The organism is Pseudomonas lijiangensis, from assembly GCF_018968705.1.
Classification (GTDB): Bacteria; Pseudomonadota; Gammaproteobacteria; order Pseudomonadales; family Pseudomonadaceae; genus Aquipseudomonas; species Aquipseudomonas lijiangensis.
The window spans coordinates 3837904-3895574 of record NZ_CP076668.1; the positions used below are offsets into that span (position 1 = coordinate 3837904).

At 58.1% G+C, this 57671-nt stretch carries 55 protein-coding genes (2 of these 55 only partly in view); 4 read left to right on the forward strand and 51 right to left on the reverse strand.

Features of this window, described 5'->3' with window-relative positions:
* Together fliK and KQP88_RS15760 are read left to right on the forward strand one after the other, a co-directional pair.
* Positions 1–465: the 3' portion of a flagellar hook-length control protein FliK gene (gene fliK / locus KQP88_RS15755; protein WP_216703565.1), read on the forward strand. It extends 1116 nt beyond the left edge of the window; 465 of the gene's 1581 nt are visible here — the last part of the coding sequence; its start codon lies beyond the left edge, outside the window; the stop codon is at positions 463–465.
* Entirely contained in the window at positions 465–785 is a 321-nt protein-coding gene (locus tag KQP88_RS15760) for an EscU/YscU/HrcU family type III secretion system export apparatus switch protein (protein ID WP_200993336.1), read from the forward strand. Before fliK ends, KQP88_RS15760 begins: the two co-directional genes overlap by 1 nt.
* Positions 786–897: 112 nt before the next feature.
* Here KQP88_RS15760 and KQP88_RS15765 read toward each other — a convergent pair whose 3' ends face one another.
* The 50 genes from KQP88_RS15765 to KQP88_RS16010 all read right to left on the reverse strand — a co-directional run bounded on the left by KQP88_RS15765 (position 898) and on the right by KQP88_RS16010 (position 56017).
* Positions 898–1302, reverse strand: coding sequence for a DUF2802 domain-containing protein (locus KQP88_RS15765; RefSeq protein ID WP_025260866.1), 405 nt, complete (start codon positions 1300–1302; stop codon positions 898–900).
* Positions 1303–1782 carry a chemotaxis protein CheW gene (locus KQP88_RS15770; RefSeq protein ID WP_025260867.1) on the reverse strand — a complete coding sequence of 160 codons (480 nt, stop codon included), beginning with the start codon at positions 1780–1782 and terminating at the stop codon, positions 1303–1305.
* Between the two features lie 57 nt (positions 1783–1839).
* Positions 1840–2712: a CheW domain-containing protein gene (locus KQP88_RS15775; RefSeq protein ID WP_216703566.1), complete on the reverse strand. Its 873-nt coding sequence runs from the start codon at positions 2710–2712 to the stop codon at positions 1840–1842.
* Positions 2713–2814: 102 nt separating this feature from the next.
* Positions 2815–3603, reverse strand: a complete 789-nt coding sequence (locus tag KQP88_RS15780) for a ParA family protein (RefSeq protein ID WP_216703567.1) — start codon at positions 3601–3603, stop codon at positions 2815–2817.
* Between the two features lie 46 nt (positions 3604–3649).
* Complete coding sequence (motD, locus tag KQP88_RS15785; protein ID WP_025260870.1) at positions 3650–4537, reverse strand: flagellar motor protein MotD; 888 nt, start codon at positions 4535–4537, stop codon at positions 3650–3652.
* A gap of 6 nt (positions 4538–4543) precedes the next feature.
* Positions 4544–5284 (reverse strand): flagellar motor protein, encoded by a 741-nt coding sequence (locus KQP88_RS15790; RefSeq protein WP_117166701.1) that lies wholly within the window; start codon positions 5282–5284, stop codon positions 4544–4546.
* A complete protein-coding gene (locus KQP88_RS15795) occupies positions 5284–6438 on the reverse strand; it encodes a protein-glutamate methylesterase/protein-glutamine glutaminase (protein WP_200993337.1) in 1155 nt (384 codons plus the stop codon). Before KQP88_RS15795 ends, KQP88_RS15790 begins: the two co-directional genes overlap by 1 nt.
* A gap of 51 nt (positions 6439–6489) precedes the next feature.
* Entirely contained in the window at positions 6490–8772 is a 2283-nt protein-coding gene (locus KQP88_RS15800; RefSeq protein WP_216703568.1) for a chemotaxis protein CheA, read from the reverse strand.
* A gap of 33 nt (positions 8773–8805) precedes the next feature.
* The gene (locus tag KQP88_RS15805; RefSeq protein ID WP_200993339.1) at positions 8806–9591 is read right to left on the reverse strand and encodes a protein phosphatase CheZ; all 786 of its coding nucleotides are present in this window, start codon (positions 9589–9591) and stop codon (positions 8806–8808) included.
* A 19-nt stretch (positions 9592–9610) separates the two neighbouring features.
* Positions 9611–9985 (reverse strand): chemotaxis response regulator CheY, encoded by a 375-nt coding sequence (locus KQP88_RS15810; protein WP_176767544.1) that lies wholly within the window; start codon positions 9983–9985, stop codon positions 9611–9613.
* A 257-nt stretch (positions 9986–10242) separates the two neighbouring features.
* Complete coding sequence (gene fliA, locus KQP88_RS15815; RefSeq protein WP_025260876.1) at positions 10243–10983, reverse strand: RNA polymerase sigma factor FliA; 741 nt, start codon at positions 10981–10983, stop codon at positions 10243–10245.
* The gene (gene fleN, locus KQP88_RS15820) at positions 10980–11813 is read right to left on the reverse strand and encodes a flagellar synthesis regulator FleN (RefSeq protein WP_025260877.1); all 834 of its coding nucleotides are present in this window, start codon (positions 11811–11813) and stop codon (positions 10980–10982) included. The genes fliA and fleN overlap by 4 nt, the downstream gene beginning before the upstream one ends.
* A 115-nt stretch (positions 11814–11928) precedes the next feature.
* Entirely contained in the window at positions 11929–13260 is a 1332-nt protein-coding gene (gene flhF, locus KQP88_RS15825) for a flagellar biosynthesis protein FlhF (RefSeq protein WP_216703569.1), read from the reverse strand.
* Between the two features lie 11 nt (positions 13261–13271).
* Entirely contained in the window at positions 13272–15401 is a 2130-nt protein-coding gene (gene flhA, locus KQP88_RS15830) for a flagellar biosynthesis protein FlhA (protein ID WP_200993341.1), read from the reverse strand.
* 331 nt (positions 15402–15732) lie between these two features.
* A complete protein-coding gene (gene flhB, locus KQP88_RS15835; RefSeq protein WP_200993342.1) occupies positions 15733–16869 on the reverse strand; it encodes a flagellar biosynthesis protein FlhB in 1137 nt (378 codons plus the stop codon).
* A 1-nt stretch (position 16870) separates the two neighbouring features.
* Positions 16871–17656, reverse strand: coding sequence for a flagellar biosynthetic protein FliR (gene fliR, locus KQP88_RS15840; protein WP_216703570.1), 786 nt, complete (start codon positions 17654–17656; stop codon positions 16871–16873).
* 6 nt (positions 17657–17662) lie between these two features.
* On the reverse strand, positions 17663–17932 hold the full coding sequence (locus tag KQP88_RS15845) for a flagellar biosynthetic protein FliQ (protein WP_200993344.1): 270 nt from the start codon (positions 17930–17932) through the stop codon (positions 17663–17665).
* Positions 17933–17957: 25 nt separating this feature from the next.
* Entirely contained in the window at positions 17958–18710 is a 753-nt protein-coding gene (gene fliP, locus KQP88_RS15850) for a flagellar type III secretion system pore protein FliP (protein ID WP_200993345.1), read from the reverse strand.
* On the reverse strand, positions 18710–19156 hold the full coding sequence (gene fliO / locus KQP88_RS15855) for a flagellar biosynthetic protein FliO (protein ID WP_198728500.1): 447 nt from the start codon (positions 19154–19156) through the stop codon (positions 18710–18712). Before fliO ends, fliP begins: the two co-directional genes overlap by 1 nt.
* Positions 19157–19618 carry a flagellar motor switch protein FliN gene (fliN, locus tag KQP88_RS15860; RefSeq protein WP_025260885.1) on the reverse strand — a complete coding sequence of 154 codons (462 nt, stop codon included), beginning with the start codon at positions 19616–19618 and terminating at the stop codon, positions 19157–19159.
* Positions 19619–19679: 61 nt separating this feature from the next.
* Positions 19680–20648 carry a flagellar motor switch protein FliM gene (gene fliM / locus KQP88_RS15865; RefSeq protein WP_025260886.1) on the reverse strand — a complete coding sequence of 323 codons (969 nt, stop codon included), beginning with the start codon at positions 20646–20648 and terminating at the stop codon, positions 19680–19682.
* A 9-nt stretch (positions 20649–20657) separates the two neighbouring features.
* Complete coding sequence (fliL, locus tag KQP88_RS15870; RefSeq protein ID WP_025260887.1) at positions 20658–21158, reverse strand: flagellar basal body-associated protein FliL; 501 nt, start codon at positions 21156–21158, stop codon at positions 20658–20660.
* A 249-nt stretch (positions 21159–21407) separates the two neighbouring features.
* Positions 21408–22751, reverse strand: a complete 1344-nt coding sequence (locus KQP88_RS15875) for a flagellar hook-length control protein FliK (protein WP_216703571.1) — start codon at positions 22749–22751, stop codon at positions 21408–21410.
* 85 nt (positions 22752–22836) lie between these two features.
* On the reverse strand, positions 22837–23199 hold the full coding sequence (locus KQP88_RS15880) for an Hpt domain-containing protein (RefSeq protein ID WP_200993347.1): 363 nt from the start codon (positions 23197–23199) through the stop codon (positions 22837–22839).
* Between the two features lie 34 nt (positions 23200–23233).
* On the reverse strand, positions 23234–24940 hold the full coding sequence (locus tag KQP88_RS15885) for an ATP-binding SpoIIE family protein phosphatase (protein WP_216703572.1): 1707 nt from the start codon (positions 24938–24940) through the stop codon (positions 23234–23236).
* Between the two features lie 5 nt (positions 24941–24945).
* Positions 24946–25251, reverse strand: a complete 306-nt coding sequence (locus KQP88_RS15890; RefSeq protein WP_200993349.1) for an STAS domain-containing protein — start codon at positions 25249–25251, stop codon at positions 24946–24948.
* Between the two features lie 55 nt (positions 25252–25306).
* Positions 25307–25756 (reverse strand): flagellar export protein FliJ, encoded by a 450-nt coding sequence (fliJ, locus tag KQP88_RS15895; protein ID WP_025260892.1) that lies wholly within the window; start codon positions 25754–25756, stop codon positions 25307–25309.
* Positions 25757–25762: 6 nt separating this feature from the next.
* A complete protein-coding gene (fliI, locus tag KQP88_RS15900) occupies positions 25763–27121 on the reverse strand; it encodes a flagellar protein export ATPase FliI (protein WP_025260893.1) in 1359 nt (452 codons plus the stop codon).
* Positions 27111–27917, reverse strand: coding sequence for a flagellar assembly protein FliH (gene fliH, locus KQP88_RS15905; RefSeq protein WP_216703573.1), 807 nt, complete (start codon positions 27915–27917; stop codon positions 27111–27113). The genes fliI and fliH overlap by 11 nt, the downstream gene beginning before the upstream one ends.
* Positions 27918–27932: 15 nt before the next feature.
* On the reverse strand, positions 27933–28949 hold the full coding sequence (gene fliG / locus KQP88_RS15910; protein ID WP_117166720.1) for a flagellar motor switch protein FliG: 1017 nt from the start codon (positions 28947–28949) through the stop codon (positions 27933–27935).
* Positions 28942–30738: a flagellar basal-body MS-ring/collar protein FliF gene (gene fliF, locus KQP88_RS15915; RefSeq protein WP_200993351.1), complete on the reverse strand. Its 1797-nt coding sequence runs from the start codon at positions 30736–30738 to the stop codon at positions 28942–28944. The genes fliG and fliF overlap by 8 nt, the downstream gene beginning before the upstream one ends.
* Positions 30739–30753: 15 nt before the next feature.
* Positions 30754–31083: a flagellar hook-basal body complex protein FliE gene (fliE, locus tag KQP88_RS15920; RefSeq protein WP_025260897.1), complete on the reverse strand. Its 330-nt coding sequence runs from the start codon at positions 31081–31083 to the stop codon at positions 30754–30756.
* Positions 31084–31322: 239 nt separating this feature from the next.
* The gene (locus KQP88_RS15925; protein ID WP_200993352.1) at positions 31323–32729 is read right to left on the reverse strand and encodes a sigma-54-dependent transcriptional regulator; all 1407 of its coding nucleotides are present in this window, start codon (positions 32727–32729) and stop codon (positions 31323–31325) included.
* Positions 32729–33925, reverse strand: coding sequence for a sensor histidine kinase (locus tag KQP88_RS15930; RefSeq protein ID WP_253950615.1), 1197 nt, complete (start codon positions 33923–33925; stop codon positions 32729–32731). The genes KQP88_RS15925 and KQP88_RS15930 overlap by 1 nt, the downstream gene beginning before the upstream one ends.
* 140 nt (positions 33926–34065) lie before the next feature.
* The gene (gene fleQ, locus KQP88_RS15935) at positions 34066–35541 is read right to left on the reverse strand and encodes a transcriptional regulator FleQ (RefSeq protein ID WP_200993354.1); all 1476 of its coding nucleotides are present in this window, start codon (positions 35539–35541) and stop codon (positions 34066–34068) included.
* A gap of 177 nt (positions 35542–35718) precedes the next feature.
* Entirely contained in the window at positions 35719–36015 is a 297-nt protein-coding gene (gene fliT / locus KQP88_RS15940; RefSeq protein WP_025260901.1) for a flagellar protein FliT, read from the reverse strand.
* A gap of 26 nt (positions 36016–36041) precedes the next feature.
* Complete coding sequence (gene fliS / locus KQP88_RS15945) at positions 36042–36428, reverse strand: flagellar export chaperone FliS (RefSeq protein ID WP_200993355.1); 387 nt, start codon at positions 36426–36428, stop codon at positions 36042–36044.
* A 117-nt stretch (positions 36429–36545) separates the two neighbouring features.
* On the reverse strand, positions 36546–37997 hold the full coding sequence (fliD, locus tag KQP88_RS15950) for a flagellar filament capping protein FliD (protein WP_216703575.1): 1452 nt from the start codon (positions 37995–37997) through the stop codon (positions 36546–36548).
* 82 nt (positions 37998–38079) lie between these two features.
* Positions 38080–38460: a flagellar protein FlaG gene (locus tag KQP88_RS15955; protein ID WP_200993357.1), complete on the reverse strand. Its 381-nt coding sequence runs from the start codon at positions 38458–38460 to the stop codon at positions 38080–38082.
* A 71-nt stretch (positions 38461–38531) separates the two neighbouring features.
* The gene (locus tag KQP88_RS15960; protein ID WP_216703576.1) at positions 38532–39380 is read right to left on the reverse strand and encodes a flagellin domain-containing protein; all 849 of its coding nucleotides are present in this window, start codon (positions 39378–39380) and stop codon (positions 38532–38534) included.
* A 332-nt stretch (positions 39381–39712) separates the two neighbouring features.
* A complete protein-coding gene (locus KQP88_RS15965; RefSeq protein WP_216703577.1) occupies positions 39713–40639 on the reverse strand; it encodes a ketoacyl-ACP synthase III in 927 nt (308 codons plus the stop codon).
* A gap of 280 nt (positions 40640–40919) precedes the next feature.
* On the reverse strand, positions 40920–43820 hold the full coding sequence (locus KQP88_RS15970; RefSeq protein ID WP_216703578.1) for a glycosyltransferase: 2901 nt from the start codon (positions 43818–43820) through the stop codon (positions 40920–40922).
* A 127-nt stretch (positions 43821–43947) separates the two neighbouring features.
* The gene (locus KQP88_RS15975) at positions 43948–47526 is read right to left on the reverse strand and encodes a glycosyltransferase (RefSeq protein WP_216703579.1); all 3579 of its coding nucleotides are present in this window, start codon (positions 47524–47526) and stop codon (positions 43948–43950) included.
* A gap of 88 nt (positions 47527–47614) precedes the next feature.
* On the reverse strand, positions 47615–49207 hold the full coding sequence (locus KQP88_RS15980; RefSeq protein ID WP_216703580.1) for a flagellar hook-associated protein 3: 1593 nt from the start codon (positions 49205–49207) through the stop codon (positions 47615–47617).
* A gap of 13 nt (positions 49208–49220) precedes the next feature.
* On the reverse strand, positions 49221–51284 hold the full coding sequence (gene flgK, locus KQP88_RS15985) for a flagellar hook-associated protein FlgK (RefSeq protein ID WP_200993363.1): 2064 nt from the start codon (positions 51282–51284) through the stop codon (positions 49221–49223).
* Positions 51285–51294: 10 nt separating this feature from the next.
* Positions 51295–52521, reverse strand: a complete 1227-nt coding sequence (flgJ, locus tag KQP88_RS15990; protein ID WP_216703581.1) for a flagellar assembly peptidoglycan hydrolase FlgJ — start codon at positions 52519–52521, stop codon at positions 51295–51297.
* 10 nt (positions 52522–52531) lie between these two features.
* Positions 52532–53641 carry a flagellar basal body P-ring protein FlgI gene (locus KQP88_RS15995; RefSeq protein WP_025260912.1) on the reverse strand — a complete coding sequence of 370 codons (1110 nt, stop codon included), beginning with the start codon at positions 53639–53641 and terminating at the stop codon, positions 52532–52534.
* A gap of 13 nt (positions 53642–53654) precedes the next feature.
* A complete protein-coding gene (flgH, locus tag KQP88_RS16000) occupies positions 53655–54368 on the reverse strand; it encodes a flagellar basal body L-ring protein FlgH (RefSeq protein WP_025260913.1) in 714 nt (237 codons plus the stop codon).
* A gap of 73 nt (positions 54369–54441) precedes the next feature.
* A complete protein-coding gene (gene flgG / locus KQP88_RS16005) occupies positions 54442–55230 on the reverse strand; it encodes a flagellar basal-body rod protein FlgG (RefSeq protein ID WP_025260914.1) in 789 nt (262 codons plus the stop codon).
* A gap of 46 nt (positions 55231–55276) precedes the next feature.
* On the reverse strand, positions 55277–56017 hold the full coding sequence (locus KQP88_RS16010; RefSeq protein ID WP_025260915.1) for a flagellar basal body rod protein FlgF: 741 nt from the start codon (positions 56015–56017) through the stop codon (positions 55277–55279).
* A gap of 280 nt (positions 56018–56297) precedes the next feature.
* On the opposite strand from KQP88_RS16010, the gene KQP88_RS25295 reads away from it, so the two are divergent.
* Positions 56298–56489 carry a hypothetical protein gene (locus tag KQP88_RS25295; protein WP_025260916.1) on the forward strand — a complete coding sequence of 64 codons (192 nt, stop codon included), beginning with the start codon at positions 56298–56300 and terminating at the stop codon, positions 56487–56489.
* On the forward strand, positions 56455–56739 hold the full coding sequence (locus KQP88_RS16015) for a hypothetical protein (RefSeq protein ID WP_216703582.1): 285 nt from the start codon (positions 56455–56457) through the stop codon (positions 56737–56739). The genes KQP88_RS25295 and KQP88_RS16015 overlap by 35 nt, the downstream gene beginning before the upstream one ends.
* On the opposite strand, the gene flgE is transcribed toward KQP88_RS16015, so the two are convergent.
* Positions 56727–57671 carry the 3' portion of a flagellar hook protein FlgE gene (flgE, locus tag KQP88_RS16020; RefSeq protein WP_216703583.1) on the reverse strand. The gene runs 393 nt beyond the window's last position, so 945 of the gene's 1338 nt are visible here — the last part of the coding sequence; its start codon lies beyond the right edge, outside the window; its stop codon occupies positions 56727–56729. The genes KQP88_RS16015 and flgE overlap by 13 nt on opposite strands.

The following is a 57671-nucleotide window of genomic DNA, read 5'->3' on the forward strand; positions in this document are numbered from 1 at the left end:
CAAAGCCATCAACTGGGCAGCCTGGAACAGACCCGGACCAATGCCGACGGCACGCAGGTCACCACCTGGCAGATGGAAGTACCGATGCGCAACGCACACGACATCGTGCCCTTGCAGGTCAAGATGCAGCGTGAAGAGGCGCCGGAACAGGAAACCGCCGAGGATCAGGATGGCAACGAAGTCAAAGGACCACGGGAAAAACTCTGGCGCATAGACCTGGCCTTCGATATGGAGCCACTGGGGCCTTTGCAGGTCAGTGCGCAGTTGATCAGCGGCACGCTGTCGAGCCATCTGTGGGCAGAGCGCCCCGGCAGTGCGGCCCTGATCGGCCAGGAGCTGGGTTATCTGCGGGAACGGTTGATCGCCTGCGGCCTGGCGGTGGGCGAACTGGCTTGCAGCCAGGGGGTTCCTCCACAAGGCCCGCGCACCACACTCGAACAACGCTGGATCGACGAGAACGCCTGATGAGCCTACCTGACCACATGCCGCGCCAGGCGATCGCCCTGACCTACGACGGCCAACAAGCCCCGACCCTGAGTGCCAAGGGCGACGATCAACTGGCGGAAGCGATTCTGGCGATTGCCCGGGAGCATGAAGTCCCGATCTACGAAAACGCCGAGCTGGTCAAATTGCTGGCGCGTCTGGAACTGGGTGACAGCATCCCCGAGCCGTTGTATCTGACCATCGCCGAAATCATCGCCTTTGCCTGGCATCTCAAGGGCAAGTTCCCGGCAGGCCAGGACCCGGATGCTCCGCCGATCGAGCGGGATATCACGCCACGGTAAACAGCGCCGCACTTCATACCGCCGTCGCGAGCAAGCTCCCTCCCACGAGTTTTGTGGGAGGGAGCTTGCTCGCGACGGGTCAAGAAGGTATTTGCGCGAGAATCAGGAAAGGCTATTGATCAGCCGTATTGCGATGCAATTTGCTCATCAATTGCGCTTCGGCCTGGGTCAGGCCGCAGGATTGAGTCAGCTCATCGACACTTGCACCCATGCCGACCAGGCGTGCTGCCTGGGCGAAGGACAGCGTGGAGGGATCGCGCTGTTCGAGTGCCGTGAGCTTGTCAGGCAGCGGTGCAACCATCGCACGCAACTCATGCAGGTCCTCCCCCATGCGCACCGTGCCGTTCTGGAAGGTGTCCACACGCTTGGCCAACTCCCGGATCCGCTGGTCCCGCAAGGCACTGGCCTCATCACGCTCAGCGTCAAGAACCCGCTGACGTTTGGTATGAGCCAGGAACATTCCCAGGGTCACGACCCAGAGAATGCCCAGGAAGACAACTGCCGCCTCAAGAATCAATCAGATGTTCTCCAGCTCGGACCACTCTTCTTCGGACATCATCTTGTCCAGCTCGACCAGAATCAGCAGCTCGCCGTTCTTGTTGCAGACGCCCTGGATGAACTTGGCGGTTTCGTCGTTGCCCACGTTCGGCGCGGTTTCGACTTCGGACTGACGCAGGTAAACCACTTCCGCCACGCTGTCGACCAGAATACCGACGACCTGCTTGTCAGCTTCGATGATCACGATACGGGTGTTGTCGCTGACTTCCACCGGAGCCAGGCCGAAGCGCTGACGGGTGTCGATCACGGTCACGACGTTACCGCGCAGGTTGATGATGCCCAGCACATAGCTTGGCGCACCCGGCACAGGAGCGATTTCGGTGTAACGCAGCACTTCCTGGACCTGCATCACGTTGATGCCGTACGACTCATTGTCCAGGCGGAAAGTCACCCACTGCAGGATAGGATCTTCGGAACCTTGTGCAGACGTCTTATTCATACCGCTAACCCCTCACGTGTGTACTCTGCGGGCAACGCCTCTGGCGCCAACCCATGATTATCTCGATTTGTTCAACTGCTTGACCGCGCCACTGGCTATCAACTCGGCCAACTCTGCAACATCCACCAACGCGCACATATGCTCGATCACTGTTCCCGCCAGCCATGGACGCTGACCGCGATGGCCCCGCCATTTGATCTCGGCAGGATCGAGGCGCAGTGAACGGCTGACCTGATGCACGGCCAGCCCCCACTCGTAGCCTTGAACCGAGATCACGTACTGCAATCCCTGGCGAAAATCGTCGCGGTAGCGATCAGGCATGATCCAGCGCGCTGTATCCAATACTTTCAGGTTGCCTGCCTGGCTGGGCAGGATCCCGAGAAACCAGTCCGGTTGCCCGAACAGGGGTGTCAACTCCTGGCCTGCCAGAGGGTAGATCGACCCCAGGCATATCAGCGGTACGGCCAGCGTCAAACCCGCCACATCAAACAACAGACACTCGAAAGGCTCGTCGGCCCAGGCCGGACGCCCTTCCCGGTTCGGCGGTGGAGTCGGCGTGCGTTGTTCACCCGTGGTGCTCAACTGAACGACAGGCTCGACCACTTCCACTTTCGGCACTGCAACTTCAGCAACGACCACCGGCGCCGGCACCTCTACAGGTACCTCGACAGGCGTCACCACCGGAACAACAACCGGCGCCGCCACTGCAACGGGTACAGCCACCGGAGCGGGTGCCGCAACGGCCACTGCAACGGGTTTGACCTGCTGCCTGCGCGCATCGAGAGCCTGCTCTTCGAGCACTGCAGCCTGGAACTCGTCGATGGTATCCGACGGTTCTTCAAGTTCTTCAGTGGCATCCTGAAGCAAGGAGTCCAGATACGACTGCAATGCCAGTTTTGGCCGTGTAGCAACTTCTAAAGGGCGGTTCATACCGGGGCCCAACGAAAAATGGAGCGAGTGCCACCTGATAAGCTTATCGGCCGCATGGAGGCCTGACTTGAGCGGGCTGCACAGAAAGAATAAGGACGCACGTCAAGCCACCTGAACCGTAAGCTGCTCGGAGAGCATATGTTTGAGCAGTGCCCGGTAAGCCATGACCCCGCGGCTCTTGCCATCGTTCTGGGATGGCGTGATACCGGCACGGCTGGCATCGCGCAGACGGGTATCAACAGGCACGTAGGCTTTCCAGACGTGATCGGGAAAACTGTCACGCAGCAGCTTGAGCGTGCCCATGGAAGCCTGGGTCCGACGGTCAAACAGGGTCGGCACGATGGTGTACGGCAACGGTGTCTTGCGAGAGCGGTTGATCATCGCCAGGGTATTGACCATGCGCTCCAGGCCTTTGACGGCCAGGAACTCGGTCTGTACCGGAATCGCCAGTTGCTGACTCGCAGCCAGGGCGTTGACCATCAGGACACCCAGCAAGGGCGGACTGTCGATCAGGGCATAGTCAAAATCCTGCCACAACTGCGCAAGGCTCTTGGCGATGACCAGCCCCAGACCGCTCTGCCCCGGCGACTGGCGCTCAAGGGTGGCCAGGGCCGTGCTCGAAGGCAGCAGGGAAATACGTTCATCGCTGGTCGGCAGCAGCAACTGGCCGGGCAACCCGTCAGGGACCGAGCCTTTGTGCAGGAACAGATCGAAAACGCTATGTTCCAGCTCATCGGGGTTATGCCCGAAGTAGCTGGTCATGGAGCCGTGGGGGTCCAGATCGACCACGACCACGCGCTTGCCCGCGTCAGCCAGTAATCCGGCCAGGGCAATGGTCGTAGTGGTCTTGCCGACTCCACCTTTCTGATTGGCTACTGCCCAGACTCTCATTGATGTTTTTCCTTCCGCACAACGACGACCATATCGATAACGACTGCTAGAGGGCGGGTGACGGAGAATTGACGGCGTTCGCTCGTACCGGCGGCTTTGCTGGCACAGGTGCAGTTTGTGTGCCAGCACGCCTCAAAGCGGCATCAGGTTGTGCATTGGCCGTGCCGGTGCTGGTCAGACTACGCCGAACATCGAGGTTACGCGAGATGACCAGCACCACGCGACGGTTCTTTGCACGCCCCGCCGTCGTGGTATTGGTTGCAATCGGCTGGAACTCGCCATAGCCCACCGAAGCCAGTCGGGCAGGATTGACACCATCCATGGCCAGCATGCGCACGATACTCGCGGACCGGGCCGACGACAGCTCCCAGTTGGTGGGGTATTGAGCGGTACTGATCGGCTGATCGTCGGTGAAACCTTCCACGTGGATCGGGTTGTCGAAGCGTTTGACGATCCCGGCCACCTTTTCAATGATGGTGAACGCCTTGTCGCTGGGCATGGCATCGCCACTGCCGAACAACAGGCTGGAGTTGAGTTCGATCTCGATCCACAGTTCGTTGCCGCGCACGGTCATCTGGTCGGACTTGATCAGATCACCAAAAGCATCGCGCACATTGTCGGCGATGGTCTGCAGCGGATCGTCAGACTTCTGGCCAATACCGGCATCGGTCTGCTCGCTTTCCTTGAGCAACGGCTGGGCAGGCGTGACGCTCACCGGGCGCTGCTCGCCGATGGGAATGGGCTTCATGGTGCGCTCGGCGTCGTTGAATACGCCGACCAGCGCCTGGGACAGAATCTTGTACTTGCCTTCGTTGATGGACGAAATCGAGTACATCACCACGAAAAAGGCAAACAGCAGCGTAATGAAGTCGGCATAGGAAACCAGCCAGCGTTCATGATTCTCATGCTCTTCGGGTGGACGACGGCGAGCCATGCGGCATTACTCCATGAAGCCTTGCAGCTTGAGTTCGATGGAGCGCGGGTTTTCACCCTCGGCAATGGAAAGCAGGCCTTCGAGCAGCATTTCCCGATAACGGGCCTGACGATGAGCAATGGCCTTGAGCTTGTTGGCCACCGGCAAGAGAATCAGGTTGGCCATGGCAACACCGTAAATGGTCGCCACGAAGGCCACCGCGATACCGCTGCCCAGCTGGCTTGGGTCGGCCAGGTTGCCCATCACATGGATCAGGCCCATGACCGCACCGATGATCCCCACGGTCGGCGCATAGCCGCCCATGCTTTCAAATACCTTGGCCGCCTGGATGTCGCGGGTTTCCTGGGTGATGAGATCCACTTCCAGAATACTGCGAATCGCCTCGGGCTCGGCACCGTCCACCAGCAACTGCAAGCCCTTGCGGGAATAGTTGTCGGGTTCGGTGTCGGCAACCGTTTCCAGCCCCAGCAGACCTTCCTTTCGAGCGGTGAGGCTCCAGGCAATAACCCGGTCGATACCACCCGCCAGATCGATGCGCGGCGGGAACAGGATCCAGCCGACGATTTGCATCGCACGCTTGAAAGCGCCCATCGATGACTGCAACAGCGAAGCACCCAGCGTACCGCCCACCACGATCAAGGCGGCCGGGCCGTTGACCAGCGCACTCAGGTGCCCGCCTTCCAGGAAGTTGCCACCAATGATGGCAACGAATGCCAGGATAAGACCGATAAGGCTCAGTACATCCATCAGAGACAGGCCTCGACCAGATGCCGACCGATATCGTCAAGGCTGTAAATCGCATCCGCCAGATCGGCTTTGACAATGGCCATCGGCATGCCGTAGATCACACAGCTCGCCTCGTCCTGCGCCCAGACGCTACTGCCACCCTGCTTGAGCAGGCGCGCACCTTCACGGCCGTCGGCGCCCATGCCGGTCAACACCACAGCCAGCACCTTGTCGCCATAGGACTTGGAGGCCGAACCGAAGGTGATGTCCACACAGGGTTTGTAATTGAGGCGTTCGTCACCCGGCAGGATTTTCACCGCGCCGCGACCATCCACCATCATCTGCTTGCCGCCCGGTGCCAGCAACGCCAGACCAGGACGCAGGATGTCGCCATCCTCCGCTTCCTTGACGCTGATCTTGCACAGCTTGTCCAGACGCTCGGCAAAGGCCTTGGTGAACGCTGCGGGCATGTGCTGGATCAGGACCAGAGGTGCCGGGAAATTGGCAGGCAACTGAGTCAGCACACGCTGCAAGGCAACCGGACCGCCCGTGGACGTGCCGATGGCCACCAGCTTGTAGGCCTTGCGCTTGGGTGCGCCTGAATGAGCCTGAGGGGCCGGTGCATGATGAGCTGGCGCATGAGCGGCTGGCGCGGGTGCCGTGCGAGAAGGCACGGTACGGGCTGGCGGCACAGGTGCGCGAGCTGGCGCGGCGGTCGGGGCAGGTGCTGGCGCAGCAGATGCCGGGGCCGGCGAACTCACGCCACTGAAACGACGATTGCTGCGCGCGATGCTGTTGATCTTCTCGCACAGCAGTTGCTTGACCTTCGTCGGGTTACGCGAAATGTCTTCGAAATTCTTGGGCAGGAAGTCCACTGCACCGGCGTCCAGGGCATCCAGCGTAACGCGGGCACCTTCATGGGTCAGTGAAGAGAACATCAGGACCGGAGTCGGGATGCGCTGCATGATGTGTCGAACCGACGTAATGCCATCCATCATCGGCATTTCGTAGTCCATGGTGATCACATCGGGCTTGAGCGCCAGAGCCTGTTCGATTGCTTCCTTGCCATTTGTCGCCGTACCGACGACCTGGATGTTGGGGTCCGAAGAAAGAATTTCCGATACGCGGCGGCGGAAGAAACCGGAATCATCCACCACCAGGACCTTGACTGCCATAAACACTCCAATAGGCGCAGCAGGCAGCTTGCGCTGCCCGCGACCCCAGAATCAAATACGCCGTGCGGCGTAACGCTTGAGCATGCTCGGTACATCCAGAATCAGGGCGATGCGACCGTCACCGGTGATGGTGGCGCCCGACATGCCTGGCGTACCTTGCAACATCTTGCCCAGCGGTTTGATAACCACTTCTTCCTGACCGACCAGCTGATCGACCACGAAGCCGATACGCTGGGTGCCCACCGAAAGGATCACCACATGGCCTTCATGCTGTTCTTCATGGGCAGCAGAGCTGATCAGCCAGCGCTTGAGATAGAACAGTGGCAGAGCCTTGTCACGAACGATCACGACTTCCTGGCCATCGACGACGTTGGTGGTCGACAGGTCCAGGTGGAAGATTTCGTTCACGTTGACCAACGGGAAGGCAAAAGCCTGGTTGCCCAACATGACCATCAGGGTCGGCATGATTGCCAGCGTCAGAGGCACCTTGATGACAATCTTGGAGCCCTGGCCCTTGGTGGAGTAGATGTTGATCGTACCGTTGAGCTGGGCAATCTTGGTTTTCACCACGTCCATGCCCACACCGCGTCCGGAGATGTCTGAAATCTCGGATTTGGTCGAGAAGCCCGGTGCAAAGATCAGGTTGTAGCAATCGGTATCGCTCAGGCGGTCGGCAGCATCCTTGTCCATCACGCCACGCTTCACAGCGATGGCACGCAGAACGTTGGGATCCATGCCCTTGCCGTCGTCGGAAATCGACAGCAGGATGTGGTCGCCTTCCTGCTCGGCAGAAAGAATCACCCGCCCGCCACGTGACTTGCCAGAAGCTTCACGCTCTTCAGGCATTTCGATACCGTGGTCTACCGCGTTGCGCACCAAGTGGACCAACGGGTCGGCAAGCGCCTCTACGAGGTTTTTGTCCAGGTCGGTTTCTTCACCGACCAGTTCCAGGTTGATTTCTTTCTTGAGCTGACGCGCCAGGTCGCGAACCAGTCGCGGGAAGCGGCCGAAGACTTTCTTGATCGGCTGCATCCGGGTCTTCATCACCGCGGTCTGCAGGTCGGCGGTGACCACATCCAGGTTCGATACGGCCTTGGACATGGCTTCATCGCCACTGTTGAGACCCAGGCGAACCAGACGGTTACGTACCAGCACCAGTTCGCCGACCATGTTCATGATCTCGTCCAGACGCGCAGTATCGACCCGTACGGTGGTTTCCGCTTCGGAGGCAACAGGCTTTTCACCCCCGCCGCCAGCAGCAGGTGCGCGAGCCGGAGCCGGAGCCGCAGCAGGCGCTGCCGGTTTGGCCGCAGGTGCCGCAGCGGCAGCCGGTTTGGCTACTGCTGCAGGTGGCGGCGGAGGTGGAGGCGCAGCAGCTGCCACATTGGCGGCAACGGCTTGAGGCTCGAACTTGCCTTTGCCATGCAGCTCATCCAGCAGGTTCTCGAACTCGTGATCGGTGATTTCATCACTGGCCGCCGCAGCAGCAGGAGCCGCAGCCTTGGCAGGTGCCGGTGCAGCCGCTGCTGCAACCGGAGCTGCAGCGACACTGGCATCGAACGAGCCCTTGCCATGCAACTGATCGAGCAAGGCTTCGAATTCGTCGTCAGTGATTTCATCGCTGGCAGGTGCAGCACCACTGCTCGGTGCAGCCGCTACGGGAGCGGGTGCAGGAGCCGCGACGGCATCAGGCGCAAACTGGCCCTTGCCATGCAACTGGTCGAGCAGCGATTCGAATTCCTGATCGGTGATTTCATCGCTGGCCGCCGCAGGAGCCTGTGCCGCAGCAGCAGGCGCTGCATCGGCCTTGGCCGCGCTCATGGTATCGAGCAGGTGCTCGAACTCGGCGTCAGTGATGTCGTCGCTTGCGGCTGGCTCTACAGGAGCAGCCTCGGCAACAGGAGGTGGTGGTGGCGGTGCAGCTGCCTCCGCCTGCTGAGCCGACTCGGGCTCGGCAAGACGCGACAGCGCAGCCAGCAGTTCTGGAGTCGCAGGCGTAAGGTCGGTACGCTCGCGCACCTGACCGAACATGCTGTTGACTGTATCCAGAGCTTCAAGGACCACGTCCATCAATTCGGCGTCAACGCGGCGCTCCCCCTTGCGAAGGATGTCGAACACGTTTTCGGCGATGTGGCAGCACTCCACCAGCTCATGGAGCTGGAGGAAGCCGGCGCCCCCTTTTACAGTGTGAAAACCGCGAAAAATTGCATTGAGCAGATCCGCATCATCTGGTCGGCTTTCCAGCTCGACCAACTGTTCAGACAACTGCTCCAGAATTTCGCCGGCCTCTACCAGAAAATCCTGAAGGATCTCTTCATCGGCGCCGAAGCTCATTGGGGTGCTCCCTAAAATTAACCGTCAACAGACCTAGAAGCCAAGGCTCGATAGCAGATCGTCTACATCATCCTGTCCGGATACGACGTCTTCACGTTTATCGGCATGAATCTGCGGACCTTCACCCTGCGTGATATGTTTTTTAGGATCTTTTTCAGCAAGGATCGCTTTTTCGTCATGTTCGATACCCGCAAAGCGGTCGACATGACTGGCCATGAGGACCAGTTTGAGCAGATTGCTTTCGACTTCAGTGACCAGCTGCGTAACGCGCTTGATCACCTGACCGGTCAGGTCCTGATAATCCTGGGCCAGCAGAATGTCATTGAGATGGCTGGCAACGGTATGAGCCTCTGTCTCTGTGCGGGACAGAAAACCGTCAACACGCTTGGCCAGGTCGCGAAACTCTTCAGCGCCGATCTCGCGACGCATGAAACGACCCCAGTCAGCGCTCAGCGACTTGGCATCATCACTCAAGCCATTCATCAACGGCGTACTCTGCTCGACCAGATCCATCGTGCGGTTGGCCGCATTCTCGGTCAGTCTCACAACATACGACAGACGATCGGCGGCATCAGTGATCTGGGACACTTCTTCGGCTTGCGGCATGTTCGGGTCAATATGAAAATTGACGATCGCACTATGCAGTTCGCGAGTCAGCTTGCCGACTTCCTGATACAGGCCACGGTCACGAGCCTGGTTGAGCTCATGGATCAATTGCACGGCATCACCGAAACGGCCTTTTTCAAGGCTGGTAACCAGCTCCTGCGCGTGTTTCTTCAGGGTTGACTCGAAGTCACCCAGTGAATCGTTGTTGTCCATAGCGCCCTCGCGGCATGCATCAGCTGTTGACGCGTTCAAAGATCTTTTCGATCTTCTCTTGCAGCACTTGGGCTGTGAACGGCTTGACGACGTAACCGTTCACACCGGCCTGGGCAGCTTCGATAATCTGCTCACGCTTGGCTTCTGCAGTCACCATCAGCACGGGCAGGCTTTTGAGACGATCATCCAGGCGAACCTGACGCAACAGATCGATACCGGTCATGCCAGGCATGTTCCAGTCAGTCACCAGAAAGTCAAAGGAACCGCTTTGAAGCATCGGCAAGGCAGTAATGCCGTCGTCCGCTTCGGATGTGTTGGTGAACCCAAGGTCACGCAACAGGTTTTTTATGATCCGCCGCATCGTTGAAAAGTCATCAACGATGAGGATTTTCATGTTCTTGTCCAATTCGACCTCCAAGCAGTCTTTAACGCATTCAGCACCTGAACACGCTGTTCACTCAATACTGGCACAGCACACCCCCGGCTGTACGAAACGACGACGGGCTTGGCAAAACAACAGAGCACCAACCTGAACATGCAGGCCATAGGCTCTGTCTGAACAGGCTCCTGCCTTGTCTATCCTGATACCACGTAACGCTCTGCACAGCCGGCTTGCGACAACCCGTGACTTGGATAAGTCACAAATTGCCATCAACGCGCTCGCCACTCCCCCAAACGCCCCCGCAAACGAGCTGCGCACTGGCTGTGTAACTGACTGACCCGCGACTCGCTGACCCCAAGCACTTCACCGATTTCCTTGAGGTTCAGTTCTTCGTCGTAGTACAGCGCCAATACCAGCCGCTCACGCTCCGGCAAATTGGCAATTGCATCTGCCAGCGCTGCCTGGAAACGCTCATCTTCCAGGTCACGCGACGGTTCGAGCGAGCCGCTTGCACCATCCTCATGCAGCCCTTCATGATCGCCGTCCTGCAAGAGGTCGTCGAAGCTGAAGAGTCGGCTGCCTAAGGTATCATTCAAAATCCCATAATAATCATCGAGACTTAACTGGAGTTCGGCAGCAACCTCGTGATCTTTAGCGTCACGACCGGTTTTTGCTTCAATTGCACGAATTGCGTCACTGACCATGCGCGTATTGCGGTGCACCGAGCGCGGAGCCCAGTCGCCCTTGCGCACTTCATCGAGCATGGCGCCACGAATACGGATACCGGCATAGGTTTCGAAACTCGCACCCTTGGTGGAGTCATATTTGGTAGACACTTCCAGCAGACCGATCATGCCGGCCTGGATCAGGTCCTCCACCTGAACACTGGCAGGCAGACGCGCCAGCAAGTGATAGGCGATACGCTTGACCAACGGCGCGTAACGCTCGATGAGTTCGTATTGCGAATTTCTGGAAGCCTTGCTGTACATTTGAAAGCCGCTCGCTGTCATTGAACAGGCCCCGCACTGGTCTGATGGACAAGTCGTTCGACGAAGAACTCCAGATGACCACGCGGGTTGGCCGGCAACGGCCAGGTGTCAACCTTCTGGGCAATGGCCTTGAAAGCCAGTGCACATTTGGAGCGTGGAAACGCCTCGTAGACAGCGCGCTGCTTCTGTACCGCCTTGCGAACACATTCGTCGTAAGGCACGGCACCGACGTACTGCAGGGCAACATCAAGGAAGCGGTCAGTTACTTTCGTCAGTTTGGCGAACAGGTTGCGCCCTTCCTGCGGGCTCTGGGCCATGTTGGCCAGAACGCGAAAACGGTTCATGCCGTAGTCGCGGTTGAGCAATTTGATAAGTGCGTAGGCGTCGGTGATCGAGGTGGGTTCATCGCAGACCACAAGCAGCACTTCCTGCGCGGCGCGCACGAAGCTGACAACCGATTCGCCGATACCGGCGGCCGTGTCGATCACCAGTACGTCGAGGTTGTCGCCAATCTCGCTGAAGGCCTGGATCAGACCGGCATGCTGGGCTGGCGACAGGTGAACCATGCTCTGGGTGCCGGAAGCCGCAGGCACGATGCGAACACCGCCCGGGCCCTGCAACAGGACATCGCGCAGGTCGCAACGACCCTCGATGACATCCGCCAGCGTGCGTTTGGGTGTCAGCCCCAGCAGAACATCGACGTTGGCCAGGCCAAGGTCTGCATCCAGCAGCATGACGCGCCGACCGAGCTCGGCCAGAGCCAGTGAGAGATTCACTGACACGTTAGTCTTACCGACGCCACCTTTGCCACCGGTCACTGCGATAACCTGTACGGGATGCATGCTGCCCATGTTATTTCTTTACCTTGTCTTGCGTAGACCGAAACCACATTACGGGCTGCATGTTCGCGAACGAACAATGCCTGGCAGACCATTGATGCAGGGACATTCCAGTAATACCCATCACTTAACCCACTCTCTTGCCAGGGGTGTGATAGAGGTCGGCAAACATATCAGCCATCGCTTCCTCGCTCGGCTCATCCTGCATTTGCACACTCACTGCACGACTCACCAACTGGTGACGGCGCGGCAGATGCAGGTCATCAGGAATACGCGGCCCATCCGTCAAATAAGCAACGGGTAACTCATGGCCGATCGCAAGGCTCAGCACTTCGCCGAGGCTTGCGGTTTCATCAAGTTTGGTCAGGATGCAACCTGCCAGACCACAACGTTTGTAACTGTGATAGGCCGCCGTCAGTACCTGCTTCTGGCTGGTTGTCGCCAGCACCAGGTAGTTGCGTGCACGAATGCCGCGGCCTGCCAGACTTTCGAGTTGCATGCGCAGGGCCGGATCGCTGGCCTGCAGGCCTGCGGTATCGATCAGCACCACGCGCTTGCGCAGCAGCGGGTCCAGGGCCTGAGCCAAGGACTGGCCAGGATCGACATGGGTCACCGGCACATTGAGGATGCGGCCCAGGGTCTTGAGCTGCTCCTGAGCACCGATACGGAAACTGTCCATACTGACCAGCGCAATGTTCTGCGGGCCGTACTTGAGCACATAACGGGCTGCCAGCTTGGCGAGGGTCGTGGTCTTGCCCATGCCGGCCGGGCCGACCATGGCGATCACACCACCTTCCTCGAGAGGCTCGACGTCAGGCACGGCAATCATGCGCGCCAGGTGCGCCAGCAGCATGCGCCAGGCCTGACGAGGCTCGTCGATTTCAGGGATCATCGCCAGCAGGTCGCGTGACAGCGGGCCGGACAGACCAACGCGCTGCAGACGACGCCACAGGCTGGCCTGCTGCGGACGGCTGCCTTGCAGCTGGCTCCAGGCCAGGGAGCCGAGCTGGACTTCCAGCAGCTCGCGCAGGCCATTCAATTCATTACGCATGGAGTCGTAGGCGCGCTGCCCCACTGCCGGCTCTGTGGCGGCAGGTGCGGGTGCATGGGCAAAAGGGCGTGGCGGCTCTTCGAGGGTCGGCTCGATATGTTTATCGAGGCCGCTGAGCGGCATGCCGGAAAACAGCTGGCGATTGATCGAAGGATCGCTGTCACCGCGATTGTCGAGTTCGGCCTGGGCGGAAACGATGCGCGACTGAGTCTTGCGCAGCTCGTCCTCAAGCTCCATGTTCGGCACGCGAGGCGCCAATGCGGACAGCTTGTAATCCAGAGCGGCAGTCAGCTCGACGCCACCGGCGATGCGGCGGTTGCCAATGATGGCCGCCTCGGCGCCCAGCTCATCACGAACCAGTTTCATGGCTTGACGCATATCGGCGGCGAAAAAACGCTTAACTTGCATGACTCACTACCTCAGCCGTTAGGCCCGACAGTCGCTACGATGGTGACTTGCTTATTGTCAGGAATTTCCTGATACGCCAGAACATGCATGTTCGGTACAGCCAATCGTCCAAATCGTGACAGCATGGCCCGGATGGGACCCGCTACCAACAGAATTACCGGCGACCCTTGCATCTCCTGACGCTGGGCGGCCTCAATCAACGAACGCTGGAGCTTCTCAGCCATGCTCGGCTCAAGAAGAACGCCTTCTTCCTGACCCTGACCAGCCTTCTGCAAACTATTGAGCAATATTTGTTCCAACCTTGGTTCCAGCGTGATGACAGGCAGCTCCGGCTCAATCCCCACAATGCTTTGCACGATTGCACGGCTCAGACCGACCCGTACGACAGCCACCAAAGCGGCGGTATCTTGACTCTTGCCAGCGTTGTTGGCGATGGCTTCGGCAATGCTGCGGATATCGCGAACAGGCACGTGCTCAGCCAGCAGGGCTTGCAGCACATTGAGCAACGCCGACAGCGAAAGAACGCCCGGCACCAGCTCTTCAGCGAGTTTTGGTGAGCTTTTGGCCAGCAATTGCATCAATTGCTGCACTTCCTCATGCCCGATGAGCTCATGAGAGTGTTTGTAGAGGATCTGGTTCAAGTGCGTTGCCACTACAGTACTGGCATCCACCACCGTGTAACCCAATGACTGAGCCTGGCTGCGCTGGCTGATTTCGATCCACACCGCTTCAAGACCGAATGCCGGATCTCTGGCAGTGATGCCGTTGAGCGTGCCAAACACCTGCCCCGGGTTGATCGCCAGTTCACGATCCGGGTAAATCTCGGCCTCGGCCAGAATCACGCCCATGAGCGTCAAGCGATAGGCACTGGGCGCCAGATCCAGGTTGTCGCGAATGTGTACGGTCGGCATCAGGAAGCCCAGCTCCTGGGACAGCTTCTTGCGCACGCCCTTGATACGCGCCAGCAACTGACCACCCTGATTGCGATCCACCAGCGGAATCAGGCGATAGCCCACTTCCAGACCGATGATGTCGATCGGCGTCACATCATCCCAGCCCAGCTCCTTGGAGTCCTGAACGCGGGTCGGCGACGGCAGCAGTTCCTGTTGACGCTGAACTTCGGCCAGTGCTTCGACCTTTGCCATGTTCTGCTTCTTCCACAGCCAGTAGGCTGCACCGCCCGCCACCAGACCCAGGCTGATGAAGGAGAAGTGCGGCATGCCCGGCACCAGGCCCATGACGATCATGATCGCAGCCGATACGGCCAGGGCCTTGTGCGAGGTGAACATCTGGCGATTGATCATCTTGCCCATTTCTTCCGAACCGGAAGCACGGGTCACCATGATCGCCGCCGCCGTGGACAACAGCAGTGATGGCAATTGCGCCACCAAACCGTCACCGATGGTCAGGAGCGTGTACACACGACCCGCATCAGCGAAGGTCATGTTGTGCTGCAGGATACCGACCAGCATGCCGCCGATCAGGTTGATGAACAGAATCAGCAGGCCCGCAATCGCATCACCGCGCACGAATTTGCTGGCACCGTCCATGGAACCGTAGAACTCGGCTTCCTGGGCCACTTCGGCACGACGGCGTTTTGCTTCTGGCTGATCGATCAGGCCGGCGTTGAGGTCGGCGTCGATCGCCATCTGCTTGCCCGGCATCGCATCGAGGGTGAATCGTGCGCTTACTTCGGAAATACGCCCGGCACCCTTGGTGATTACCACGAAGTTGATGATCATCAGGATCGCGAACACCACGATACCGACCACGTAGTTACCGCCGATTACCACTTCACCGAAGGCCTGGATCACCTTGCCCGCAGCCGCGTGACCGTCCTGACCGTGAAGCATGACCACACGGGTGGACGCCACGTTCAGCGCCAGGCGCAACAGGGTGGCTACCAGCAGGATGGTGGGGAAAACCGAGAAGTCCAGCGGCCGCAAGGCATAGACGCAGACCAGCAGCACGACGATGGACAGCGCAATGTTGAAGGTGAAGAACACGTCCAGCAGGAAAGGCGGGATAGGCAACATCATCATTGCCATCATGATCAACAACAACAGCGGGACACCCAGCTGGCCACGACCAAAACCGGCAAGATTGCTACGTGCGCTACTGATAATCTGAGAGCGATCCACTGTTCTTTACCTGCGCACTAAATCAAAACTTTGACGCCCAAGGCGACCTGAATCGACTTATTGCAAAAAGCTGTCCAACTTTAGCAGCGAGTAGCCAGCACAAAGCCACAAGCTGATAGCAACTTGTGGTCTTGCTTGGTGGATACAGAGGTTTTCGCGAATGAATCCGCTCTTATCAAACAAGACGTAAGACGATGAATTAAAAGGTTTTTCTGTAGGAGCGAATTCATTCGCGAGACGTCATTGAGGGCGATAGATTTTCTTCAGCTTCACGGGCCTCTCGCGAATGAATTCGCTCCTACGAATTTTGCGGGAGCCGATTTATTCGCGATCAGGAATCGCGCTGCAGGTCTGGCGGGATGGGCAGTACACCCAATGGATCCGGGCGTTTGCCTCGACCTGAGTGGTACTGGCGGATCTGATAGACGTAAGCCAGCACCTGGGCCACGGCCAGGTAAAGCCCGGCAGGAATCTCTTGCTCAAGCTCGGTGCTGTAGTAGATGGAACGGGCCAGGGCGGCCGATTCCAGGATCAATATCTGGTTGTGGGCGCCAATCTCGCGAATCTTCAGGGCGACAAGATCAGCCCCCTTGGCCAGCAGCATCGGCGCCCCGCCCTTCTCGGGATCGTACTTGAGCGCCACGGCAAAGTGCGTCGGGTTGGTGATGATGACATCGGCCTCCGGAATGGCCGCCATCATCCGGCGATGGGACATCTCGCGCTGCAACTGACGAATCCGCTGCTTGACCTCAGGGCTACCCTCGCTGTTCTTGTGCTCGTCACGCACTTCCTGCTTGGTCATCAGGAGCTTCTTGTGGGCCTCATACATCTGGAAAGGCACATCGAGCGCGGCAATGAAGAACAACCCGCATGCCATCCAGAAGCTGCTCCAGCCGACCACCTGCAAGCTGTGGATCATGGCCTGCTCCAGCGGCTCATGAGCAATGGAAACCAGGTCGTTGCGCTCCTTGCTCAGGACCACCAGCGCCACCGCCAGAATGATCAGAAACTTGGCGATCGACTTGAGCAGCTCCACCAGCGCATGGGGAGAAAACATGCGCTTGAGCCCGGCAGCGGGGTTCATGCGGCTGAATTTGGGGGCCAGGGATTTGGTCGCGAACAACCAGCCGCCCAGCATGATCGGCCCCACCAGCGCAGCCACCAGCATGGCAATCAGAAATGGCAACACCACAATCAGTGCATGCTCGCCGGAGCTGAGCAGCAGCTTGCCCATATAGGTGGTGTCCATCAGGGTTTCACGACTGATCGTGAAGTTGTTGCGCATCAAATCAACCATCATGCGCGCAATACCCCCGCCAAACATCAGCAGGCCGCCCGCCCCCATCAGCATCACGACGAGGGTCGTCAGCTCCTTGGAGCGGGCAATCTGCCCTTCGGCCCGGGAGTCCCGGACCTTTTTCTCCGTGGGTTCCTCTGTCTTGTCCTGGCCATTCTCGTTCTCAGCCATGTCAGCGGGCCCTCACCAGATCGCGCAGGGACTGCAAACCCTGAGTGGCCATGGGCTGGTACTGGTTGAGAATGTCGGCCATGCTCATCCAGAGAATGATCATGCCCAGCACAAGCGTCATGGGGAAACCGATGGAGAAGATGTTGAGCTGCGGTGCCGCACGGGTCATGACGCCAAGCGCGATGTTGATGACCAGCAGCGCGGTAATGGCCGGCAGCACCAGCCTCATCCCTGAACTCATCACCCAGCCGAGCCCCGTGGCCAGTTCCCAGAAGTTGCTGACCTGCAGGCCACTGCCCACCGGCATGGTCGTGAAACTCTCGACCAGAATTTCCAGCACCACCAGATGGCCATTCATGGCCAGAAACAACAGCGTGACCAGCATGGTGAAAAACTGACCGATGACCGCCGACGATACGCCGTTGGTGGGGTCGACCATCGAGGCAAAGCCCATCCCCATCTGGGTGGAAATGATCTGACCCGCCACCACGAAAATATGGAAGAACAATTGAAGCGAAAGCCCCATGCCCGCACCGATGAGGATCTGCTCACCAATGAGCAGCAGCGCACTGAGATCGAGGGCCTGGACCGACGGCATGGCGGGCAGCACAGGGGCGACCACCACGGTGATCGCCACGGCAAAATACAGGCGCACGCGACGCGGCACCAGCGTCGTGCCAATGATCGGCATGGTCATCAGGACAGCGACGATCCGGAACAATGGCAGCATGAAGCTGGCGACCCAGGTACTGATCTGGGTATCGGTCAGCGCAAGCAAAGGCTGCATGCGCTGCTAGCCGATCAAGGTCGGAATACTGCCGTACAACGACAGCATGTATTCCATGAATATTTTCAGCAGCCAGGGACCCACGACAATCAGGGTCACGAGCATCACGAGCAGACGCGGAAGAAAACTCAAGGTCTGTTCGTTGATCTGAGTAGCCGCCTGGAAAATGGCGACCAGCAGGCCGCAGAGCAGGCTCGGCACCACGAGAATCGACACCAGTACGGTGGTCAGCCACAACGCTTCACGAAACAGGTCGACCGCTACTTCCGGCGTCATCGGGCAGACTCCTCGTCAAAACGACTCATACACCACCAAAACTTCCCGCCAGGGTTCCGACGATCAGCGCCCAGCCATCCACCAGCACGAACAGCATGATCTTGAACGGCAAGGAAATGATCAGCGGCGACAGCATCATCATACCCATGGCCATCAGCACACTGGCGACCACCAGGTCGATGATCAGGAACGGGATGAAGATCATGAAACCGATCTGGAAGGCCGTCTTGAGCTCGGAGATCACGAAGGCCGGCACCAGAATGGTCAAGGGTGCAGCGTCAGGCGTCTGAATATCGGTACGCTTGGACAGGCGCATGAACAGGTCCAGGTCGCTGGTGCGGGTCTGGGCCAGCATGAAGTCCTTGATCGGCACCTGAGCCTTGGCCACCGCATCCTGCGCACTGAGCTTTTCCGCCAGATAAGGCTGCAAGGCATCCTGATTCACCCGATCGAACACCGGCGCCATGATGAACATGGTCAGAAACAGCGCCATGCCGGTCAGAATCTGGTTCGACGGCGTCTGCTGCAAGCCAAGGGCCTGACGCAGGATCGAGAAAACGATGATGATTCGCGTAAAGCTGGTCATCAGCATGACGAATGCCGGAATGAAGCTCAGCGCCGTCATGATCAGCAGGATCTGCAGGCTGACCGAATATTCCTGCTGACCCGCCGGGTTGTTGGACAGCGTGATCGCCGGTATCGACAACGGATCGGCAGCGAACGCGACAGGTGCTGCCATCGTCAACAGCAGCAATATCAGGAAACGCAAGGCACCCATCACTTCTTGTCCTTATCCTTGCCCATCAACTCCAGAAGGCGCTGGGCGAACTCAGGGGTTGCCTGCTCGCGCACGGGAACCTGCACCGGCTCCTTGAGCACATGCAGCGGCGTGATGTGGCCCGGCGTGACACCCAGCAGAATCTGCTCGTTGCCCACCTGAACCAGCAGCAACCGGTCACGGGTGCCGAGCGCCCGGGAACCCAGCAGCTCGATGACCTGACCACCGTTCGGCCCGACGCTCTGTACCCGGCGCATGACCCAGGCCAGCACGAAAATCAGGCCGACCACCACCAGCAGGCCAAGCAGCAACTGCAGCACTTGCCCGCCCATCCCGCCTGAAACCGTGTTGGCCACCTGCGGAGCGGCTGCAGCAGCCTGCGCCACAGGTTCGGTTGCCCAAGCCAGCGAAGGCAGCGTCAGCAGCACACCCAGCAAGCGCCTCACTTAGCGCAACTTCTTGATGCGTTCGCTCGGACTGATGACATCCGTCAGACGGATGCCGAACTTCTCGTTGACCACGACCACTTCGCCATGGGCGATCAGTGTGCCGTTGACCAACACGTCCAGCGGCTCGCCAGCCAGACGATCCAGCTCGATCACCGAACCCTGGTTGAGCTGCAGCAGGTTACGGATGTTGATATCGGTGCTGCCCACTTCCATGGAGATCGACACCGGAATGTCCAGAATCACATCCAGGTTGGGACCGTCCAGCGTCACAGGTGCATTGTTCTTGGGAACACTGCCGAACTCTTCCATCGCCATGCGCGACGAAGAGTTGCCTTCATCGGCCGCCAGCAATGCGTCGATATCGGCCTGACCACCCTCACCGGCTTCACCCAGGGCCGCAGCCCACTCATCGGCCAACGCCTGATCTTCAGCAGACGTCATTTCGTTTTCATCAGCCATCGGTTGTCCTCTGCGGGCATTGATTCAATTACGCAACAATTTTCAGCATTGATCTGACAGATCAACGCCGCTCTATGGGTTCGATTACTTGCAGGGCGAGATTGCCCTTGTGCGAGCCGAGCTTGACCTTGAAAGAAGGCACGCCATTGGCACGCATGACCAGCGTCTCGGGCAACTCCACCGGAATCACGTCGCCAGGCTGCATGTGCAGGATGTCGCGCAGCGGCAACTGACGCTGGACAATGGTTGTGCTCAGCGGAACGTTGACGTCGAGAACGTCTTCCTTGAGTGCCTTGATCCAGCGCTCGTCCTGATCGTCGAGATCCGACTGGAAACCGGCGTCGAGCATTTCGCGAATCGGCTCGATCATCGAGTACGGCATGGTCACGTGCAGGTCACCGCCACCGCCATCGAGTTCGATGTGGAATGTGGAAATCACCACCGCCTCGCTCGGACCTACGATGTTGGCCATGGCCGGGTTCACTTCGGAGTTGATGTACTCGAAGTTCACTTCCATGATCGCCTGCCAAGCTTCCTTGAGGTCGATGAACGCCTGATCCAGAACGATGCGCACGACGCGCAGTTCGGTCGGGGTGAATTCACGTCCTTCGATCTTGGCGTGACGACCGTCACCGCCAAAGAAGTTGTCCACCAGCTTGAACACCAGCTTGGCGTCGAGGATGAACAGGGCCGTACCGCGCAATGGCTTGATCTTGGCCAGGTTGAGGCTGGTCGGTACGTACAGCGAGTGTACGTATTCGCCAAACTTCATGACCTGAACACCGCCCACCGCCACGTCCGCCGAGCGACGCAGCAGGTTGAACATGCTGATGCGGGTATAGCGGGCAAAACGTTCGTTGATCATTTCCAGGGTCGGCATCCGACCCCGCACGATCCGGTCCTGGCTGGTCAGGTCGTAACTCTTGATGCTGCCAGGCTCACTGTTACTTTCGGTCTGGACCATCCCATCGTCAACGCCGTGCAACAGCGCATCGATCTCGTCCTGGGACAGCAGGTCTTGAACGGCCATGTCAGAGTCCTACTGCAATACGAAGTTAGTGAAGAGCAACTGTTCGATCACAGTCTTGCCGAGTTCTTTCTGCGCCACTTCCTGGATGCTGGCGGTCGCTTTCTGACGCAGCATTTCCTGGCCGATTGGCGTGGCCAGCGACTCGAAAGGAATGGCCGCGAACAGCATCACCAGATTGTTGCGAATCACCGGCATGTGAACCTTCAAGGCTTCCATGTCCGCAGCGTTGCGCGCCAGCATGGTGATGCTGACCTGCATGTAACGCTGACGACCATTGGAGTTGAAGTTCACCACGAACGCAGGCGTCAGGGGCTCAAAGACTGCCACTGGCTTGACGTTGGCCGCCGCTGCCACTGCTGCCGGATCAGGCGCACTCGCAGACTTGTGCATGATGAACCAGGTCGCACCTACCGAAAGGCCTACAGCGAGCAATAAAGCCACGACTGCGACGATGATGAGCTTGAGTTTACCTTTGGAAGCGGGGTCTTTAACTTCTTCGCTCTTCGCCATGCCAATAATCCGTCACTATTCAAGGGGTTCGCTGATACGTGAGAGAGGCAGAGCAAGTGTTATGCCAGAGTTGCGGGGAGGAAGGCTGGAGCGTGAATGAATTCGTTACATGTGCGGAGGCTGGAGTGCGGCTTACGCTCTTCATACCGCCGTCGCGAGCAAGCTCCCTCCCACAAGGATTGCATGAACCCATGTGGGAGGGAGCTTGCTCGCGACGGGGTGACAACCACATCGGAGCGAACGAACCAATCAAGCGTAGAAATCGATCTCGCTGGTGCCGATCACCCGGGCCGCTGGCTGGCTGACCGGAGCAGCAGCATCGGCGACAGCGGTGTCATCCACGCCATCCCCTGAACCCGAGCCACCACCACGACCACCGCGCTGTGCCCGGCTGGCCTGTTCCTGCGCCTGCTGCTGGGCCTGTTGCTGAGACTGGTCGGACACGTTGACGTCAACCTGACCAAGCCCCTGCTGAACAAACGACTCACGCAAACGCGACATCTGGTTTTCCAGCGCTTCACGCACGCCCAGGTGGGCACTCATGAAGGTCACCTGGGTCTGCTGGTCCGGCGCCATATTGACGCGAATGTCCAGACGACCGAGTTCGGCAGGTTCCAGTTTGATTTCAGCCGACTTCAGGCTCTGGCTCGACAGGTACATCACACGATCCACGATTCCTTCGCTCCAGCCGCTCTGGTTCATGGCCAGAGGCTGGTTCATCAGCGGTGTCGGTGCAGCGGCTGTCTTGGCGGGTTGTGCCGCCTGGCTCAGGGCCGCCAGACGCTCGGCGAAGTTATCGACCCGGGTATCGCCCGTGACGCTCTTGGTGTCTTTGAGGCCATCGCTGATCAGGCTGCTGAACGACTTGTCGCTGCTTTCGGTACTGCTTTCGTCCGAGGGCAATTGCTCGCTCAAGGCCGCCAGGTTATTGGCGACATTTTGACTCTGATCATTATCGGCATTGTTGGCTGCCCGACCCGATGCATTCGCCTGTTGAGAGGCATGCGCCTTGGCATTGGCGTTTTCCAGTGCCAGTTGTACGGCATGCAAACCGTCCAGCGGGTCAGCCTCGGGATCAAAGGAATCATCGACAGGCGCCGCCGTGGGCAGTGCCGCCAGGACCGGCAAGGCCTTGGCCGCATCGCTATCGGTCTTGGCCGCAGAAGCCGCCAGCGCAGCAGGCACCTGGGCCGCTGCCAGTTGCAATGCCGGATCAAGCGCAGGGTCAGTAACCGGTGGCGTCACGACTTCGGCGACTGTTTCACCTTCGGCAGCGGACTTGTCATCAGTACTGGCGCTGGCCGGGTCGGCAGGCAAGCCATTGCCGCTTTCGGCAACGGTCGAGTCATCGGCGGCAGTGGCGGTACTCGCGTCGGTCTTGTCCTTTTCAGGCACAGACTTGTCACGCGCAGGCTTGACCGCGGTGTCGTTGCGATCAGCAACCTTGTCCTTGGCCTGCTTGGCGTAGACATTGGAAAAGCTGGAGCCGTCGCCCTTGCCGCTGTCTGCAGCCTTGATCGCATTATTGGCCGCGCTGGACTTTGACGTCGCAGTCGCATTGGCCTGAAGAAGCACATTTGGGGCAAGGGGCATTTCAATCTCCGCACATGAGCAGCTGGTTCCATGAACAACAGCAAGATGCGGGCCAGCTTTGCCAGAGAAGGCAAATGAAAGGAGATCAGGTCTGACCGATGAACAATTGGCGCTCGGCGTCGAATAGCCGGCGGATGGTCAGGTACTCGCTGTCGATCAGGCCAATCAGCTCTTCGAGGCCTGCACGCTGCTGCTGGCGAGCACGCTCTTCAAGCTGGCGGCACAGGTCGGACAGAACCATTGCGCCCATGTTGCTGCTGCTGCCCTTGAAGCTATGGGCCGTGAGGCTCAGCTCCTGCATGTCCAGCAGTTCGGTATCGATAGCGCGGCGCAATTGCGTCACGCGCTGCTCGGAATCCTTGAGGAAAACATCGAGCAACGTTGGATATTCGTCTTCCATGACTTCCTGCAGAACACTTAAAACGCTGTAATCCAGATGAATCGACACTTGCTCACTCCTTGATCAAGACTCCGGAGGCGGATTATGCCACTGCTCTCCAGAAAAATTCCACGCAAGCAACCCGGCCATCCTTAGACCATTGCGCCTGCTGGCTCAATTCACGAATCAACTTCAGACCACGACCATGCAACCCCTCAAGCGAGGAAGGCATGGCAAGCATCTGCTGCACATCGAAGCCCTGGCCACTGTCTTCGACACGGATCGTCAGCCGACCACCCTGCTCCACAGGCTCCACCTGCAGATGCAAGCGGACAAAACCCGACTGCAATGCCTCAAGCCGGTCCGTCCGCTCTTTATAATAGCGGGCAAATCCGGCGGCATCCTGCTTGAGTGCAGAATCCAGCCCCAACACACCATGCTCCAGCGCATTGCTGTACAACTCGGTAAGCACGCTGTGCAGTGCCGCACTCTGCGCCTGAAGTCCCGGCACCTCAAGCAATAACTGCATCAGGTAAGGCAAAGGGTTGAAGCGCCGCAGGGTTGAAGCCCGAAACTCGAAGCCGACCGACCAGTCCAGCGGGCTCGATGCCGCATTGTCGGAGTAGTTCGACACGGCAGGCGTATCCTGCTCCTCGTCGATAACACTGATTTCCAGCATGCTGACGTCATCACGCGCCCGCCCGCCAAAATCGTTCAGCGCCTGGAGAATTTCCTGAATCAGCAACGGCGGATGACAGTTTGCGGTCAGGACCTCGCGCAACCGCTCCACACCGAACAGTTCATCGCGACTGTTACTGGTATCCAGCACACCGTCGGACAACAGGAAAATCCGGTCCCCTGTGGACAGCGGGTAAACCTCCGTCCGGTCATCAAAGGAGCCGGCACGCAAGACCCCGAGCGGCAAATGCCTCGAAACCAGCGGCAAGTGACTGCCGTCAGCCACCCGAAGCAGATAAGCATCGGGCAACCCGCCATTCCATATCTCGACGTGCTGCTGCTTGAGGTTGACGCACAGCAACGCCGCACAGCAGAACATGTCCACCGGCAGGATGCGCTTGAGCTTGGCATTCATTTCCCGCAGGGTTTCGCCCACGCCATAACCCTTGGCGGTCATGCCGTAGAACACCTCGGCCAGAGGCATCGCCCCCACTGCTGCCGGCAGGCCATGCCCCGTGAAGTCGCCGAGAAAGACATGCATGTTTCCGGCAGGCGTATAGGCGGCGAGCATCAGGTCGCCGTTGAACAGCGCGTAAGGCGATTGCAGGTAGCGAATATTGCTCGCTCCCAGACACCCCGAATGCGCCACCTGATCGAATACCGCCTTGGCAACGCGCTGCTCGTTGAGCAGGTAGTCATGATGCCTGGCAATCAGATCACGCTGATGCAGAACCGTCTCCTGCAACAGGCGCAGCCGGTTCATGGCATTGATCTTCGCCGCCAGCACCAGCGGGTTGTAGGGCTTGGAAATGAAATCATCGCCACCGGCATCCAGACAGCGCGCCAAAGCTTCGCCTTCGGTGAGAGACGTCAGGAAGATGATCGGTACCAGCGACTCGCCGGACAGGCTCTTGATACGGCGCGCCGCCTCGAAGCCGTCCATGACCGGCATCAGCGCATCCATCAGAATCAGTTGCGGTCGCTCGGCCTCGAACATCGCCAGCGCTTCGATGCCGTTGGCAGCACTCAGGACTCGATGCCCCTGACGCGAGATGATGGTCGACAGCAGCAAACGATCGCTGGCACTGTCGTCAGCGATCAATATGCACAACCCCTTGGCTGCCGAGGACAAGAGCGTCAGCTCAACTGGAACAGTTTCGAGAAATTGGAAATGGTGAGGATCTTGATGACATCCGGCGTGCAATTGACCAGCTCCACCACCACGTCATCGCCACCGGCATGATCGCGCAGCAGCAACAACATCCCCAGGGCCGAGCTGTCCAGATAATGAGTGCGGGCCAGATCCACCACGTACTTCAGATTTGCGGAGTGGTCTTGATAAGCTCCGCGAAAATCCTGGTGAGTGGAAAAATCGAAGCGCCCCTCGATAAACACGGTCAGTTGCTGACCGTCCTGGGAAAGCTCGGAGGTGATCTTCGCCATAAGGACTCCTGAAGTACGTCATCACACCGCAAGCGTAGACGAGAGAATGGACATATCAATCCTGCTCACGGCGAGGCAGGCGCTGGGATAACTCATCGAGCAACTTCTGCTCGCGCTTGTCTTCAAGCTGACGCGCTTCGTCAATATAACGCTGCACCAGTTTGCGCAGACCTTCGACCCGCGCATAGCATTCCTGCCAGGCGCCGCGAGCCTTTTCGAGATTGACCTTGTGCCACTCCAGACTCTTGTTCTGCTGGCCGACGGCAGTTTCCAACTGATTGAGGAAGCGCTGATAGTTGGTCAGCCATTGCCCGGATACACCATGGCTACCCTGGCTGATCCATTGCTCCTGATAACTCAAGCGAAAGCGCTCAAGCTCTTCAAGCTTGCTGTAGGCCAGGTTGACCTGCCCCTGAAAGTGCCCAAGACGCTGGGCTGCCGTACGCTCGGCAGCCTCTGCCATTTCGACCACAGGCGCCAGGCGCGCCGCACGACTCTGGGCCATGATCTATCAGCCGCCAGGAGCCGGGGCAAAGACTGCCGCCAGCGCTTCACTGCTGGCCTGCATGCTTTCGTTATCGCGCAAACCCTGACGCAGATAGCGCGCCAATGCCGGCTGCAGAGCAATGGCCGTGTCGGTTTCCCGATCACCGCCCGCCACATAGGCACCCACGCTGATCAGATCGCGGCTCTGCTGATAACGGGACCACAACTGTTTGAAGAACTGCGCACGCCCCATGTGTTCAGGGCTGACCACTGCCGGCATGACCCGACTGATGGAGGCTTCAATATCGATGGCCGGGTAATGCCCCTCTTCGGCCAGACGCCGCGACAGCACGATGTGGCCATCCAGTACGCCTCGGGCAGAGTCGGCAATCGGATCCTGCTGATCGTCCCCTTCGGACAGCACGGTATAGAACGCCGTGATGGAACCACCACCGGCTTCGGCATTACCGGCACGCTCAACCAGCTTGGGCAGACGGGCAAATACCGAAGGCGGATAACCCTTGGTTGCAGGCGGCTCGCCGATGGCCAGGGCAATTTCCCGCTGGGCCTGGGCAAAACGGGTCAGGGAGTCCATCAGCAACAGGACATTCTTGCCCCGATCACGGAAATACTCGGCAATGCGTGTGCAGTACATGGCGGCGCGCAGTCGCATGAGCGGTGCATCGTCCGCAGGCGAAGCGACCACCACCGAACGCTTGAGCCCTTCTTCGCCCAGGATGTGCTCGATGAACTCCTTGACCTCACGGCCCCGCTCACCGATCAGGCCGACGATGATGATGTCCGCCTCGGTAAAGCGCGTCATCATGCCCAGCAGCACACTCTTGCCCACGCCGGTACCGGCGAACAGCCCGAGACGCTGGCCGCGGCCGACCGTCAATAAACCGTTGATGCAGCGAATCCCCACATCCAGCGGCTGGCTGATGGGGTCGCGCTTGAGCGGGTTGATGGCCGGGCCATCCATCGGCACCCAGTCTTCAGCCTTGATGGGCGGACGCCCGTCCAGCGGCCGACCGGCTCCGTCGAGCACCCGACCGAGCATGCTCATGCCCATGGGCAGGCGCCCGGTATCGGCAAGCGGCACGACCCGCGCACCCGGTGCAATACCGGCCACACTGCCCACCGGCATCAGGAAAACCTTGTTGCCCGAAAACCCCATCACTTCCGCGTCGACTTCGACGGGATGATGACTGTCATCGTTGATCACCACACAGCGACTGCCCATGGCCGCCCGCAACCCCTCGGCTTCAAGGGTCAGGCCGACCATGCGCAACAGGCGCCCTTCCACCACCGGCTGGGCAGGCAAGGTGATGGAGTCGGCATACGACCCCAGCCGCTTGCTGAAACTGGTGCGATCAAGGCGCATCGTTTTTCTCTATATCGACTGCACTGGCAGGAACCCCGGTCAGCTCGATATTCAGATCGGCCGCGCCAGGATGAGTGACCTGTTCATGCAACTGGTCGTACATTTTGGAGATGGCCAGGGAAATCCGCGTCTCGACACTGGCGTCGATACGGCTGTGTTCGGTTTCGATCCGGCAGCCGCCAGGCAACAGGCTGTCATCCTCGAGAATCTTCCAGCTTTCTTCATGGCGCTCACGCAGCGCCTTGACCAGCACGAAGTCCTGGGGATTGATAAAGATGCGCAGGTTCTGGGCACCCATGGGCAGCAGCTTCAGGGCATCGCGCAGGACGTGGGCGATCTGCTGCGAATCGGTCTGCAACTCGCGCTGGATGACCTGGCGGGCAATGTGCTCCACCAGATGGATAACCGCCTTTTCGATCTGCGTGTCCTGTTCGGCAACCGGCTCCAGCAGATTGAGCATCAACTGTTCGAGACTGGCGAGCTTGGCCGTCAGAGCCACTTCCGCTTCCTGTCGGACCTTGAGCTGGGTGCTGTGAAAGCCTTCTTTTTCGCCTGTGGCAAAGCCTTCGTTCCAGGCTTCCTGGCGAATGCTTTCCAGTTCCTCCAGGGTCAGCGGCTGAACCTCCTCCAATGGAACTTCTTCCATTTCGGCCGGTTCTTCCTCCACTGGCTCCGGTTCGGGTTCCGGCTCAGGCTCTTTATGCGGGTCGAAACTTGGCAGTGACCACATATCGAAGCCAACGATATCCTTGGCGCGAATGAGATCACTAACCGGGTCTTTACTGGAGCTGGACATGAGTCAGGGCAATCCTTAGATCATTTCCTCGCCACCTTTGCCACCGAGCACGATCTCGCCGGCCTCGGCCATACGACGTGCGATGGTGAGGATTTCTTTCTGTGCGGTTTCCACGTCGCTGACACGCACCGGCCCCTTGGCTTCCAGGTCGTCGCGCAACAGTTCGGCAGCACGCTTGGACATGTTCTTGAAGATCTTTTCCTTGATCGCCTCGTCCGAACCCTTGAGCGCCAGCACCAGCACGTCCGAAGACACTTCGCGCAACAGCGCCTGGATACCGCGGTCGTCCACGTCGGACAGGTTGTTGAAGACGAACATGAGGTCTTCGATCTGAACCGACAGGTCTTCGTCGACCTCGCGGATCGAATCCATGAGCGCGCCTTCGATGGAGCTGTCGAGGAAGTTCATGATATCGGCAGCGCGCTTGATACCACCCAGGGTGGTACGCGACGTGTTGGCGTTACCGGAGAACTGCTTCTCGAGAATCTGGTTCAGCTCCTTGAGAGCTGCCGGTTGTACGGTATTGAGCGATGAAACCCGCAGGATGATGTCCAGACGCACCTTGTGGTCGAAATGCCCAAGCACCTCGCCCGCCTGATCGGCGTCCAGATAAGCCACCACGATTGCCTGAATCTGCGGGTGCTCGAAGCGGATCACATCGGCAACCGCACGCGGCTCCATCCACTTGAGACTGTCCAGGCCACTGGTGTTGCCGCCCAGCAGGATACGGTCGATCAGGCCGTTGGCCTTGTCTTCGCCCAGAGCCTGAGTCAGCATCTTGCGGATATAGCCGTCGGAACCGACGCCAAGGCTGGTCTGATCGCCGACGATATCGACGAACTCGCTCATGACCTCTTCGACCTGCTCACGATGCACGTTGCGCATCTGAGCCATCGCCACACCCACTTTCTGCACTTCCTTGGGGCCCATGTGCCGAAGCACCTGAGCCGCATCGGTTTCACCCAGAGAAAGCAGCAGCACGGCGGCTTTCTCGACTCGGGTCAGTTTGGCTACGACGGCTCGATCATTCATCAGTGTTAATCCACTCTTTCACAACCTGGGCCACACGACCCGGATCTTCGGCCACCAAACTCTTGATTGCATTCAACTGTGCGTCATAACCCTCGGTCGGGCTAGGCAGCAGGATACTTTGCGGACCACCCAGGCTGACACGGTCATTGGACAGTTCGCCATCCATGCCACTGCCACCCATGCCACCGAAGCCACCCAGCTCCGAGTCGCCGAACCCGCCCAGTTCCTTACTCTTGCCGCTGGTGATGTTGTTCAGCACAGGGCGCAGAACACCGAACACCAGAATCAGGATGAAGATCACACCCACGGCCTGCTTGAGGATGTCCCAGAACCATGGCTGCGAGTAGAACGGAATTTCCGGGATCACTTCACCGCGCTCGCTGGAGAACGGTACGTTGATCACGCTGACACTGTCGCCACGGCTGGCATCGAAGCCGACCGCATCCTGAACCAGACGCGTGAAGCGGGCCAGGTCAGTGGCGCTCCATGGCGCACGGGTCACTTCGCCGTTGGCCGGGTTGGTCTTGACCATGTCGTCCACAACAACCGCTACCGACAGACGAGTCAGACGACCCTGCTGTTGCTTGGTGTGGCTGATGGAACGATCCAGCTCGAAGTTCTTGGTCGACTGCACGCGCTTGTCGGCCGGGTACGGCGCCAGAGCGGGCTGGCCGGTGGCCGGGTCCATGATCTGCTGACCGTTGGCATCGAGCAGCGGCTGGCCTGGGGCGATAGCGGCTGCGGCACCGGCAGCACCACCACCGGTGGTCTGAGGCGCTGTCGCAGGACCTGGCGGCTGGTTGCTCAAGGCACCCGGAACACCTTGCGGGCCGGAGCTGCTGGAACGTTGTTCATTGACCGACTGCTCGCTGCGCAAGGCTGGCTGGTCAGGGTTGAAGCTTTCGGCTGTCGATTCGACGGCGCTGAAATCCACCACCGCCGAGACTTCTGCCTTGTAACGGTCGCTGCCCAGAATAGGTTGCAGGATGTTCTGCACACGCTGGGTCAGCATGCCTTCCATACGGCGGCTGTAGTCGAACTGCTTGCCGGCCATGGTCAGCTCGGAATTCTCGGCCTGATCGGAAAGCAGATGGCCTTTCTGATCCACAACCGTGATCTGAGATTTGCTCAACTCGGGAACGCTGGTAGCGACCAGATTCACGATTGCCACGACCTGGCTTGGCTCAAGGGTACGACCTGCGTACAGCTCGACCAGAACCGAAGCACTTGGCTTGCGATCGTCACGGACAAACACCGAGCTTTTCGGAATCGCCAGGTGCACGCGGGCAGCCTTGACGTTATTCAGGGACGAGATGGTGCGTGCCAGTTCGCCTTCCAGACCACGGCGGTAGCGCGTGGCTTCCATGAACTGGCTGGTACCCAGGCCCTGATCCTTGTCGAGAATTTCGAAACCGATGTTGGAGTCGTTCTGCACCACGCCAGCCTGAGCCAGCTGGATACGCGCACGCTGCACGTCATCGGCCTTCACCAGCAAGGCGCCGGAGTTGGGCTCGACGGTATAGGAGATGTTCGCTGCAGTCAGGGTTTCCATGATCTGCTTGCTGTCCATTCCCGCCAGGCTGCCATAAAGCGGCCGGTAATCGGGTTGCTGGGACCAGAGCACCACGGCAAAGCCAATGGCCACGCTGGCAGCCAGACCGACCATGAGGCCGATCTGACGCAGCATGGTCATTTCAGAAAGGTTTTCCAGAAAAGACAGACCAAACAAGGGTTTCTTGTCGGGAGAGCCCGCTCTTGCCGGAACGGTTTCGGCTGTTGCTTCGGCCATGACTCAGTACGTCCCTTAAACCGGCATCTGCATGATGTCTTGATAGGCTTGAACCAGCTTGTTGCGAACCTGGGTCAAAGCCTGAAACGAGACGCTGGCTTTTTGTGAGGAAATCATGACGTCAGTCAAATCGACACCACTCTTGCCGATTTCAAATGCGTTCGCCAACTGACCTGCGGCCTGCTGGGTTTCGGAAACCTTGTTGACGGCCTGGCCAAGCATATCGGCAAAGCTGCTGGTGCCGACTTCCGGCGTAGCGGTCACTGGCTTGGACGCCGCCATGGCATCCATCTGCATGGCCCGCATATCCAACATCAAGCGATTAAATTCAACACCTTGGCTCATGGACATTTTCTCTCGTAAGGCCCGCAATTTTTTGACACTGATTCAGCGGATAGTGAAGACATAGCAACAAGAGTGCCAAATAGATAACGACACCCGCTTCACTTTGCCCTCACCCGCGTCCCAGACCTTCTGGGTGAACCCCGCATCTCGCACAATGGCATCAATATGCCATTGAATTACAACATTCATACGACAAAGCCAGCAGAAGAGATCACCCCTTCCCGACCCGCCGGAAAAGCTCAGGTCGCGAACAGATAAGCCTCGACATCCATGCCCGCATCACGCATCTGTGCCAGTTTGTAGCGCAGCGTCCTGGGACTGATACCCAGTCGCTCAGCCGCTTCCTTTCGACGCCCACGCTCAGTGCGCAGGGTATCGATGATCACTTGAAACTCACGACGCCGCAGATCATCTCCCAGAGCACCGGCCGACTCGGCAACAGTAGCGGCTGGTACATTATCCACCGCCACCGCAGGCGCCAACGGCACCGAAGCCACAGATGGCGAGGCCCCGGTAACAGGTCCCGCCAGGCAGAAATCTTCAGCCTCGATCACACCGCCCTGCTGCAATATCAAGGCCCGCTGCACGGCATTGTCCAGCTCTCGCACATTGCCCGGCCATGAATACGCCACCAGACACGCCTGCGCCTGGGCAGACAATCGCACAGGTGCATGCTTCATTTTATTGACGTGTTTGGCCAACAGACGCTCGGCAAGCGGCAGAATATCGGCAGTCCTTTGACGCAACGCTTGCCATGCCAACGGGAAAACCGATAACCGATAAAACAGATCCTCACGAAACCGCCCGGCCGCCACTTCACCCGCCAGATCACGATTGGTAGTTGCCAGGACCCGGATATCCAGGCTGATCGGCTTGCGAGCTCCCACCCGCTCCACCTCACGCTCCTGGAGTACTCGCAGCAGCTTGGCCTGCAAGCCCATGGGCATTTCGGATATTTCGTCCAGCAGGATAGTGCCGCCATCCGCCTGTTCGAACTTGCCCGCCTGCGCCGCAATGGCACCGGTAAACGACCCCTTTTCATGCCCGAACAGTGTCGCTTCCAGCATGTTGTCCGGAATCGCCGCACAGTTGATCGCTATAAAAGGCTTATCGGCACGTGGCGAGTTTTGATGAATGAATCGCGCCAATACTTCTTTGCCCGTCCCGGACTCACCGGAAATCAGCACGGTGGAATCACTCTTCGCCACCCGGCTGGCCAGGTTCAGCAACTGGATACTGGCGGGCTCCACGGCAATCGGCCCATCGCCTTCAGCAGGCCCAAGACGCCCCAGCGCATGCCGGGCAACCAACGCCAGCAAGGCCTTGGGCTCGAAAGGCTTGACCAGATAATCCGCCGCGCCCTGACGCATGGCATCCACAGCCCGCTCGACGGCACCATGGGCCGTCATCAGCAGAACCGGCAATTGCGGATGGCGACTGCGCAACAGTGCCAGCAATTGATGACCATCCATGCCCGGCATGTTTACGTCACTGATGACCAGACTGAAGGGCTCCTGATCCACCGCAAGCAGGGCATCTTCAGCCGAACCAACAGCACGATAATCGTAACCGGCCAACTCAAGCGTCTCGCCGAGCGCTTCGCGCAGCGAACGGTCATCCTCGACCAACAGCACTTTGATCGACATCAGTGGCTACTCACTAAAGCGGAAACCGGAATCAACGGCAAAGTGACGATTGCACACGTCCCGCGATTGACAGTCGAGCGGTACTGCACGCTACCCTGATGAGCACGGGTCACTGCCGTCACCACCGCCAGGCCAAGGCCGGTGCCGGTGGTCTTGGTGGTGAAAAAAGGTTCGCCGATACGCGCCAGCGCAGCCTTGTCCATACCACTGCCGTTATCACTGAAGCACAGGCGCAACGTATTGCCACGGCTGTAAGCATGAATTTTCAGACGGGTTTTTCCGACACTGGCCTGCACCGCGTTTTCCACCAGATTGAGCAGCGCACCCACCAGGGTGTCGCGGTTGCACAGCAGTTCGCCATCGATCGAATCGCACTGCCAGCGAACCGCCACATCCTGCACGTGGGTCTGGGCTGCCGACTGCAAGGCCTGGAACAGTTCCCCCGGTGTCAGCCGATCGGTCAACGGCAATTCGCCGCGGGCAAAGACCAGCATGTCGCGCACCTGATGCTCAAGCTCATGCAGGCGCTCCTTGAGGCGCGCCGCAAAACGCTGCTGGGTTTCCACCGGCAATTCCTGCTCGGTCAGATGACTGGCGTAGATCATGGCCGCCGACAAGGGCGTACGAATCTGATGCGCCAGAGAAGCGACCATGCGCCCCAGGGAAGACAGGCGCTCATGGCGAGCCAGTTGTTCCTGGAGGCGACGGGTTTCAGTCAGGTCATTGAGCAGGACCAGTTGCCCGGGCTCTGCATCCAGCGAGCGAGTGGCGATGGACAGCCGACGCCCGTCGCGCAGTGACACTTCATGCCCGTCATCCTCGCGAGGCGCGAAGCAACGACTGATGACATGGCGCCACAACATCCCCAGCAGAGGCTGCCCCAACAGATCGATGGCGGTCGGGTTGGCCTCGCGCACCACGCCCATGCCATCAATGACAATCACGCCACCGGGCAGCAGATCCACAAGATTCTGCAGACGGTTGGCCAGACGCTCCTTCTCTGCCAGCTCCTGCATGCGCTGGACACCCGCCTCCGCCAGCTCGCCTTTCAACTCGGCGACGCGAGTTTCCAGCATGCCGTAGGAATCAGCCAACTGAGACGACATCTGGTTAAACAATGAGAAGGCCTGCTCAAGCCCCTGGCGACTTTCCAGTTCCAGGGAGGGTTTAGCTTGGCTGGGCAAGTCAGGGGACATGTGGGCGGCCTTGGACATAAATCATCTCTCGCGTGGCGAACCGTCATTAAACGGTATGTTGAGAGTGACTTAGCAATCCTCGTGCCGAAAAAAAACCTCTGAAAATTCAGAGGTTTGATTTTTGGCTCCGGGAACAGGCGTCAATCATCCGCCTGATCGTCACCTTCCCGGCGACTCATGCCGTACTTGCGCATCTTTTCTACAAGCGTTGTACGACGAATCCGCAGACGCTCCGCAGCACGCGCCACGATACCGTTGGCGTCATCCAGCGCCTGCTGGATCAAGCCCTGTTCCAGACCACCCAGGTAATCCTTGAGGTCCAGGCCTTCCGGAGGAAGTACGGCACCGGAAGCGAAGTTCGGCGTGTGGGCATTGATGGCTACGCGCTCTTCCAGATCACTGCGCAGGCTGTCGACCATCTGCTCGTCTTCATCGTCGACGTAGCGGAATTTCTTCGGCAGCTCCGCCACGCCAATCACGCCATAGGGATGCATGATCGCCATGCGTTCCACCAGGTTGGCAAGCTCGCGCACGTTACCCGGCCAGGCATGACGACACAGCGACATGATGGCGGCCGAGTTGAAACGGATCGAACCGCGCTTTTCGTGCTCCATGCGCGAGATGAGCTCGTTCATCAGCAGCGGAATATCTTCGACACGCTCACGCAGAGGCGCCATTTCGATCGGGAATACGTTCAGACGGTAATAGAGGTCTTCACGGAAACTGCCGATCTCGATCATGTTCTCGAGATTCTTGTGGGTGGCGGCAATGATGCGCACATCGATGCTTTGGGTCTTGTTACTGCCGACCCGCTCGAAGGTACGCTCCTGCAGAACACGCAGCAGCTTGACCTGCATCGGCAACGGCATGTCACCGATTTCATCCAGGAACAGAGTACCGCCGTTGGCCAGCTCGAAACGCCCGGCACGGCTGGTGATGGCTCCGGTAAAGGCGCCCTTCTCATGCCCGAACAATTCGCTTTCCAGCAACTCGGCCGGAATCGCGCCGCAGTTGACCGGAACGAAAGGTGCGTCACGACGCTTGGAGTGGTAGTGCAGGTTGCGAGCAACCACCTCCTTGCCCGTACCCGACTCACCCAGAATCAGCACGCTTGCATCGGTATCGGCCACTTGCTGCATCATCTGACGCACGTGCTGGATGGCACGGCTGGTGCCGACCAGACTGCGGAACAGATTGGGTTCGCGATGCCGACCACGCTCACGGGCCTGATCGTACATTTCACGATAGACCTGGGCACGATGCAGGGCATCCAGCAATTTGCTGTAGCTGGGAGGCATTTCGAGGGTGGAAAGCACGCGCCGACGAAGGTCTTCGGGAAGGTCGACGGCAGAATTTTCGCTCATCAACAGAACCGGAAGGAACTCATCCCATGCAGCGACTGTCTTAAGCAGTCCTTGAAGGCTGCCCGGGGCATTCACGCTGCCCACAAGCACGCAAAGCACTTCACGCGTCGAGGCCAATGAGCCGACAACCTGCTGCCAGTCCTGACTGGTGCAGGATAAATTTTCTTCGCCCAGAAAATTCAGGATAACCGCCAGATCCCGGCGGCGCTGGCTATCGTCATCGATTAGCAGAATCTTGATTTCACGCCACATGCAATAGCAACTTCCCTAGTCAACTCAATGCCCGAGATCGTGGGCAGCTTGGCATCTCAGCCGTTATATCCGATGAGACGCCAGAAAATAGTGAACATCACTAGTTAAGTCAAAAAAACATATACAGTCAAATTTATGGCGAAACTATTGTCGAACAATCAAACCGACAAATAATAGCTAGCCAAATAGATGGTATACCTTCGCGGCGTTTTTGGCATTGCGGATTTGCGTCATTTCGTCGGCGATTGCCTGACGCTCATCTGTAGCAACGTCAATCAATTGTCGATAGACGCCCAGCAGCTCTTCCAGATTGCTGCGCAGCCCCGGCTCATCAGCCGGCGCTTCGCTGACAACAGCCTCAACACACTCACGGCATGCCAGATCAAGTTTGACGATTGCATCCCAGTCACGCTCAGCCAGGGCCCCGACCAACGCTTCACGGGTTTCTTCGATACGCTTGAGCGCAGCACTCATGGTGGTTTCTCCAGAAGACAGCGAACTTATTGTTGTACAGCGCCGATTGCGTCCCAGCCTTCCTTGACTGTAATCAGCAGGCCGGCAACTTCATCGAGCATCTTTTCATCATTCTTGGCATTGGCTTCAGCCAGACGCTTCATCATGTAGTGATAGAGACTGTCCTGACGGACCAGCGCCGGGTCGCTTTCCAGATCCAGCCCTTCACGCAAGCCACCCATAATGCCGATGGCCTTGCCGATGAAAACGCATTTGTTGGGAATATCCTTGCGCGCCATGGCACCTTTGGCCTGGGCGATGCGATCAAGGCCACACTCCATCAACATCTGGACCAGACGGTGAGGGCTGGCTTCAGAGGTCTGTGCCTGTGAGCCAATCTTCTGATACTGACGCAGTGCTAACATCGGATTCATAGGGGGCCTCGTAGCAGATCCGGATTACGTATACCCAAGCTATCGACGCACGGTCAAAAAACTTTAGCCTGAAAGCAAAAACCCGACACAGGGTCGGGTTTCTGGCATTACTTTTATTTACGAAGCGTTTTTCTGAGCGTTCATCGCCTCGAAAATCGAGGTGATGCTGCTGGCCGTTGCCTTGAGCTTGCCAACCGCCAGGTCCATCGCGTTGTACTTGGTGGTCAGGGTTGTAGTCAGCGTTTCGATACGACGGTCAAGCGCATCCTGCTCAGCAGAGAGTCGAGTCTGAACCTGAGTCAGACTGGTTTTCTTTGTTGCAAGGATGCCACCGGCCTTCGTATAGGGCTCAATGGCGTCCTCCATACGCTCGATCAAACCACCGCTGCCGGTAAACAGCTTCTGAATATCCCCTCCGAACTTCTTGTCGTTCAGGGCCTTGGTAAAGTCCGAGGTATTCAAAGACAGCGTACCGTCGCTCTGCTGCGTCGTGATACCCAACTGAGCCAGAGAGCCCAGGCCACTATTGGAAGTTGCCGTAGCAATCTGACTACGAATGGCAGCAAGCAGGGCACGAGGCGTCGAATCCCCCGTCATGGCCGCTGCAGTGAAGGTTGTTCCGTCTTCAGAAACCGTACCCTTGGTCAGCGTGGTGACAAGCTTGGCCAGGGTGTTATAGGAGTCGACAAAAGTCTGCAGCGAGGTTTTCAAGCCCTCGGTGTTGGTAGCTACCGTGATCGCCGTATTGGTGTTGGCGTCAGCACTTTTTGCCACCAGTTCGAACGTCAGGCCGGATACAGCGTTGCTGACCGTATTGGTCGAACTGGTCAGGCTCAGACCATCGATCGTGAACTCGGCATCGCCGGCCAGAGCCTGAATCGCACCCGCCCCAGGAATCGCCTTGCCGTTGGCATCGGTCGATGTGCTGGTGGAGCTCATCAGTTTGGTGCCATCGATATTCAGCATGCTCAGCTCTGTACCACCATCAACCGAAATATCACTGCCCTTGCCGGTGGTGGTCGAACTGAATACAAGGCGCGAACCATTACTGTCAGTAATGATGTTCGCTGAAATACCTTTACCCTGGAGCGAGGTGTTGATCGTGTCACGCACCTGCTGCAGCGTCGAAGTCGCAGTAATCTTGACTTCATGAGTAGTGCCATTTTGAGTGATTTTCAGGGTACCACTCGGAATAGCACTGGTCTGAGTCGAGTCGAGCGCAACTGTTGCAACCTTGGACGCGGTCGCCAACTGGCTCACATTAATAGAATAAGTACCGTTTACTGCCTCGTTACCCGCAGTTGCCTTGACCACAGACTCATTGGCTGAGGTGGCGGCAAAACCCTGAAATGCAGGTGTTGTGGTGCTCTTGAGACTGTCCATCGCCTTTTGAAAGGCACTCAATGCAGCCGTGAGCTGATCCACACCACCAGCCGCAGCCTTGGCGACGCTGGTCTGCTTGGTGATCTGGTTCTGCTTGGCAGCCTTTTCGACCCCAACCAGCCCGTCAACAATTGCCTTGATATCCAGGCCAGAGTTGAGGCCCGTACTCGATGTAATTGTAGCCATGGTGCTTACTCCTCAAGAATGTCGCCGACCTTTTGACCCTTTCAAGGAATCGGAAAATCTTCAACAATTTTCGTGCCAGTAGTCAGGCCTTGACGTGAAACAACAAGCTGTGCGCGTCGCTCAAGCTATCGGCCAGTTTCAGGATTTCCGCATTGGGAATCTGTCGGACCACCTCACCGGAGTCACTTGCAATCACTTTGACAATGACTTTTCCAGAATCTTCGTCAATCGAAAATTCGAGGTTACGCTTGACCGACTGAAAGAACTTCTGAATGTCTTCCGCGGCAGCCTTCACCTTCTCCTCTTCCTGTGAGTCGTCCTTTTGCAAGTCGGAACCCTTACTTTCGGACGTCGGCGCAACTCGCTCGACGGAAGGCTTATCAACGGGCTTATCCGTTGCCACAACTGGACTTGCCGATTGAGCGGGTGGATAAGACAAGTTCAGCTTTACACTCATATCCATGACCATCACCTCCGAAAGTAAAAAAGCGAGAGAGCACGGTTAAGCACTCCCCCGCCAAAATCATCCCGATATTACTGAAGCAGTTTCAGTACAGCGGAAGGCAGCTGGTTAGCCTGAGCCAGAACAGAGGTGGAAGCCTGTTGCAGGGTCTGTTGCTTGGTCAGCTGTGCAGTTTCAGCAGCGAAGTCGGTATCTTGTACACGACCCAGTGCAGCACTGGCGTTTTCGTTGATGTTCTGCAGGTTGGAGATGGTGCTGGTCAGACGGTTTTGTGCAGCACCGAGGTCAGCACGAGTGGCGTTGATGGTCGACAGAGCGGAGTCGATAGCGTCCATTGCAGCAGAGAAGTTAGTCTCGGCAGCGGCGCTGTCGGAACCGGCGATGGTGATAGCCGAACCAACACCCAGGGTATCAGCGTCGAAGCTGGCGCTCAGAGTCAGAGTGATCTGGTTCGAGCTGCCAGTGTTGGAGCCGACCTGGAAGGTCATGGTGCTGGCAGTACCGTCGATCAGGTTCTTGCCGTTCAGGTTGGTGCTGTTTGCGATACGAGTCAGTTCTTCACTCATCGCGGTGAATTCTTTGTTCAGAGCGTCACGGTCAGTAGAGCTGTTGCTGTCGTTTCGAGCCTGGACAGCCAGTTCACGCATACGCTGCAGAATGTTGGTCGACTCTTGCAGAGCACCTTCAGCGGTCTGAGCCAGGGACATACCGTCGTTGGCGTTCTTGATGGCCATGGTCTGGCCTTTGATCTGCGAGTTGATACGGGTGGAGATTTGCAGACCGGCAGCGTCGTCTTTGGCGCTGTTGATTTTCAGACCGGACGACAGACGGGTCATCGAAGTCGACAGAGCGTCAGAGGCGCGACCCAGGTTCTTCTGAACGTTCAAGGATGCAACGTTGGTGTTTACTGTTAAAGCCATGATGAATTCCTCGTTGGTTGGGTACTACGTGGCTTCCGGCCCCTGCAAGCGCCGGGTGTGCCTAGAGAACCTTCGTAATAGTTATCGTCGCGGTGGCAGGTTGCTTGAGCCTTTTTTTGAAAATTTTTGCCAGCAATCTGCCAGCCCTTATAAAACAAGGGCTTGAAGCCCAACCCACTGAGAGATGACGCCAGTAAACTGCCTTGAATTGCGATACCGACAAGGCAGGAAAAAGCAGGAATACAAAACCGGTGCTATCAGCCCCGCGCACTTCCTGACGAAAAAAGCGCCTGCGGGCTGCCCCACAAGCGCTTTTCTTGAACAGACCGCGATCAGTCCCGATAGATGATCGCCGAGCCCCAGGACAACCCGACACCAAAACCGCTCAGTGCAACGCGCTTCCAGGAAGAGTCGAGCACATGCTTTTCAATCAGCAGCGGAATGCTCGAAGACACGGTATTGCCGGTTTCGACCATGTCTTTGACAAACTTCTCGGGCTTGTCCTCGAAACGACGCGCCACGGCATCAACGATGGCCGCACTGCCCTGGTGGATACAGAAGGCATCGATGTCGTCAGGCTGCAGGCCGGACTCGCCCAACAGCTCATGCAAGTGCGCAGGCACTTTGAGCAAGGCAAAGTTGAAGACCTGACGGCCATTCATGAAAAACACGCCATTGCTGACCTTCAGGTGTGGCGCACCGGAACCGTCGGTACCGAACTTCGCCTTGCCCAGTTGCCACGGAGCATCTTCGCCCATCCAGGTCGCGGTGGCCGCATCGCCAAACAGCATGGTGGTGTTGCGGTCTTCAGGGTCGACGATCTTCGAATAAGGGTCGGCAGTCACCAACAGGCCGTTCTTGAGGCCTGTCGCTTCCATGAAGCCCTTGATTGCGTAGATGCCATAGACATAACCGGAGCAACCCAGGGAGATATCGAACGCAGCGACATTGGTCGACAGGCCCAGCTTGTCCTGAACAATGGCAGCGGTATGGGGCAGCCCTTCTTCATCGCCGTTCTGGGTCACGACGATCAGCACATCAATGCTTTCGCGCTTCAACTGAGGATTGTTGGCCAGCAGTTTATTGACCGCTTCCACGCACAGATCCGACGTTTCCTGAGCGGAATCCTTGCGCGGAAGAAATGTGGAGCCGATTTTCCCAAAGATGAACTCTTCATCCTTGCCGAACTTGGCACCTTGAGCGTAGTTATCCACGCCATCTGTGGGCACGTAACTCGCTATGCTTTTTATGCCAATCATCATGGCTTCCCGATTAGTAACAGGTAAATGTTCGTCCCAAGAAAATCAGGGCGCTACCGAATAGGCGATTTGCGGGCATTTTCAGGGTGTGGGACACGCTACGCAAGTCGAACGCACGCCGCTCCCTGTAACACGATAATGTGGAGATGCACTTTATGACCCGCAGGTCACTCCCACATGCATGCTTTACGATTTGCGGATCACGAAAAAGCCGAAAACAACGGCTTGCAGGCGATGCGATCCGCCTGCATGACAGGCGGATCGCTCAAGACAGGAAGGATTAACGCGCAGCCAGCGTAAAACCCTGGCCGTTGAGGTCAAAATTGCGGCTGTAAGCCTCATCATGGGCGAACTGTGCCGACCATTTATCGATCAGCGCCGTGCGCGCCTCGTCAGGGGCATTCACCACGCCGGAATGCACGACCTGCACGTGTGGCGTCCAGACCGTGAGATAACCGGCCTGAGCCGCCTTGAGGCACAAATCGACATCAGACAGGGCTTCGGCAAACTCACCTTCATCCAGACCGCCTACTGCATCGAACAACGACTTTTCGATCATCAGGCACGCCGAGGACACAGCAGAGTAGTTCTGCTCGATCACCAAGCGGTGCATGTAGCCTCTGGATTTCTTCGACTCACCCACAAAGCCTGAACCGACGCCGCCATTGAGACCCAGAATCAGACCGGCCTGAGTCACAGTGCCCTCACGATCCACCAGCCTGACACCGACGATACCGACTTCAGGACGCTGGGCCTGATTGAGCAACGACTCGATCCAGCCGACGTTGACAATCTGGCTCTGGGCATCGAGCAGAATCAGGTACTCGCCCTTGGCCTCCTGGCTGACGAGGTTGCTCAGGACCGCAGGACTCAAACGCTGGTCAGCCCTGAACACACGAACCCGACTGGACAGCTTTTCCTGCTGGTCCAGCCAGGTCGACAGCTCAGGCGAGCTGCTGTTGTTATCGGCGATCAGCACTTCGAAGCGCTGATAGCGGGTGCGCTGCAGAATGCTTTGCAGGCAGCGTTGCAGCTCCGGCAGGTTGTCCTGGCTTTGCAGCAGGATCGATACCATTGGCCGATGAGTGTGGCGATAATCGATCTTGTAGGTGCCAGGCAGTATCGAGCTGACCTCAGCCTGATAGCCGCGCTTGCCGAGGTGACGGGTCAGCGCCTTCTTCTCGTCCTCGTTCTCTTCAAGCTCGGGAGCCTCGCAGATCAGGACCGGTTCACTGAGGTGAGCCAGCCCGCTCATGCCGCCCTGCTCGATCAGACGCAGCAACAGGTCGAATTCCAGCGCTTTCGGGAAATCACGGGAATATCCCCCCGCCTCCACCAGCAAATCACGACGAATCAGCCAGTGACGCGCCATCAGCGCAGGCAGGCTCTGCAGCAGATCCAGGTTGAATCCCGGACGGAACAGAGGTGCCAGCGTGCCGTTGGGCTGACGATGGATTTCATCCACTGCCACCGCGCGGCACTGCGCGGCATCGATCAGCTCGACGCTGGCCTGGAGCAGACCGCTTTTGGTGAACTCTTCGCCGGCATTGGCCAGCATCAGCCAGTCGCTTGGGGATTGCTTGACCACCTGATTGATCTTGTCGACGTAGTTGCTTTCAGTGACCTTCACGAAATGCAGTGTATTTTGCAGCGTAGTGGTCGCCGGCAACTCGCCAGTGGTGAAAACGATCACCTTGAATGCACGGTAATGACCGTTGATCAGGCTGTCGAAGGTGGCCTGCAATTTGAAGATATCGGCCTCGAGATCCAGCAGCAGAATCCCGATCCGGGAACCTGCAGGATTTTTCTCAAGTCGGGCATTGAGCTTTTTCAGTTCGCCAGCGTCTGGATTTCGCGCATCCAGCCACTTGAGCAGATGACCGGACGCCATGCTATCAAGCAGCTTGCCATTGTCCTTGTCGGACACCGCCTGCAGGCGCTTGCCCCAGGCCACGATCCGCTCTGCCTCTTCCTCATCGTCAGCAGATTTGCTCAGTTCCTGAGCCAGTTTCTGCACCACGTCATGGTTGAAGGCATAAATGGCATAGGCCTGCCATAGTCGGCTGACCAGCGTTTCGGCATCGGGGTTGTTTTGTGGGCGCAGCAGCTCGCTCTGTTTGAGCAGTGCGGCTTCCAGGCCTTCAAGCTGCAAGCGACCGGCCGGCAGGATATGGATCAGAAACTCGATCCGGGCCAGTTCATCGAAAAACGACTGGTTGTAAAAAGGCAACTCAACGAACTGCCGAGGCTCGAAATGCGGCTCGGACTGCTCGAAGGCAACACTCCAGACCGAACTGACAATCTTTTCCTTGCCTTGAAAACTCTGGGTGCTCAGGGACTCGCTCATCGCCTCAAGCCCGGCCAGAATCAGCTTTTCACCCTCGTTACCCGCAACCGCAGCCGAAGTGAGGGCTGATACCAGCATCCGGGCAAACTCTTCGCGCCCGGCCCTGGCCTTGGGATCGATATGCGTAAGCGCAGCCTTGATGGCAGCGTTATGCTGTGAAAGCGCTTCTTCACTCTCTACGAAATGCAGCCCATAAGGAACGGGCAGGATGCGCAGTTTTGCGGCCGCTGCCAGATAGGCCATATGGCCGATTTCCTGCCAGTGCAGATCCGTTCCATCAGGAACCGCAGCGAACCACTGCCGGGCCAGCTCGGTTCGGGTGACGGCATTGAGCAGAGAAGTCCCCTGACCCAGGAAACCGATGAGGCGTTCACCTGCCTGATCCGATGAGTGATCCTCGATGACCTTGCGATCACGACGCAGATAATCCACCTGACCGACCTGAGCCTGATAGCTCAGACTGTAGCCCTGGCTTGCACCGTATTGGTCATGCGCCTCAAGAAAGCACAATGCCTCGGTCAGCGCGTCCGGCAACAGGAAGCTGCTGGCATCCAGATAAGCAACGAAAGGCGTGGAAACACGCTTGATGCCTTCAGCGATCCGGGCACCCAGACCCGCCTCGGCGAGCGCCGCCTCGTGCAAGTACTCAAGCCCTTGGATTCTGGCTATTTCGGGATCAGGTGCCCGGGATGAATCCACAACCACCAGAGCACAGGGATAGTCGCTGTAGTACTTCAAGGCTCGACGCAGGAAATCTGGCTGATCCTGAGCCAGCAACACCAATGTCAGACGCTGATTCAACGGCGTGGCTTCATTCCCGAAATTGCTTTGCATAGTCTTTCCCATAGCGAACCGATGACTCTCTCAACAGAGGGGACAATTCGCCCGCTGCTGAAGCAAGAGCAAAAACATAGCATCTGCAGCGCAAGTCCTGCGCTGCAGAGTATTCATTTTGTGCGGATCAATCCGGCAACCAGCCGTTGGCCCAGTACTGCAGGTTCTCGCCGCGCAGCATGAAATCGCGCAGTACCGTCTCCCTTAGCTCATCACCCATGCGGTAGCTGGCATTGGGATCGGACAAATGCATGCGGATCGCCTGCAGCCATTCCTCGGAACTGTTGGTGTAGACCCGAGTGGCAGGCAAGTGCCCACGATAGGCTTCGGTATCCGAGCAGATCACCGGGTAGCCGCAAGCGCCGTACTCCAGCAGACGCAGGTTGCTCTTGCAGTCGTTGAAGATATGGAACTCCAGCGGCGCCAGTGCGAGATCCAGATTCAGACTCGCCAGTTTTGCCGGATAGGTATGCAGGCTCACAGCCGAATGGAACTCATGGATATAAGGCCTGAGCAGATCCGGACACATGCCGAAGAAGACCCACTCGACCTCATCGGCCAACGTCCGTATCACATCGACGATAAGCTCCAGATCGCCCCGGTGACTGGTTCCCCCACCCCAGCCGACCCGCGGTTTACCGGAACTGCGGCGAACACTCTTGAGGTTGCTCCACAGATGGGTCGCCAGCATGTTGGGCACCACGCGAATATCGCTATGCATGCTGGACAAGGCCTGGGCCAGTGGGTGAGTCGACACCACGACCCGGTCACAGAGCCCGATACCCCGGCGCAACATGGTCGCAATGTTGTCCGGCATATTGCGGCGATGTTCGTTTTTCTCCGGGACATCGGCGATGTAGTCATCCAGTTCGAAAATACGCATCGCGCTGGAGTAATTCTTCACCAGGGCAATATCCGGCACCTTGGCCTCGGTGTAACGCCCCTGGAAGACGATGACATCCGGGGACTGACGCTCGATTTCGATGATCGAAGGCGACTCGTAGGTCATTCTCCCGAGTACACGCCCGGCAGCCACCAGTTCAAGCAAGGGCTGGCTGACCCGATAATGCCCCACGGCCGACGAATTGACAGCCATGCCCAGAATGGAAGGCAGGTGGCGCGTGCAGAACGGGTTCCAGCCAAACTGCAGCCCCGGCTCCAGACTGAACGAGGAGGCCTCGCTAAGACTCAGGTTCGGGTTATAGGCCGGATCCCTGACCATTTTCGGCAGCCATTTCAGGTAAAAAGACTTCTGCTCGTTATCAAGTTTCTCGCGAGAAGACTCCGAACGCTGAACCGCAGCGGGCTCGGCCAGCACCACAGAAGAGCATGGTGTTCCGACGATGAGATACCCTTCACCGCCGACGCGCATGCACAGGTCCAGATCATGCAGCCCCAATGAGAACGTGGCCGCATCCATCCCGCCCACACTGTCGAATACCTCTTTGCGCACCATCAGGCAGTTACCGCTGACTGCGCTCCAGTTCTGCGTCAGCAGCAGGCGCTGCATGTAACCGCTCGCATCCGCTGGCAAGCTGACGAACGGTCTGCCTGCTAGCCCCTCCAGACCCAGCACCATACCGGCATACAAGATATTGCCCTGCGGGCTCAGGATGCGCGGACCGACAATACCGACCTCAGGACGCTGGGCATGACTGAGCAACTCATCGAGCCATTCAGCCTGGTGAATAATCGCGTGAGGGCTGAGGGTAACCAGATACTGACCGCGTGCATGGGAAGCCGCAAAATTCTGCGTGGCGGCTTCGTTACCAGCATCGGGCGAAGCGAAAATCCTCAATTTCTCGCTGCCCAGTTCACCCATGGCAGTAAACCAGGCCAGGGCCTCGGCGCTCTCGCTGGCCTTGTCGACAATCACTACTTCGTAATGAGGATATCGAGTCTTGCTGAGCAGGCTGTCGAGGCAGCGCTCCAGATCAGCCAATTGATCACGGGTACTGATAATGATCGAGACCAGCGGGCTGGCAGCATGCAGGTACTCGATACGGTTGAGCAGCGGCAACTGATCATGATGAATGACATGCTCCAGACCGATACGCTGCAGGTGGGCCGACACCAGAGGTTCGCTACGCTCGATCACTTCAGGCAGTGAGAGCCATTGAGCGAACGACAGGCTTGACTCGACCTGGACTTCAGCGATGTGCTCGATGGTTTGCGGGCCGGCACTTTCCACCAGACGCCAGATCACATCATGGGGCGCCAGCTCACCATGGACAGGATCAAAACCGCCCATGCTCAGCAGGTTGCGACGCTCAAAGGCCAAGGTCCGCCCCACATAGGGGTAACCCCGCATCAGGTCGAGGTTGAAGTCCGGCTTGAACACCGGCTCCTGCGACTCGTCATCAACGATTGCGCCTTCATCACTGTAGACACACAAAAGACCGGAAATCTGGGCGACACGCTCGGCCAGAACCAGCAGCGCAGACTCGGTCAGCCTGTCACCGGCACGCAACAGATACACCCAGTCGGCGTGCTCCAGCAACGGCAGTACATCGTTCAGTTGTTGCGACCAGTCGGCCTGAAGCGGAAAACGTAATACCTGCTGGTCCTCAAGACTGGCGGCATTGGTCAAGACCACCACAGACTCGGCCGGGTAATCCTGATCGGTAATGCTCTTGAGGGTCATCTCCAGCGCATCGGTTTTATCATGATCATCGATCACCACCGGAACGATACGCGGCTGCCAGGCCCAGCTTACGACTCGCTGCTCCAGAAGCTTTTTCCGAGACCCGAGAAACCGACGGCACGAAAGCCACTCGGCATAGAGTTCGGCATAGCTTTCGCTGTCACTGCCGACCCGGCTGCGCATGATGCCCTGACGATTGGCCATTACGCCGTAGAGACCGACTTCATCCCACTCTCTGGGCGACTCCAGAGCCTTGCGCAAGGCGATAAAGCGCACCCAGCCCTGGGCTGGTGCCTGCTCTCCGCTACGCGCCTTGAGCATTTCGTTCAGCCAGCCCCATTCCGTGGTTGCTGTGTGGTACATGTCCGGCTGTTTGCTGAACCGGGCAGGATGCAGACGCTCGATACTTTCAATACTGTGCAGCGCGACCAGATTGCCGCGTCGCAACAGGCAGTTGAACAAAGCGAAATCGAGCAATGCCACAAAGCCCTGCCCTGGCTGCGCCAGGGATGGCAGGTACTCCAGAACATCGGCCCTGCGCATCAGTGCACTGCTGAAGCCGCCAAGGGTATTACGCGGCGTACGCTCGAAAATCGCCAGCATGTCCTCGCCCTTGAACAGGGCATCGTAGGGAACAAGACCGACGTTCTCCATGCGGGTCGGCAACACATAGTCATCGACATCGACCAGATGTCGCTTGCCGACTACCAGCAGAACATCGGAATGCTGATCGAGGACCTGAGCCTGACGGGCTATGCAATAGCGATACAGACGATCGTCATCGCACAGGAACTTGATGTACGTACCCTGCGCCTCTTCAAGGCACTTGAGCAGATTGCCCTGGAAGCCCAGACGGTAAGGGTTGCCTACATAGCGCGCGATGGTGTTCGAAGGCGTCACCAGTTCGTCGAATATCTCTTTGATTTCACCGGTCTGACAGTCGTCGCAAACGATGACCTCAAGATTGTCGTAGCTCTGAGCCAGGGCACTTTGCAGAGCTTCGCGGAAGAACCGTGGATTGAGGGCCGGGATGACGATACTGACGAGGGGAGTTTGATTCACAGTACGAACTCATGAGCGGCGGGAAACCAGCCAGTCGAATGGCTTCCCTCACCGCTGAAAAAAGACGGCGGATGCTCAATGCCAGGAATCAGATCTGGCTGAACAGGTTCAACTTGGACAACTGGACAAAAACTGACTGGGAGGCGTCCAGCATGGTCTTTTGCAACGTCAGCCGGGTGGTTGCCTCAACCATGTCTGAGTTGACGAACGTGCCCTGCTCAACCTCATTGTTGCCCTTGAGCAAGTCGTTGGTCACGCCTTGCGCAGTTGCCGCGACCTGACGAGCACCACCCGCCGAACGCGCAGTGGAAGCTTGTTCCCTGCTACTGATGATGTTGCCCAGCGCCGAGGACAATGCCGCATCAAGATTCTGGGAAGCAACCAGGTCGCCATCGGCTGGCGTGCTCAATGCCTTGATCGCTGCCGACAAGGTGTTCAGAACGTTTTCGGTCTGATGCGTGGAAGACTGCACCACAAACTGGTCACCGTTGGCCGGCGTGCCGCTGATGGTGAAGTTGACACCCGCCGCATTGGCGGTTGTCCCGGTCAGCGTGCCTGTGGACACCGGCGTACTGCTGCTGGTGACGGGCGAGGCATACAGTTCGTAATTCGTGGCACTGGTGAACTTGAGAATCGCACCCGTGGTGGGGAATGTATTGTTGAACGCGGTCAGGTCAGCAGCGCTGGTACCTACTACAGAACTGCTGATGGTCGCAGTCGAAGGGTTACCGGGACTACGGGAGGTGGTCACACTGTCCGGCGTCGAAGCCAACTGATAAGTACGGTTGGTCAGAACAGCGTCCGCAGCTGCAGTCGTTGCTCTTTCCGCCGCCGTCAGGTTGACGTTCATGGTCAGCTCGACACCACGGAACGTGAATGACTGATCGTTGAAGCTGTCGTGGGTAAACGTGCCCGCTGTCGAAGCGTCGGCGGTCACATCATTGCCCAAACCATCAGTGATCTTGAACTGGGTACTGCTCAGGAAGGTCAGCGTGTAAGGCTCGCCTGCCTGATAGTTGTTGTTATACGCGTTGCTGGACTTCACCAGGCCGCCGGTCAGCGATACCTTGCCATCTTCCACAGCAGGAGACGTCAATGTCGCGGAGGTACGAGAAGTGTTGATTGCCTGCTCGAACGCCTCGAAACCGGTGGTATTGCTTGCCAGCACCAGGCCGTCACCCACCGCGAGATTCACGTGGGTCTGGTCACCGTTGTAGCTGTAAGTGCCATCGGCATTCTGCGAGTACGGAGGAGTCGACGATTTCGAGCCCGAGAACATGTACTGTCCGTTGGAGTCCTGACTGTTCATCAAGCCCAGGATCTGACTTTGCAACTGCTTGAGTTCATCTGCCGTGGAGATACGGTCCTTGTCGGTATACGAACCGTTACCCGCCTTGACGATCAGCTCCTGAGCAGTCTGCATGGCATCGATGATGCTGGTCAGCGCGGTTTCAGAGTTGGTGGCGTTGGTATTGATCGTACCGATGTTCGATGAGTACTGAGTCAGCATGGAGTTCTGCTGTGCCAGTTGCAGCACGCGAGCAGCTCCCACGGGGTTGTCACTGGCAGTATTGAGCTTGATCCCGCTGGAGACCTCTTCGCCACTCTTGATCATGTTGGCATAGTTGCGCTGATAGTTCGAAGTCGTGGCTTCGTAGAACTGGGTAGTTGAGATACGCATGGTTCACGACTCCTTAAAGACTGTTGATCAGCGTGCTGAAAATGGTTTGTGCCGCCTTGATGATCTGGGAAGAGGCGGTGTAGTACTGCTGATACTTGATCAGGTTGGCCGCTTCTTCATCCAGGGACACGCCCGATACTGAATCACGCGCCGACTTGGCCTGGGCCAGAACGGCATCTGTAGCTGTCACATCGCTCTTGCCCTGACTGGCACGAGTACCGATCTTGGCAACCAGATCACCGTAGGCACCGGACAGGCTGGTGCCGACACTGCCACCGGTCACGTCAACGCTCTTGGCGGTCTGCAAGGCCACACCGGCCAGGGCGTTACGGTTGTCGGAAGAACCGGCACCAGTCATGTCGATGCTGAAGGTGTCATTGACGATTGGAGAGCCCGAGAGGGTCATCTCGATCTCGAATGCAGTCTGAGTGCTTGGCGTGGTACGGGTGTCGGCGTAGCCCACGCTGAGCTTGATGTTATTGCTCTGCCCTTGGACGATGGAACCGCCCACAGCATTGCCATTCTGATCGAGCACAGCCGCACCGGTGGAATCCACCAGCGTATAGCTCTGCACGCCAGTGCTGCTGACCGAGCCCATCACCAGTTTCATCGGTGTGGAGCTTTGCAGCGCATTACGCAGGTCGCTGGTCTGGGTCGAATCGTAGATGTCGGCCTTGGTAGTGAGGACAGGCTGGGTAAAACCACCGGTACCGGAGTTGCTGACACCTGCCTTGGCGGTCAGTGGCGCGGCAGCGGCAATGTCCTTGGCATCGGTCAGGGCAACAGCGATACCCGAAGCACCATTGCGCGTCGGACTGACCTTGAAAGAATCGCCAGCAGCCATCGCACTGCCATTAAGGCTTACCGTGAAGCCCTCGAACTGGGTCGGCGGGTTATCCGTCAACGAACCGGTGCCGACGCTTTCGCCATTGGGCAAACGGCGCACGGTGAAATTGTTGGCATCGCTGAAGGTGACTTCGTAATCGTCAGCCGTCAGTTTGCTGGTGTCCTTGATCGTGACATCAAGGTTGCCCGAGCCTGCGCTGTTGCCAACCTTGCCAATACTGCGTTGAGTGATCAGATCAGCGTTGTTGATGTTGGTGAATAGGCCAGAGCCGAAATTACCCTTGCTGTCGATACCCTGACTCATCTGACTGTTGATCTGATCGGCCAGTACCAGCGCCACACGTCCAAGCTCATTGGAAGCAGGCGTCAATACTTCAGAGCGGTAACGCAACAGACCGCCAATGGCACCACCAGTCACCACCGACGTTACATCAGTAGAGGTCTGACCGATCTTGATCTGCAGGTTGTACTGCAAAGGGTCGGTCTTGCTTGGGCCAGCCGAGAGGGTCGCCGCGGTGGAACCGCTTACCAGGGACTGTCCGGTACCCGTCATGACATCATAGGTGCCATTGCTACTTTCAAGGACCTTGACGCCGATCAGTTCGTTAAGTTGGCGAACGGTTTCGTTGCGCGTATCAAGCAAAGTGTTGGGGGTGGTATTCCCGGCGGAAGCCGCAGTGATCTGTTTGTTCAGGCTGGCAATCGTGCTCGTCAGTTCGTTGACCTGAGCGGTCAGCGTAGTCAGTTGCGCATTGACGTTATCGTTCTGCGATGACAACTGCGAGGCTATCGAGTTGAAGCGCGCGCTCAACGCGCTTGCCTGGGTCAGGAAAGTCGAGCGCTCTGCCGACTGGGTCGCATTGGAGGCAACGGACTGCAGGTCGGTGAAGAACTTCGACATCTGCGCCGCAACACCCGTGGTGCTGTCAGACAGCAAGGTATCGGTCTTGCTGGCCTGACCAGCGTAAGCCACGGCATCCGCACTGAGCGCAGTACTGGTTTGCAATTGGGCATCGAGGTAGCTGTTGTAGATACGACGCACGTCGGACAGCGTGGTACCGGTACCGATGTAACCGACACCCAGACCGATATTGATCTGCGCCGAAGCCGTGGTCATTACCTGTTGACGCGAATACCCGGCAGTGTCCACGTTGGCCGTGTTGTTACCGATGGTATTGATCGCGGCACTGCTGGCAGTAATACCCGAGAGCCCAATTGAAATCAGCGACATGATTCAAACCTTATAAAGTCGTGGAAGAGCCCGTTGCAGCGGCGTAGTTCTGGTAACTCTTCATCTGTTTCGCAATCTGCGAAATCTTGCTTGCGTAGGCCGGGTCCGTGGCGTAACCGGCCTTCTGCAATTCTTTTACATACTGCTCAGAGTTATCGGCGGAGTTGATGACTTCTTTATACCGATTGTTGTTCTGCAACAGGCTGACCAGGTCATGGAAGCTGTCAGCATAGGAATCGTATGAACGGAAGTCCGCCGTCTCCTTGACCATCTTGCCGTCACGGAACTCACTGGTGATTGCACGGGCCTGCGCCCCTTGCCAGCTACCGGTTGCCTTGATGCCGAACAGGTTGTGGCTGCTACTGCCATCCTGCTGACGCATGATGGATTTACCCCAGCCGGTTTCCAGCGCAGCCTGGGCCACCAGCATGACGGGATCGACGCCAATTCGCGCTGCGGCTTCCTTGGCCAGAGGCAACATGGTCGCCACAAACTGGTCGGAGTTGCCGAAGGCACGCTTGGCCGGTGCCAGCGGCGGCTGAGCCATGGTACGAACGTATTGCGGCTCGGCAAGATTGGGATCCAGCGTCCAGTCACCATTGCTGCCGGTCGATGTCGCACGCTGCGCAGCCATCGGACTATTGGCATTTGCATTGGTGGTTGCCGTCGAAGGCACAATCCCCAGCAGCAAACGATCGGTAAGCTTGGTCGGCAATGCCAGGCGGCGCGAATTGAGCAGCGCCATGTCATTACGCCCTTCGACAGAGCCAGCAGCCCCCGCCTTGTCTGCCGCTGCCGAGCGAGTCGCCCACAGCGGACGCTGATAGACGCTGGTGGCCAATCCCGCCTTGGAGGAATCCGTAGCAGCAGCCTGAGTGCTACTCGCCGCAGCCGCGTGATTGACGCCCTTGTCCTTGGACAACTGGCGCATCAGCACATCCTGCAGCCCGATGCCATTGGCACGGGTCGACAGGGTAACGGCCAGTTGCTGGTCATACATGTCCTGATACTGCCGCGTTGCAGCAGTATTCAGCGGATTGTCCTTGGCCAGCACTTCGTTGGCCGAGCGCATGGCCTTGAGCATCTGGCTGACGAACAGCGACTCGAACTCCCGAGCCACCTTTTTCAGGTTCTCCGGGCTGTCCTTGTCGCCATTCTTCAAAGCGGCCAGACGATTGACATCGGTATAGGCACCCGAGTCGACCGTTGTGGAAATTCCGCTCTTGGGCATATCCATGCTCGATTCCTCAGATCACGATCAGGTCGGCTTGCAACGCGCCGGCCTGCTTCAGGGCTTCGAGAATGGCCATCAAGTCACCGGGAGCCGCGCCCACCTGGTTGACCGCACGAACGATCTCATCCAGCGTGGTGCCCGGGCCGAACTTGAACATCGGATGCATTTCCTGCTGGGCATTGAGCCTGGAGCGCGGCACCACAGCTGTCTGGCCATTGGAAAGCGCGCCGGGCTGGCTGACGATCGGATCTTCAGTGATGGTCACGGTCAGGCTGCCGTGAGTCACGGCGGCTGGCGATACCTTGACGTTCTGGCCGATCACGATAGTGCCGGTCCGCGAGTTGATGATGACCTTGGCGGCAGTCTGGCCCGGATCGATTTCCAGGTTTTCCAGAATCGACAGGTAATCCACACGCTGACCCGGATCAAGAGGCGCAGTCACACGCACCGAACCACCGTCCAGCGCCTGGGCGACGCCGGGGCCAAGCATGTCGTTGATCTTGTCCACGATGCGCTTGGCCGTGGTGAAGTCGGAGCGGTTGAGGTTCAGGGTCAGGCTGTTGCCCTGATTGAAACCGCTCGGCACCGCACGCTCGACCGAAGCACCGCCCGGAATACGACCGGACGACGGAACGTTGACGGTAATCTTCGAACCGTCACGACCTTCAGCATCGAAGCCACCCACCACCAGGTTGCCCTGGGCAATGGCGTAGACGTTGCCATCGACACCCTTGAGCGGGGTCATCAGCAGACTGCCGCCCCGCAGGCTCTTGGAGTTACCGATGGACGAAACGCTGATGTCCACCACCTGACCCGGCTTGGCGAAAGGCGGCAGGTCCGCATAGACCGCCACCGCCGCAACGTTTTTCAACTGCACGGTGCCCGAGCCGCTCGGCACCTTGATGCCGAACTGCGACAGCATGTTGTTGAAGGTCTGCAGGGTAAACGGCGTCTGAGTGGTCTGGTCACCCGTACCATTGAGGCCGACGACCAGGCCATAACCGATCAATTGGTTGGCCCGTACGCCCGAGATACTGGCGATGTCCTTCAGGCGCTCGGCCTGAACACCGAAGGCGGTGGACAGCAGCAGGGTTGCCGCAATCAGTTGCTTGAACTTGATCATGTCTATCCCGCTATCAGAAAGGGAACAACGGGCTGAGGAAGAACCGGTCGAACCAGCCTGGCTGGTTGGAGTCGGCAAATGCACCAGTACCTGAATACGTGATACGCGCATCAGCCACTCGCGTGGATGACACAGTGTTATCGGTGGCAATGTCGTCGGCACGAATCAGACCGGCAATACGGACCAGCTCATCACCGGTATTGAGGGTCAGCCACTTTTCGCCACGCACCGCCAGAATACCGTTGGGCATGACATCGGCAACCGTCACCGTCACCGAACCGGTCAGGCTGTTGCTCTGGGCGGCCTGCCCCTGACCTGCGGTAGAACGTGCGCCCGTGTAACCGGCATTGAGACTCAGATCGTTACTGCCGATCGGGTTATTGGTCGTCAATCCGGAACCGAACAACGAAGTCAGACCCAGGTTGGCGGTGCTGTCCTTGGTAATGGCAGAGCTTGCAGCCTTGCTGGACGCCATCCGCTCGGAAAGCGTGATGGTGATGATGTCACCCACACGAAAGGCTTTGCGGTCGCCATACAGGTTCTGCTCGAAACCGGCCTGATAGATCGCACCATTGTTTGCAGCGGCAGACATGGGCGTACGCGGCAACACCGGCGCGTAATAAGGGTCATTAGGCTTGGCAGAGGGCGCCACACAGCCTGACAGCAAGGCAATCGCACTCAAGGGGGCGATCAACACTGAAAAACGCAGAACACTAAGGCGTTTCATGACACTTGAAACCTCGCGGTGTAGCAGGCGCCCATCAGACGCCTTGTCGGTTTTGAGCAGATACATCAGGGTCTTACAGATTCTGAGTCAGGTTCTGCAACATCTGGTCGGCAGTCGAGATCACTTTGGAGTTCATCTCGTAGGCACGCTGAGTGGTGATCATGTTGACCAGCTCTTCAACCGTGCTCACGTTGGAGTTTTCCAGGGTGTTCTGCAGGGTGGTACCCAGGCCGTTCAGACCAGGAGTACCCACTTGAGGTGCACCGCTGGAACCGGTTTCCAGATACAGGTTGCCGCCAATGGCCTGCAGGCCGGCCGGGTTGATGAACTCGGCGGTCTGGATGTTGCCGATGACCTGCGGCGTGGCAGTGGCGCCCGCTACGGTGATCGAAACAGTACCGTCCTGACCGACAGTGAACGTCTGGGCGTTCTGAGGAACGACAATCGCAGGCTCAAGGGCATAACCATTGGCAGTCACGATCTGGCCAGTGGAGTCCAGGTGGAAAGTACCATCGCGGGTGTAGGCGATGGTGCCGTCAGGCTGCGAGATCTGGAAGAAACCACGGCCATTGACGGCCAGGTCCAGAGGGTTCTCAGTTGTCTGCAGGCTACCGGCGGTGAAGTTCTTTTGCGTACCGACGATGCGAACACCTGTACCGAGTTGCAGACCGGACGGCAGTTCGCTGTCCTGCGTCGACTGGGCACCCGGCTGACGCTTGATCTGATAGAGCAAGTCCTGGAATTCGGCACGATCACTCTTGAAACCTGTGGTCGAAACGTTCGCCAGGTTGTTGGAGATGGTGGTCAGGTTGGTGTCCTGAGCAGCGAGGCCGGTTTTCGCAACGTATAGTGCAGGAAGCATTCGTATTCTCCTCAAGCGCCGGTTTGTCGGCGCAAGCTGTCAATGGTTAGCCAAGTTGCAAGACGCGAGCCATCGCCTGGTCATCTTCTTCAGCTGTTTTCATCATTTTGACGTGCAATTCAAACTGCCGGGCCAGGGCCAGCACCGAGGTCATTTCCTCCACGGCATTGACGTTGCTCGCCTGCAGAAAGCCGGACTCGACACGCACATTGGCGTCCATTGGCGCAGCCTGACCGGTCTTGGTATGAATCAGACCGTCCGGCCCCTTCTCCATGGTGCTCATGTCAGGATTGACCAGCTTGATGCGGTCAACCTGCGCCATCACCTGCGGGCTTTCGCCCATGGAGCGAATACTGATCGTGCCGTCGGCACCGATCTCGATCTGCTGCTCGGGCGGCACGGCAATCGGCCCGCCGTTGCCCATGACCGGCAAACCGCTGCCGTTGCGCAACACACCCAGGGCATCGATATTCATGCCGGCACTGCGGGTATAGGCCTCACCACCATCGGCAGTCTGGACCGCAATCCAGCCATCACCCTTGACGGCAACGTCCAGCTCGCGGCCGGTCTGGATCAGTGCACCACCGGAGAAGTCAGTACCCGGACGCTCACCCATCGCATAGGCACGCGAAGGCATGACCTCGCCAAATACCGGCATCGAACGGGCCTGTTGCAGGTCGCGCATGAAGCCATTGGTCGATACGTTAGCCAGGTTGTTGGCATGCACCTTTTGCGACTGGGCGTTTTCAGACGCCCCGCTCATTGCGACATAAAGCAACTTGTCCACAGTGTTCCTCCTCCGACAGACGCTTGCCGCCTGTAGCTGTTCTGAGGGGGAGAAAGCAATTTTGGGACCAACTTTTCAGAATGGATACAAACGCCTGATTCTCCAGCAAAAAGCGGAGCGTGACGGGCAGCCGCCGAAACCTCGCCACACAAGAGCGGCGGTAGATTGCCGCTACCGAGCAAAGCGACATGGCACACCGCCAAAAAAACTTCGCTCACCCTGAGCAACCCGCCTGATGAGGGTGATAATCTTGCCGAAACTCCACACAACGAGAATCAGCATGCACTTTCGAGCGCAACTTCTCGGCCTCATCGCAATACCGCTGATGACCAGCGCCCTCTTCGCCCAGGCCGCTCCCGCCCACTATTACAAATGGCAGGGCGCAAGCAGGATTGTCTGCGCCCAGACCAGTCCAGGGCCGGGATGGAAACGACTGAATGGCTGGTTTATCAAATCCGATTGCTCGGTCTGAGCAGACTTCACCACAGCCATACCGATCGAATCACTTTGAGGGAGGCAGCTTGCTGGCGACTTCTACAGACACCGAATATCTGCCGGTCACAGACCCTTTCGCCAGCAAGCTGCCTCCCACACGTTTTGTTTATGCCTTAACTGATAGGCATTACTTCATCACAGCGGATTTCAAGCTTCCAGAAACAAGAAAGCCCCTGCAAAGGGGCTTTCTTCAACGCTCCATCAAACCTGGTTATCAGGTCATCTGAATAGTGGTCTGCATGATGGTGCTTTCAGTCGAAATGGTTTTCGCATTCGCCTGATAGTTGCTTTGCGCCTTGATCAGGTTGACCAGTTCCAGCGTCAGATCGACGTTGGAATCTTCCAGCGCCTGACCCGTGATGTAACCCAGAGTGCCCGACTGCGGAACACCGGTCACCGGCAAACCGGAGGCGAAGGTTTCACGCCAGTTGGTACCACCAGCAGGAGAAAGCCCCTGCACGTTGGCGAATGTAGTCAGAGAAACCTGACCAATCACTTTTGACTGACCATTGGTGTAGGAAGCGAACAGGTTGCCACTGGCATCCACGCTCATATCCTTGATCTGACCAGCCGCATAACCATTCTGAGTCTGGGTGATAGGACCCGATACAGAAGCGGTCTGGGTAGCCTGGGTCATGTCCAGCCTGATGCCCGAAGTGACACCGACAGCACCGTTGGCAACCCAGGTCGCAGAGGTGCCAGTACCGGTCTGCATGGCTGGAATCCAGTTGTTGACCTGGAAAGTACCATCAGTATTGACTGAAATGTTGGTACTGGCCGACGGAACCGACGGGGTCGCCGAAGTATTGATGACCATGTTGCCGGAGGTATCGAAAGTCAGGTTGTTACGGTCAGCTGTGGTACTGGTCGGATCGCTGATGCTGCGACCATCGATCAACGAATACATGGCCCAGGTATTGGTGCCCGTTTTAGCCAGATACGTTTCCAGAGAATGCTCGTTACCCTGAGAGTCGAAGACCTTGGTGCTATAGGTGAAGTTATAGCTATTGGTATTCGTCGCATCGAAAGGCGAGATAGTCGGAACTGTCGACGTCGAATTGAGGTTGGCAACGTTAGTGATGATACTGGTCGGACTGGCCGCCTGATTCGAGCTGTCAACCCGCAGATCACCCGAGACACCCACAGCAACATTGCCGTT

Bases quoted from the DNA above. Each gene is read 5' to 3' on its own strand.
- KQP88_RS15775 (WP_216703566.1), bottom strand. From the start codon at position 2,712: ATGAACCGCCCTTTAGAAGTTGCTACACGGCCAAAACTGGCATTGCAG.
- KQP88_RS15805 (WP_200993339.1), bottom strand. From the start codon at position 9,591: ATGGACAACAACGATTCACTGGGTGACTTCGAGTCAACCCTGAAGAAA.
- KQP88_RS15800 (WP_216703568.1), bottom strand. From the start codon at position 8,772: ATGAGCTTCGGCGCCGATGAAGAGATCCTTCAGGATTTTCTGGTAGAG.
- fliH (WP_216703573.1), bottom strand. From the start codon at position 27,917: ATGTCCAGCTCCAGTAAAGACCCGGTTAGTGATCTCATTCGCGCCAAG.
- fliP (WP_200993345.1), bottom strand. From the start codon at position 18,710: ATGGGTGCCTTGCGTTTCCTGATATTGCTGCTGTTGACGATGGCAGCA.
- KQP88_RS15930 (WP_253950615.1), bottom strand. From the start codon at position 33,925: ATGTCCCCTGACTTGCCCAGCCAAGCTAAACCCTCCCTGGAACTGGAA.
- KQP88_RS15770 (WP_025260867.1), bottom strand. From the start codon at position 1,782: ATGAATAAGACGTCTGCACAAGGTTCCGAAGATCCTATCCTGCAGTGG.
- KQP88_RS15845 (WP_200993344.1), bottom strand. From the start codon at position 17,932: ATGACGCCGGAAGTAGCGGTCGACCTGTTTCGTGAAGCGTTGTGGCTG.
- flgK (WP_200993363.1), bottom strand. From the start codon at position 51,284: ATGTCGCTGATTTCAATTGGGCTCTCGGGTATTACTGCCAGCAGTGCC.
- KQP88_RS15890 (WP_200993349.1), bottom strand. From the start codon at position 25,251: ATGGCGAAGATCACCTCCGAGCTTTCCCAGGACGGTCAGCAACTGACC.
- motD (WP_025260870.1), bottom strand. From the start codon at position 4,537: ATGGCTCGCCGTCGTCCACCCGAAGAGCATGAGAATCATGAACGCTGG.
- KQP88_RS15965 (WP_216703577.1), bottom strand. From the start codon at position 40,639: ATGATTGGCATAAAAAGCATAGCGAGTTACGTGCCCACAGATGGCGTG.
- fliD (WP_216703575.1), bottom strand. From the start codon at position 37,997: ATGGCTACAATTACATCGAGTACGGGCCTCAACTCTGGCCTGGATATC.
- KQP88_RS15780 (WP_216703567.1), bottom strand. From the start codon at position 3,603: ATGAGAGTCTGGGCAGTAGCCAATCAGAAAGGTGGAGTCGGCAAGACC.
- fliI (WP_025260893.1), bottom strand. From the start codon at position 27,121: ATGCGCCTTGATCGCACCAGTTTCAGCAAGCGGCTGGGGTCGTATGCC.
- fliE (WP_025260897.1), bottom strand. From the start codon at position 31,083: ATGAGCCAAGGTGTTGAATTTAATCGCTTGATGTTGGATATGCGGGCC.
- fliM (WP_025260886.1), bottom strand. From the start codon at position 20,648: ATGGCCGTTCAAGACCTGCTGTCCCAGGACGAGATCGATGCGCTGTTG.
- fleN (WP_025260877.1), bottom strand. From the start codon at position 11,813: ATGGGCAGCATGCATCCCGTACAGGTTATCGCAGTGACCGGTGGCAAA.
- KQP88_RS15995 (WP_025260912.1), bottom strand. From the start codon at position 53,641: ATGATCAAGTTCAAGCAACTGATTGCGGCAACCCTGCTGCTGTCCACC.
- fliS (WP_200993355.1), bottom strand. From the start codon at position 36,428: ATGAATCCGATGTTAGCACTGCGTCAGTATCAGAAGATTGGCTCACAG.
- flhF (WP_216703569.1), bottom strand. From the start codon at position 13,260: ATGCAAGTTAAGCGTTTTTTCGCCGCCGATATGCGTCAAGCCATGAAA.
- fliT (WP_025260901.1), bottom strand. From the start codon at position 36,015: ATGAGTGCTGCGCTCAAGCGTATCGAAGAAACCCGTGAAGCGTTGGTC.
- KQP88_RS15960 (WP_216703576.1), bottom strand. From the start codon at position 39,380: ATGGCTTTAACAGTAAACACCAACGTTGCATCCTTGAACGTTCAGAAG.
- KQP88_RS16015 (WP_216703582.1), top strand. From the start codon at position 56,455: ATGGCTGGTTTATCAAATCCGATTGCTCGGTCTGAGCAGACTTCACCA.
- flgJ (WP_216703581.1), bottom strand. From the start codon at position 52,521: ATGGATATGCCCAAGAGCGGAATTTCCACAACGGTCGACTCGGGTGCC.
- KQP88_RS15970 (WP_216703578.1), bottom strand. From the start codon at position 43,820: ATGCAAAGCAATTTCGGGAATGAAGCCACGCCGTTGAATCAGCGTCTG.
- KQP88_RS15955 (WP_200993357.1), bottom strand. From the start codon at position 38,460: ATGGATATGAGTGTAAAGCTGAACTTGTCTTATCCACCCGCTCAATCG.
- KQP88_RS15875 (WP_216703571.1), bottom strand. From the start codon at position 22,751: ATGCCCCTTGCCCCAAATGTGCTTCTTCAGGCCAATGCGACTGCGACG.
- fleQ (WP_200993354.1), bottom strand. From the start codon at position 35,541: ATGTGGCGTGAAATCAAGATTCTGCTAATCGATGACGATAGCCAGCGC.
- KQP88_RS15925 (WP_200993352.1), bottom strand. From the start codon at position 32,729: ATGTCGATCAAAGTGCTGTTGGTCGAGGATGACCGTTCGCTGCGCGAA.
- fliG (WP_117166720.1), bottom strand. From the start codon at position 28,949: ATGAATGATCGAGCCGTCGTAGCCAAACTGACCCGAGTCGAGAAAGCC.
- fliF (WP_200993351.1), bottom strand. From the start codon at position 30,738: ATGGCCGAAGCAACAGCCGAAACCGTTCCGGCAAGAGCGGGCTCTCCC.
- KQP88_RS15760 (WP_200993336.1), top strand. From the start codon at position 465: ATGAGCCTACCTGACCACATGCCGCGCCAGGCGATCGCCCTGACCTAC.
- KQP88_RS15795 (WP_200993337.1), bottom strand. From the start codon at position 6,438: ATGGCAGTCAAGGTCCTGGTGGTGGATGATTCCGGTTTCTTCCGCCGC.
- fliN (WP_025260885.1), bottom strand. From the start codon at position 19,618: ATGGCTGATGAAAACGAAATGACGTCTGCTGAAGATCAGGCGTTGGCC.
- flhB (WP_200993342.1), bottom strand. From the start codon at position 16,869: ATGGCTGAGAACGAGAATGGCCAGGACAAGACAGAGGAACCCACGGAG.
- KQP88_RS25295 (WP_025260916.1), top strand. From the start codon at position 56,298: ATGCACTTTCGAGCGCAACTTCTCGGCCTCATCGCAATACCGCTGATG.
- fliJ (WP_025260892.1), bottom strand. From the start codon at position 25,756: ATGGCCCAGAGTCGTGCGGCGCGCCTGGCGCCTGTGGTCGAAATGGCA.
- fliL (WP_025260887.1), bottom strand. From the start codon at position 21,158: ATGGCGAAGAGCGAAGAAGTTAAAGACCCCGCTTCCAAAGGTAAACTC.
- fliR (WP_216703570.1), bottom strand. From the start codon at position 17,656: ATGCAGCCTTTGCTTGCGCTGACCGATACCCAGATCAGTACCTGGGTC.
- KQP88_RS15980 (WP_216703580.1), bottom strand. From the start codon at position 49,207: ATGCGTATCTCAACTACCCAGTTCTACGAAGCCACGACTTCGAACTAT.
- KQP88_RS15810 (WP_176767544.1), bottom strand. From the start codon at position 9,985: ATGAAAATCCTCATCGTTGATGACTTTTCAACGATGCGGCGGATCATA.
- KQP88_RS15790 (WP_117166701.1), bottom strand. From the start codon at position 5,284: ATGGATGTACTGAGCCTTATCGGTCTTATCCTGGCATTCGTTGCCATC.
- flgG (WP_025260914.1), bottom strand. From the start codon at position 55,230: ATGCTTCCTGCACTATACGTTGCGAAAACCGGCCTCGCTGCTCAGGAC.
- flgH (WP_025260913.1), bottom strand. From the start codon at position 54,368: ATGAAACGCCTTAGTGTTCTGCGTTTTTCAGTGTTGATCGCCCCCTTG.
- fliA (WP_025260876.1), bottom strand. From the start codon at position 10,983: ATGACAGCGAGCGGCTTTCAAATGTACAGCAAGGCTTCCAGAAATTCG.